Annotated in this window: 35 protein-coding genes, 1 tRNA gene and 1 pseudogene; 17 read left to right on the forward strand and 20 right to left on the reverse strand. The window is 73.3% G+C overall.

Annotation, left to right across the window (positions count from 1 at the left end; translation table 11 throughout):
* Positions 1-201 precede the first annotated feature (201 nt).
* From ABGB16_RS22955 to ABGB16_RS22975, 5 genes are all read right to left on the reverse strand, one after another.
* On the reverse strand, positions 202-6,762 hold the full coding sequence (locus ABGB16_RS22955; RefSeq protein ID WP_347670156.1) for an RHS repeat-associated core domain-containing protein: 6,561 nt from the start codon (positions 6,760-6,762) through the stop codon (positions 202-204).
* Between the two features lie 389 nt (positions 6,763-7,151).
* Complete coding sequence (locus ABGB16_RS22960) at positions 7,152-9,341, reverse strand: LamG domain-containing protein (RefSeq protein ID WP_347670157.1); 2,190 nt, start codon at positions 9,339-9,341, stop codon at positions 7,152-7,154.
* Positions 9,317-10,450, reverse strand: coding sequence for a hypothetical protein (locus ABGB16_RS22965; protein WP_347670158.1), 1,134 nt, complete (start codon positions 10,448-10,450; stop codon positions 9,317-9,319). The genes ABGB16_RS22960 and ABGB16_RS22965 overlap by 25 nt, the downstream gene beginning before the upstream one ends.
* Positions 10,451-11,208: 758 nt before the next feature.
* Positions 11,209-11,283: transfer RNA gene (locus ABGB16_RS22970), tRNA-Val, on the reverse strand.
* A 50-nt stretch (positions 11,284-11,333) separates the two neighbouring features.
* Positions 11,334-11,909 carry a TIGR02611 family protein gene (locus tag ABGB16_RS22975; RefSeq protein WP_347670159.1) on the reverse strand — a complete coding sequence of 192 codons (576 nt, stop codon included), beginning with the start codon at positions 11,907-11,909 and terminating at the stop codon, positions 11,334-11,336.
* A 275-nt stretch (positions 11,910-12,184) separates the two neighbouring features.
* Between ABGB16_RS22975 and ABGB16_RS22980 the strand changes: the two genes are divergently transcribed.
* Entirely contained in the window at positions 12,185-12,616 is a 432-nt protein-coding gene (locus ABGB16_RS22980) for an SsgA family sporulation/cell division regulator (RefSeq protein ID WP_007457244.1), read from the forward strand.
* 75 nt (positions 12,617-12,691) lie between these two features.
* Here ABGB16_RS22980 and ABGB16_RS22985 read toward each other — a convergent pair whose 3' ends face one another.
* Positions 12,692-13,468: a glucose 1-dehydrogenase gene (locus tag ABGB16_RS22985; protein ID WP_347670160.1), complete on the reverse strand. Its 777-nt coding sequence runs from the start codon at positions 13,466-13,468 to the stop codon at positions 12,692-12,694.
* Between the two features lie 281 nt (positions 13,469-13,749).
* Between ABGB16_RS22985 and ABGB16_RS22990 the strand changes: the two genes are divergently transcribed.
* Positions 13,750-14,733, forward strand: coding sequence for an AraC family transcriptional regulator (locus ABGB16_RS22990; RefSeq protein WP_347670161.1), 984 nt, complete (start codon positions 13,750-13,752; stop codon positions 14,731-14,733).
* 4 nt (positions 14,734-14,737) lie between these two features.
* A complete protein-coding gene (locus tag ABGB16_RS22995; RefSeq protein ID WP_347670162.1) occupies positions 14,738-15,193 on the forward strand; it encodes an Rrf2 family transcriptional regulator in 456 nt (151 codons plus the stop codon).
* 47 nt (positions 15,194-15,240) lie between these two features.
* On the opposite strand, the gene ABGB16_RS23000 is transcribed toward ABGB16_RS22995, so the two are convergent.
* A complete protein-coding gene (locus ABGB16_RS23000) occupies positions 15,241-15,765 on the reverse strand; it encodes a flavin reductase family protein (RefSeq protein WP_347670163.1) in 525 nt (174 codons plus the stop codon).
* 344 nt (positions 15,766-16,109) lie between these two features.
* Between ABGB16_RS23000 and ABGB16_RS23005 the strand changes: the two genes are divergently transcribed.
* Together ABGB16_RS23005 and ABGB16_RS23010 are read left to right on the forward strand one after the other, a co-directional pair.
* Complete coding sequence (locus tag ABGB16_RS23005; RefSeq protein ID WP_347670164.1) at positions 16,110-16,289, forward strand: DUF4236 domain-containing protein; 180 nt, start codon at positions 16,110-16,112, stop codon at positions 16,287-16,289.
* Positions 16,290-16,427: 138 nt separating this feature from the next.
* Positions 16,428-16,568: an ion channel gene (locus ABGB16_RS23010; protein WP_347670165.1), complete on the forward strand. Its 141-nt coding sequence runs from the start codon at positions 16,428-16,430 to the stop codon at positions 16,566-16,568.
* On the opposite strand, the gene ABGB16_RS23015 is transcribed toward ABGB16_RS23010, so the two are convergent.
* On the reverse strand, positions 16,534-17,448 hold the full coding sequence (locus ABGB16_RS23015) for a hypothetical protein (protein WP_347670166.1): 915 nt from the start codon (positions 17,446-17,448) through the stop codon (positions 16,534-16,536). The two genes, ABGB16_RS23010 and ABGB16_RS23015, sit on opposite strands and share 35 nt — an antisense overlap.
* Before the next feature lie 88 nt (positions 17,449-17,536).
* Positions 17,537-18,058 carry a VOC family protein gene (locus ABGB16_RS23020; protein ID WP_347670167.1) on the reverse strand — a complete coding sequence of 174 codons (522 nt, stop codon included), beginning with the start codon at positions 18,056-18,058 and terminating at the stop codon, positions 17,537-17,539.
* Between the two features lie 50 nt (positions 18,059-18,108).
* Here ABGB16_RS23020 and ABGB16_RS23025 point away from each other — a divergent pair, with 50 nt between their 5' ends.
* Together ABGB16_RS23025 and ABGB16_RS23030 are read left to right on the forward strand one after the other, a co-directional pair.
* The gene (locus tag ABGB16_RS23025) at positions 18,109-18,567 is read left to right on the forward strand and encodes a MarR family transcriptional regulator (RefSeq protein WP_347670168.1); all 459 of its coding nucleotides are present in this window, start codon (positions 18,109-18,111) and stop codon (positions 18,565-18,567) included.
* A 60-nt stretch (positions 18,568-18,627) separates the two neighbouring features.
* Positions 18,628-20,565 carry a tetratricopeptide repeat protein gene (locus tag ABGB16_RS23030; RefSeq protein ID WP_347670169.1) on the forward strand — a complete coding sequence of 646 codons (1,938 nt, stop codon included), beginning with the start codon at positions 18,628-18,630 and terminating at the stop codon, positions 20,563-20,565.
* Between the two features lie 17 nt (positions 20,566-20,582).
* Here ABGB16_RS23030 and ABGB16_RS23035 read toward each other — a convergent pair whose 3' ends face one another.
* Positions 20,583-21,209, reverse strand: coding sequence for an SGNH/GDSL hydrolase family protein (locus ABGB16_RS23035; RefSeq protein WP_347670170.1), 627 nt, complete (start codon positions 21,207-21,209; stop codon positions 20,583-20,585).
* Positions 21,210-21,434: 225 nt separating this feature from the next.
* On the opposite strand from ABGB16_RS23035, the gene ABGB16_RS23040 reads away from it, so the two are divergent.
* Positions 21,435-23,654 carry an ATP-binding domain-containing protein gene (locus tag ABGB16_RS23040; RefSeq protein WP_347670187.1) on the forward strand — a complete coding sequence of 740 codons (2,220 nt, stop codon included), beginning with the start codon at positions 21,435-21,437 and terminating at the stop codon, positions 23,652-23,654.
* A 45-nt stretch (positions 23,655-23,699) separates the two neighbouring features.
* Here ABGB16_RS23040 and ABGB16_RS23045 read toward each other — a convergent pair whose 3' ends face one another.
* Positions 23,700-24,107, reverse strand: a complete 408-nt coding sequence (locus tag ABGB16_RS23045) for a hypothetical protein (RefSeq protein ID WP_347670171.1) — start codon at positions 24,105-24,107, stop codon at positions 23,700-23,702.
* 327 nt (positions 24,108-24,434) lie between these two features.
* Between ABGB16_RS23045 and ABGB16_RS23050 the strand changes: the two genes are divergently transcribed.
* The gene (locus tag ABGB16_RS23050) at positions 24,435-24,812 is read left to right on the forward strand and encodes a hypothetical protein (RefSeq protein ID WP_347670172.1); all 378 of its coding nucleotides are present in this window, start codon (positions 24,435-24,437) and stop codon (positions 24,810-24,812) included.
* 78 nt (positions 24,813-24,890) lie between these two features.
* Here the strand turns inward: ABGB16_RS23050 and ABGB16_RS23055 are convergent, their stop codons facing one another.
* A complete protein-coding gene (locus ABGB16_RS23055; RefSeq protein ID WP_347670173.1) occupies positions 24,891-25,859 on the reverse strand; it encodes a sporulation protein in 969 nt (322 codons plus the stop codon).
* 160 nt (positions 25,860-26,019) lie between these two features.
* Here ABGB16_RS23055 and ABGB16_RS23060 point away from each other — a divergent pair, with 160 nt between their 5' ends.
* Positions 26,020-26,730, forward strand: a complete 711-nt coding sequence (locus ABGB16_RS23060; RefSeq protein WP_347670174.1) for a VOC family protein — start codon at positions 26,020-26,022, stop codon at positions 26,728-26,730.
* A 142-nt stretch (positions 26,731-26,872) separates the two neighbouring features.
* A complete protein-coding gene (locus tag ABGB16_RS23065) occupies positions 26,873-27,835 on the forward strand; it encodes a TIGR03557 family F420-dependent LLM class oxidoreductase (protein ID WP_347670188.1) in 963 nt (320 codons plus the stop codon).
* Positions 27,836-27,960: 125 nt separating this feature from the next.
* Here the strand turns inward: ABGB16_RS23065 and ABGB16_RS23070 are convergent, their stop codons facing one another.
* The 5 genes from ABGB16_RS23070 to ABGB16_RS23090 form a co-directional block, all read right to left on the reverse strand.
* Positions 27,961-28,899, reverse strand: a complete 939-nt coding sequence (locus ABGB16_RS23070) for a hypothetical protein (protein ID WP_347670175.1) — start codon at positions 28,897-28,899, stop codon at positions 27,961-27,963.
* Between the two features lie 47 nt (positions 28,900-28,946).
* Positions 28,947-29,756, reverse strand: a complete 810-nt coding sequence (locus ABGB16_RS23075) for an endonuclease/exonuclease/phosphatase family protein (protein WP_347670176.1) — start codon at positions 29,754-29,756, stop codon at positions 28,947-28,949.
* Positions 29,757-29,923: 167 nt separating this feature from the next.
* Positions 29,924-31,414, reverse strand: a complete 1,491-nt coding sequence (locus ABGB16_RS23080) for a phosphatase PAP2 family protein (protein ID WP_347670177.1) — start codon at positions 31,412-31,414, stop codon at positions 29,924-29,926.
* Between the two features lie 81 nt (positions 31,415-31,495).
* Positions 31,496-32,473 (reverse strand): YihY/virulence factor BrkB family protein, encoded by a 978-nt coding sequence (locus ABGB16_RS23085; RefSeq protein WP_347670178.1) that lies wholly within the window; start codon positions 32,471-32,473, stop codon positions 31,496-31,498.
* Positions 32,466-33,458 (reverse strand): diacylglycerol kinase family protein, encoded by a 993-nt coding sequence (locus ABGB16_RS23090; protein WP_347670179.1) that lies wholly within the window; start codon positions 33,456-33,458, stop codon positions 32,466-32,468. Before ABGB16_RS23090 ends, ABGB16_RS23085 begins: the two co-directional genes overlap by 8 nt.
* 269 nt (positions 33,459-33,727) lie before the next feature.
* Between ABGB16_RS23090 and ABGB16_RS23095 the strand changes: the two genes are divergently transcribed.
* From ABGB16_RS23095 to ABGB16_RS23105, 3 genes are all read left to right on the forward strand, one after another.
* Positions 33,728-34,579 (forward strand): universal stress protein, encoded by an 852-nt coding sequence (locus ABGB16_RS23095; RefSeq protein WP_347670180.1) that lies wholly within the window; start codon positions 33,728-33,730, stop codon positions 34,577-34,579.
* A gap of 124 nt (positions 34,580-34,703) precedes the next feature.
* Positions 34,704-37,121 carry a phosphoketolase family protein gene (locus tag ABGB16_RS23100; protein WP_347670181.1) on the forward strand — a complete coding sequence of 806 codons (2,418 nt, stop codon included), beginning with the start codon at positions 34,704-34,706 and terminating at the stop codon, positions 37,119-37,121.
* Between the two features lie 39 nt (positions 37,122-37,160).
* Positions 37,161-38,039: a universal stress protein gene (locus tag ABGB16_RS23105; protein WP_347670182.1), complete on the forward strand. Its 879-nt coding sequence runs from the start codon at positions 37,161-37,163 to the stop codon at positions 38,037-38,039.
* Here ABGB16_RS23105 and ABGB16_RS23110 read toward each other — a convergent pair.
* A complete protein-coding gene (locus tag ABGB16_RS23110) occupies positions 38,021-40,339 on the reverse strand; it encodes a heavy metal translocating P-type ATPase (protein WP_347670183.1) in 2,319 nt (772 codons plus the stop codon). The two genes, ABGB16_RS23105 and ABGB16_RS23110, sit on opposite strands and share 19 nt — an antisense overlap.
* A 274-nt stretch (positions 40,340-40,613) precedes the next feature.
* Here ABGB16_RS23110 and ABGB16_RS23115 point away from each other — a divergent pair, with 274 nt between their 5' ends.
* Positions 40,614-41,624, forward strand: coding sequence for a nitroreductase family protein (locus ABGB16_RS23115; protein ID WP_347670184.1), 1,011 nt, complete (start codon positions 40,614-40,616; stop codon positions 41,622-41,624).
* Positions 41,625-41,784: 160 nt separating this feature from the next.
* Entirely contained in the window at positions 41,785-43,422 is a 1,638-nt protein-coding gene (locus ABGB16_RS23120; RefSeq protein WP_347670189.1) for a GAF domain-containing sensor histidine kinase, read from the forward strand.
* Positions 43,423-43,496: 74 nt separating this feature from the next.
* On the opposite strand, the gene ABGB16_RS23125 is transcribed toward ABGB16_RS23120, so the two are convergent.
* Positions 43,497-44,135, reverse strand: coding sequence for a response regulator transcription factor (locus ABGB16_RS23125; protein WP_347670185.1), 639 nt, complete (start codon positions 44,133-44,135; stop codon positions 43,497-43,499).
* A gap of 160 nt (positions 44,136-44,295) precedes the next feature.
* Here ABGB16_RS23125 and ABGB16_RS23130 point away from each other — a divergent pair, with 160 nt between their 5' ends.
* Positions 44,296-45,270 (forward strand): nitroreductase, encoded by a 975-nt coding sequence (locus tag ABGB16_RS23130; protein ID WP_347670186.1) that lies wholly within the window; start codon positions 44,296-44,298, stop codon positions 45,268-45,270.
* 75 nt (positions 45,271-45,345) lie between these two features.
* Here the strand turns inward: ABGB16_RS23130 and ABGB16_RS23135 are convergent.
* A pseudogene (locus ABGB16_RS23135) lies at positions 45,346-46,251 on the reverse strand (reductase); the annotation flags it as partial.
* Positions 46,252-46,411: the final 160 nt, after the last annotated feature.

Raw genomic sequence — 46,411 nt, forward strand, 5'->3', positions numbered from 1 at the left:
CGTGCCTGCTCACAGCCGGTGGACAGGTCCACCACCGGGACACCGGTGATGTCCAGCTCGACCCGCTCAGCGACCAGGCCGTCCAGGCCCAGCAGCCGGGTCGTATCGTTGATCATGCTCGCAGCTCTTCACTTGTGACCATCCGAACTAGACACTCAGATGATCACTGACGGGCTGCGAGCCCTTCACTCTCGGGTCGGCTCAGCCACAAACCCCGCTCAAGTTCGAAGAGCCCACATAGTACGTGTGGACGTTGGCGACGGTGAGGTCGCGCATGGTCTTGTCGCCGAGGAAGTTGTGGATCTTGGCGGTAGTCACCAAGGCGCCCGTTGTCGTCTTCAACCGCTCCGAAGGCCGAAGGTCGGCGGCGTTGACCCAATCGTTTCGGTCCTCGCTCCAGAACGGGTGGTGCTGAGTCGTCTCGAGTGTGGCGAAGACGCCGTCCTCGGTGCGGATGGTGAGATCCGTCAGTGCTTGGTCCTGGTTGACATGCAGGACCTCCACCGTCTCGGAGCTCGTGGCACCAGTTTCGGGATCGTGCGCCAAAACCTCGTCGCCTTCAGCGACGTCTGCGATGGGGCGGGTACTGCCGTCAGCCATGACCACCGGGGTGCGGGGGTCAAAGCTGTGCTTGGCACAGCCGTTTTTCGCGGTAGGCGCACCACCGCCACCATTGTTGGCGGGCTTACCCTTCGTCGCGGGCCCGGGCTCCTTTGTCGGCGGTTCGGGGGTTCTCGGTTTGGGTGCGGATTGGGCTGCGGCGGCCCGTGCGTCTGCCTTGATCGCCGCTAGCTCCCTAGCTTCAGCGGCAGGATTGATTGCAGGGGCACGGCTGGTCGGAGCTTTCCCGACGATAGCTTTGGCCTTGTCCGCAATCCAGTTGGCGCCGTTTTTGCACGCGCTTTTGATCTTGCATAGCCAGTCGACTACAGGAAGGGTGGAGACTGCGGAGACGGCCGCGTCAGTGTAGTTGCCTTCCGTGATGTAAATGACGGCATTTACACCGTCGCACGCCGCACCAATGGGGAGGAGCAGGCCGCAAGCCTCGAGGCTTTCGTGTGTCTTTTCGCGACCGGTCTTCGGCTTCGGGCCAGCCCCACTTCCTCCACCTCCTCCACCTCCTTCGATATCCTCCTGACAGGCGTAGCGGTTTTCTCCCCATTGACAGAGGCCTACTGGCGTGTCAACCTCGCCATATTCGGGGATGATTTCACCGCTGGGGTCGCTGTAGGTGATGGGGTTGTTGGCAGCGTAGGTGTAGGCCGGCAGTTGTTGCGGGTTGCCTGGGTCGTTGATCGGGTCTACCGAGATGAACCGGCCGGTCTTTGGGTCGTACTCACGTGCGCCGAGGTGGGTCAGACCGGTTGGGTCTTGGTACCCGCCGAGGAATCCCTGTTTGTTGGGCCAGGACACTTGCGTGCCTCGGGGGCTGCCGTAGGGGGTTTGCCGGCGTTGGGTAATGGTTTGGCTGGTGTCGGTGGCGACGCTGATCTGGGCAGTTCCCTGGTGGTCGCTGGCTAGCCAGGTGATGCCGGTGACGGTCCGCTGGGCGATGGTTTCGCCGTTGAAGCTGTAGTAGCGGGTGGCGTCGACCTGTCCGGTGGACGCGTTACGTCTCACCTCCTGCCCGGCCAGGAACAGGGTGCTGCCGGTGGGGTCGGTCGCGATGAGCCGGTTGCCGGAGGCGTCGTAGATGTAGGAGTGGGTGCCGGTGCTGTCGGTCAGCGTGTCGAGGTGGCCTTCGGCGTCCCAGGTCAGGGTTTGCTGACCAGAGGCTCCGGGGCGGCTGGTCGTGTTGCCGGCGTTGTCGTAGCTGTACGTGCCGGTGGTGGTGCCGACGTTGTCCGTCCGGCTCCAGCCCAGCAGGGCGTGGGGCCGGGCGGCTTGCGGGCTCGGGTAGGTGTAGGCGGTGGTGACCTTGCCGGTGGGGGTGCCCCATTCGGTTTGGGTCAACCGGTTGCCGATGCGGCCCTTGGGGTCGTCGGGCGTGCCGAAGGACCACTGCTGCCAGTACGGGGCCGGGCCACCCAGTTCCGCCTCGGTCTGTGGCGCGGTCTGGCAGTCCGAGGACGCGGGCGTCCATGCTTCGGTGAGGCGGCGTTGGTGGTCGTAGGTGAAGCACTGGGTGTCGCGTGGGCGGCTGCCCGGGTTGTCGTCGATCTTGGTGATGTTGCCGGTGGCATCGTATTCGTACGACGCGTTGGTGATGTACGACGGAGACGTCGAGCGGATGATCGAGCTCGTCGCGGCCCGTCCGGTGGCCTCGTCGTAGGAGGTTTTGGACTGCACGAACTTGGCGCCGCTGAGGGCGGTGGAGCGAGTGATGCTGCTCAGTTCGTACAGGTTGGTGTAGCCGGACTGGATGGCGTAGTGGGTGGCGTCGCCGTAGTCGGTGGCAAGTTGGTCCAGGGTGGCGTACGACGAGTCGTGCTTGTAGGTGAGCACCTCCTGGTCCAGCCCGCCAGCCGCCGGGATCGTGAGGGTGTTGGGGGATCCGTCGGCCTTGTAGGTGGCTCTGGAGGTGAAGCTGCACGTCACGGCGCCAATGCCGCAGAAGCCCGCCTGCGAGGCCGGCAGGGTGAGCTTGGTCTGGGTCGGCCGGTACATCTTGTCGACCGTGACCGTCTCGCTGCGGTACTCGTCGGCGCCGATCCACCGCGAGGCGGACTTGACTACGCCCTTGACGGGCAGGTCGTAGGTGTAGCCGACGCGCTGCTGACCGGTGACGCTGCCCTCGCGGACCGTCTCCAGGCGTCCCAGCCGGTCATAGGTGTAGTAAAGGTCTGGCGTTTCCGGCCGCGAGTCGGTGGATTTCTCGAGGTCGCCGACGGTGTTGTACGCCATCGTCGAGGTGCCCGCGTCGGGGTCGCTCACCGAGACGGGCCGACCCTGGATGTCGTAGGTGTACGTCCACGTGTTGCCCGAGGCGTCCGTGACGGAGCTCAGCTGGCCTGCGGGGTGGTAGGTGTAGCTGGTCTCGTCGTAGGTGCCGGTCGCGGTGCGGCCGTGGTATTGCCACAGCTTCTCGACGCGGCCCTGGGCGTCGGTCCAGGTGGTGGTTGCGGCCTCGCCTTCCGCGGGTTCGGTGGTGGAGTGGTCGCCGTGGTAGGTGTACGAGGTTCGGGATTTCTCGACCTGAACGCCCTCCTTGCCGGTGAGCAGCAGGGTGTGCGTCGGCCGCCCGGCGGCGTCGAAGAGGGTCTGGGTCTGGCTGGGGATGTTGTAGTCGTAGCCGGAGTAGATGTTGCTGGTGTCTATGGGGCTGCTGTTGTAGTAGGCCGAGTTCGCCTTGTAGATGCGTCCGGCGGCGTCGTAGAAGGTGTCGGTGAGGATCCGGCCGGCGCCGTATGCCGGTTCCTGGGTCTGCCTGCTGCGGCCGAGGCCGTCGAGCATGGCGTGAGAAATGTCGTATTCACCGTTGGCGTTGAGCGATTCGGTGGTGACCCTCGAAGGAACCGTTTTGGACAGGATGTAGCTGTAGCGGGTCGACGGAGCGGTCGGGTAGGCGGCCCTGTCCCTGTCCGGTAGCCAGACCGCGGCGTTGCGGCCCATCGCGTCGTAGGTGTATTCCGTGATGCGGCCGTTGGTGTCGGTCGCCTTCAGAGCGAGGCCGAGGACCTCGTCGAGTTCGACGGCGGTGGTCCAGTCCAGCGGATTGGTTGTTTCCACCTTCGTGACGGGCCCGTCAACCAGCGGGGTGTACGTCGTGGTGGTTACCTCACCCGCGATGTCGGTCGACTCGATCGCTCGGCCGCGGGCGTCGTACTTCGCGGTCCCTACCTGTTGGTAGGTGCGGGTGCCGCCGGTGAAGCCGGTGATGACTTCGGCCTTGGTGAGCAGTCCCTTGGTGGGGGTGGTGCCATAGGTCTGCGAGTCGAAGCTGAACTTGGTGTCGGCGGTGATCTGCGTCGCGGTCGTGGGCGCCGTGTCGCAGGGGCCGCTCCATCCGTGGGTGCGTTTGACCGGTGTCAGCAGCCAGTTGCTGCCGGTGGTGTTGCGCGCGTATTCGCTCTGCACGCAGGTTTCGTCGCCGGTTTTGTCGTCGTCACCGTTGTCCTGAACCTGCGTCGGCATCCCGTAGGAGCCGTAAGTGGTGGTCTTGCTGGCTCGTCGGATACCCGTGTCGGTGGTGGCGCGGCTGCGGACCGTCGAGACCCGGCCGTAGCGGGACTCGGCGATCGGAGTGCCCGCCCGGGTCGCGCTGGCGCTTGAGCGCCACATCAGGTTGAGGGTGGCGGCCACCATGGTGGAGCCCAGCCAACTGATCTGCTCGCGCGGTGTGCCGGCGTAGTGCTCGTAGTCGTTGGCCGCCGGGCCTTCCATGCCCTGGACGGTGGTGGTGCGGGTACTGCCGTTGGCGAGCTTGTCGCCGTACATGCCGCGGAAGTACAGCGTCTCGGTCTTGACCCGGTCGGCGCCTTCACCGACGTAGGTGATGACCTTGGGGTATCCGCGCCATTGGGACCAGCTCTTGCGGTTGTCCGGCCCTAGGCCGTTGTCCTCGTCGTGGTGCCACAACGGCTCGTTGTTCGGGTTGTTGTACTCGTAGCTGGTGCGCAGGGGGCGGGCACCGCCGATGGGGTCGATCTGCTGGACCTCACGGACGACGTACTTGTGGAAGTAGTCGGTGATGGGGTCGGTGTGGGCCGGGGGCGTCCACCGGACCGGGTAGCAGAGCAGGGTGTTGCTGTCCAGTGCTGCCTGGGATGGCATGGTGCCGCCCTTTGCGCACTGGCGGTCGCTGTAGGTGACGAAGATCTGGCCGCCGGTCTCGAGTTTGATCGAGTTGAGTCGTCGCCAGTTCATGGCCAGCGCCCAGTCGCTGCCGGCGGCGTCGACGCGGTTCTGCATCTGGATGCCGTCGAGGGTTACCTCCGGCGCGACGACGGCCTTGGTGTCGTCGTTCGGGTTGGTGATGAGCGCGGGGTCGTTCAGGCCGCGGTGGGTGATGCCGTCCAGCCAGAGTCCGGCGCGGGTGCCGTCGCCGGGGTCGGGGAAGCTCTGCCGCAGCGTCCAGGAGTCCGCCGGCTGGTACTTCGAGAGGCTGGCCTTCCACACCGACGTGGTGATGACCGTGGTGCGTTTGGCGGACCAGAAGGTTGGCGACCCGTTCTGGCAGGGGTTGGTGGTGGAGGTGCACTCCTGGTCCCACGGTGTGTCCGGCCAGGTGGTGTCGTCTTTGGTGGTGCAGTTGCTCAGGCAGCGGTCGACGTTGGTGAACGAAACCCGCATCGGGGCGTTCTGGACGTACGGTGAGGTGGCGGCGTACTCGGTGCTGTCGCGGTTGTCGGTGCCGTAGTCGATCCGGGTCAGGTAGCCGGCCCGGTGATAGGCGGCTGGCGCTCCCGAGTCCAGGTTCTTGGCGTAGTAGTTGGTTTCCCTGGACCACCAGAAGGACATGGTGTTGCCGTGGAGGTCCTGGACATAGTCCAGGTTCCACCGCCATGCCTGCCGCTTGCCGTCGCAGTCGGAGGCGGCGAACGTGCTCTGGTGGCACGGCTCGCCCGGGTTGTTGCCGTACACCGGGACGGTAAGCACAGAGTTGGTTGTCGGCCGGGAGGTGCTCCACCCCGGTAGCTGGTGGCGCCCGAACCAGTACTGCGTGCCGTCGGCGGTGGTGACCTTCCAGTACTCGTTGTTGTCGTCGCCGTTGTTGTAGGCCGGGGACGTCAACAGCTCGATCTTGGAGCCGTCATCCCGGCGTGGGTGCCACTTGCCGTCGGTGCCCTTGAGCAGTTCCACCGACGACCCGCCGAGGGACATGACGGCGTTTTCCGGGCCCCAGCACAGGTCACCGGTTTCGACGGTGTTGTTCGCGCCGTCGGTGTCCATGTCATCGGCGCAGGCCTTGTACTGCCGCTCGATGAATCCCGGCGAGTAGTCGAAGCCCTCACCGATCAGTCCCGGCTGGTTGTTCGTCGCCGCCTGCCTGCCATCCACGGACTGGGAGGAGTAGGACAGGGCAAGGCTCGGGGCGGGACCACCAGGTCCGGGCGGAGTCCTCATCGGGTAGGACCACTGGAAACCTCCAGAAGCCCCGCCGTGGCTCCAGGAGGACGACGGTGCGAGGCTGGAGGCGGCGAAGCTGCCCGCCCCACTGGTCGGGCCGGCGGCAAGCCCGATCAGGGTGCCAGCTGATGCTGCCGTCAAGGGTGCCCCGAAGCGTTTCGCCTCCGTCCTCGAGAGCGCCGGCCGGATCGGGCGCGCTGCTACCGACGCGGTGACGGTCCGGTCTCGGACTTTGTTATGGGAGGCGAGCGGTACGACGGTGCAGCCCTTCGCCGCTGATGGTGTCAGGGCGCAATCCGGTACCTGCACCAGGCGCAGGCGGGATGACCAGTCCGCGCCGTAGGCGGTGGCGAACTTCGAGTAGTCGACCGTCACCTCGACCGGACCGGCGGTGAGCGCACCGTCGGTCCGCCCGACTCGAAGAAGCAAGCCACCGCGCAAGCCGGCGGCTTCTGCTTGGGCCTGAGGCAGCAGTTGCACCCGCAGCTTCGTCGGGGTGGCTTCAGCTGACCCCGCCGCTGCGGTGCTGGCTCGGGCGACCGTTACTGGCAGGGACCCCGCCCGCAGCGCCGACGAATCGGACGAGCCCGCCAGTTGCGCCGACAGATCCACCTCGGCGGCCCCCGCCGCTGGCCATACCGGGTCGGGCCGCTTGACCTTGGCTGCCGCAGCCTCGGCGTCGGGGGTGGCCGTCGTCGTCGTGATTGGGTGGACGGGCACCGACTCGTAGCGTTGGGGCTTCAGCCGCTCCACGCCACTCGCCTGCTGTGCTTGGGCGGGCACTTGACCGCCGAGGGTCGTGGTGAGGACGGCGAGCACCCCGAGCGCAGCAGTGAGGCGGCGTCGGGGCCGGGGGCGGTTCGCGAATGATCGGTACGGCGCAACGTGCTTGGGCCGGCCGAGTCTAGCGGTGATCATCGTGTCCTTTCCTGGTGGGCGGCAGCACGCCCTGTCGACGACACACGAGGGGGCTGGGGTGACAGGGTGACTTCGCCGGCAAGTCGGAGGTCGGCGGGAATTCACAACAGCAGTTGCCGGGCAGGGGCCAACGGTTGCCCTGCCACTGACCGCCCTGGCGCCGGTTGTGACGCCAGGGCGGCCGTCGCTGCTTACGGCATGAGGACGAATTCGTTGACGATGGGTCAGCCCTCCGATGCCTGGTCGCGAATCTCGTCGTCGGAGAGCAATCCCTGCCAGGTCCGTACCCGGTCTACAGTGCCGCCGTTGAGGAAGAAGGAATTTATCGCTCTACCGACATGCAGCACCGAGGAGCTGTTCCAGGTCACCGTGTTCGACCGGGTGCCTTGGAGGGCGCCGTTGACATACAGCTTGAGTTCCCGGGCCGAGGCATCGTACGTGGCCAGCACGTGGGTCCATCTATCCAGCTCGGCGAGGTTGGTGGATACGACGTACTGCCAGGTTGCCGTGCCGACGTCGACCGAGGGCATGGTGATGCACCACTTGTTGGTGTAGGTGTCGTACATCAGGTAGAACGCCGAGCGTCCAGTGCCGTCCTGCGCCACGATCGTCTGGTGGTCGGTAGTGGTGGCCTTGACCCACGCGGACACCGTGAACGACTGATCTGTCCGCAGGACCGGGCCGGTGGTGTCTGCGGAACCGGGGTCACCGTTGATCTTCAGACCAGTCGAGCCGTTGTAGCCACCTTCCAGGGCCCAGTCGGCAGCTGGCGGGGCGGCAAGGGTCAGTGGCCGCTGGTACTTCGAGGCGTCGCCCTCCTGGCGTGGCGCCTCGTCGTCCAGATCCTCCATCTCCCACGCGCCGACCAGCACCGGATTCAACAGCGGTGCGAGATCGATATCCGGGTCGATGACCCGGTCCCAGACCCGCACCTCACTGATCGCGCCGTTCCAGTACGCGACGTCCGTGCCGTTCCAGCGTTCCCGCCCGATCGTCACACCGCCGCCCGCGTCGAAGGTCCGCGGAACGGTCCCGCTACTGACTTCCCTCCCGTTGACGTAGAGGCGCAACTTGCCGCCGGACACGTCATACACACCTGCGACATGAGTCCAGACGCCCGTTACGGCGGCAGGGCCGAAGATGTTGGTGAAGGCGGTCGCTCCGAGGTTCTCCTCCATCACCCCGAAGGTCCAGCGGTTGTCGCCCCACTTGCGGAGCATGAACGAGTCGGTTGCGCTCGCGGGTGATCCCGCGATCTCCATCAGCCCGTCGGCGTCTGGCCTTACCCACGCGGCGATGGAGTAACTCCTGGACGTGTCGAGCCCGACGTTCGCGGCGACCGCGTGATCGTTCACTCCGTCTAACTTGACCGCCCAGTCCTTGCCGGATGTCTTGTGGGTGCCGGTGATCCGCGAGTCGGTCCACGTCGGCCCGTTGTAGAGGGTCGCGCTGGCACCGCCTTCGACGGCGGGGGTGAGCGTGGTGCCTGTCCCTTCGTTCATGGCCCAGTGGGCCATCGGAGCGGACGCCCCGCCGACCAAGAAGGGGTAATCGAAGGCGCCACTAGGATTGCCGGCCTGGTCGCGGCTCCATACCGTCAACACGTTCGCACCGATCAAGTCCGGGGTGATCCAGACTGTCACCGAACCGCCCACAGTTGGCGGCTTCACCGAATACTCGGTCCCACCGTTCACTCGGTAGACGTAGTCGTAGACGCCAGCAGACCCGTTGGGTGAGAACGTGAACCTTCCCGAGTAGCCGAGCCCGCCCTGCACATCCTCGTTGGCGCCCAGCGGCGGTGACGCCTGATACAAGCCGTCCGCGGAAGTGACAGCCGGGGCGTACTCGGGTGACGACATGTCAATTCTGAACTCACACGACCCCGAGATGCTGGATTGACCACCGAGCGTGTCCTTGGCCTGGACCTGCCATCGGTATCGCTCCCCATCAACGGTCTTGGTGGTGAACTGCACCTCTGCCTTCGCGCCCGGGGCCACGCTGGAGTCGGTCTTCGGCCAACCCGTCGGGGTCACCCACGTGCTGGTCGCGGCATTCCACTTCTGCACGGTGAACACGCCGGACAGGCTCCCTCCATTGTTGCCGTCCGGGTCGGTCAACGTGCTCTTCAGCCAGGGATACTCAGAGTTGATGGACGGACGGGAAGTCCCTATGACGCACGCCTGCGCGGGTGCGGTGTAGCTGGCGTGGGATGTCATCTGGGCGGCCGTCGGGGTGTTCGGATTGGTGTTGTACTCCACCGTCAACTTCGTCATCGCCGGGTCGAACTTTTTCCACCAGTTGCTCGTGCCTTCGGACGTGCCGTCAGACTGCCGGGTCGACAACGCCAGAGTGTAGTTGTCCTGCCCCCGGGCCGCCGTGACGTCGGTCTTCAGGTTGCTACTGGTGAATTCCATGGGAAAGTCCGGCTGCGGGTCATCGGGGCAAGTCGGCGTGCCGAGCTTGTGCGCATGCCCGGACCGCTGCTCCAACCACAACGCCAGGTTCGGCCCGTCCCAGGCTGCTTACCCGAGGTCGTCAGATCAGCCGACCGCCACAGGTTGACCGGGGTGTTGTCACAGTCCCACGAGTGAGTCATCTCGGTCAGGAACTTCACCGAACGGATCACCTTGCCGGACAGGCTCGTCAGGTTGAACCGGAAGAAGGATCGGAAGGTCCCCGCACCCGTCGGCTCCTGACCCACCCGGGCAACACCGTCATCCCGGGTCACGTTCTCCGAGCCGGCGTAACCCCACATCGCCTTGTTGATCGTTGTCCACGGATCGATAACAACCGGATACACCGTCTCCGGCCCACGCAAAAGCTCCAGATCCGGCCGGATCACCAGATCCGAACCCTCGACGTCGGTCGGCAACTCCGTTTGTTCCGCTAGCTCCGGCGCGGTGCGAAGGCTGTCCTGTGGCTCGTCAACCGCCCCGCTCCGGGCGCTACTTTCGGCCGTCGCCTCGCTCGCGGACGAGTCCCACATGACCGCGTTGCCGCCCGACAACACCGGGATCCCAGCGTCGTTGACCACCTCAAACCCGCCGTCCGCCCGGTCACGGGCGGTCAGACCCGGTGTCTCCAACGGCAGCCGAAGCTCCTGCAGAGCAGGGTTCGCCGCCGCTCCGGCCGACTTGACCACCACTGCCCACGTGAACCCGTCCGCCAAAGCCCTCAGCCGGAGATCGACGTCAGGCCACACCGATTCGTAGACCGCGGTGTCACCTCCCAGCGTCGGAGCGGTCAACTCCCCCGGCCAGCGAAGGCTCACCTCGCCCCCCGCGATCGGCAGCCGCACCGCCGGCGCCGCCCCACCTGTGGAGAATGAAACGTCGGCCAACGTCGCCACGGGAGCGACGCCCCGATCCGGCGTCATCCGCAGCGTCGTATCGATCTGCCGCCACGCTCCATCGTCGCCCCGGGTCCACTTTGGCGTCGCGTAGGACTCCAACAACAACGAGCCTTCTGGAGTCGCCAACACCCGCGACGACTCCGACTTCGAATCCGCCACCTCGATGGTCAAGCCAGAACGCTTCGCCGCCGCCAACGCCACCGACTCCGCAGAGGGCGCCGGCTCATCCTCAACCTGTGCCGCCGCTGCCGGCACCGCATGTTGCACGCCTGCGGTCCCACCAGCCAGAAGCGCCACAAGTGTGAGCCCGGACCCCAAGACCACCTTGCGGGCACGGACCATCGCCCCACGACGTCGCACGCCGTCCTCCCCCGTAGATCAAGTCGGAGTGAAGGTAAGGCCCGCTACGCTTTGCGTCAATACCCCTACCAAATGTCACCGTGAGTAGCTCGCGCCTCGTTCGCAACCCCACGTCAGCCACACAAGATCACCCACAGTGAGGAGCAACCCCTACCCGAACAGAGCCGGTCCGGGCGGAGAGATTGACGGCATCATCAACACATCGGCGAAGGGGACCGTCTGAACGGTCACGTGCATAAGCGGCACAGCGAGGTCACCTAGCTAGGTGTTCACCCCGCCCGAGATGCCCCTCCCTGAAACACCACGAGCAGCGGTCGTCACGGCGTGGGGGAACGGCCCTCGTGAGCAACAGCGGCGAATTTCTCGCAACGGAAGCTCCCGCTCGTACGGTCCGCGATGGACACCTACTGGGGAGCTCAGTCGAACTAGGCCGTAGTTGCCGGGTGCCGGGTATGGCTACTGCCGCCGGGAGGCGACCTGCTCCCAAACTGCTCCCAATGTAATGGGCACAAACGGAGAAGCCCGTTACCGACATCTCCGGCGACGGGCTTCCTACCTGCGCATATCAATGGTGGGCGATACTGGGATCGAACCAGTGACCTCTTCGGTGTGAACGAAGCGCTCTCCCGCTGAGCTAATCGCCCTCAGCGCCGCTGACTCTACCTGATCGAGGGACCGGACCGCGAATCCGGGGTCAGTGCGTCGCGAGGTAGTGCAGCAGCCGGGCCAGGAGGTCGATGCCGAGGCTGTACTTCAGCGAGAGCCAGAGCACCACGGCGACGAAGACCAGGCCCACGGAGCCCAGCACGAGCCGCACCGGCAGGGACTGGCTGGTGGCCCAACGGGTCCAGCGTTGCACGTGCCGACGGGTGAAGTTGAGCAGTCTGCGGGCCCAGTGGAACTCGACCGCCCACACGCCGAGCCCGGCGATCACCAGCAGCCAGCCGGGGCCGGGCAGCGGGATGAGGGCGATACCGACGGTGACGATGATCGCCCCGAGGACGGAGATGAAGATCTTGAGGGCGATCCGGCCGGTGGGGTTGGCGCGGATCAGGTCGAGGGTGGTGCCGAGTCGCCGCCGCCAGCGCCCGCGGCGCCGCTCGGCGACGGCCACGCCGCCCCTGGGCGCACGGTCGTCCGGCCCGCCCCGACCAGGCCGGTCGTACTGATCAATCGGCACCGCGTACCCCCGCCTTTCGGCTGCTCGGGGCCCGACTTTCGGGCGCCCGGGCCGAGCCGTCGGATCCACTGAGGATCGGTTCGTAACCATTTGCACCCCCCAGTGTCCCCCCGGCCCGTCACTCCATTGGACCACTGGACGTTACCGGAGTAAGTCGACGTCTGAACGACCCCGATGCCGGGCGGGATCAAGCACTGGGCAGAACCGGATATCGTACAAGAATTTTCACATTCTATCGGCGTTTCCGACCACCTTCCCACCACTGGGTGAAGTCAGCGTATGGCGGAGCGTAGCCAGGAGTAGCGGCTGAGTATGGGAAAAGCGGGACACGCGCGTTCCGCAGCGGTGCCGGGGGGAGAACGTCCATGAGTGTCATCCGACCGACGACCGTAGAGGTCGAGACGTCGCTAAGGCTCGTCGCACCTGACGCCACCGCCTTGCCGGTGCGTGCCAGTCTGCGTTACGACCCTGCTGACCCGTATGCGGTCCACGTCCTGTTCCACGCCGAGTCAGCCGGCGGGGAGGCGGTGAGCTGGTCGTTCGCGCGCGAACTGCTGGTCACCGGCCTGGACGAGCCGGCCGGCATCGGCGACGTCCGGGTGTGGCCCTGGGCCACTCCGCGCGGCGACTTCGTCGCGCTGGCGCTGTCGTCCCCGGACGGCAACGCCCTGTTCGAGGTGCCGCGCAGCGTCCTGGTGCGCTTCCTGCGGCGGACCTACGTCGTCGTCCCGCGCGGCCGGGAGGCCGAGCACCTGGACGTCGACACGGCGGTGAACCGGCTGCTGGCCGGGCGCTGACACGGCACGGGCCGGGGGCCGCGCGGAGCTGCCGAGTCCGCGTGGGCCCCGGCCCCGCACATCTCCGGTACGCGCTCAGCCGTGCGTGGTGATGCCGCCGTCGACCGGGATCACCGCCCCGGTCAGGTACGCCCCGGCGCGGGACGACAGGTAGATCGCCGTGCCCGCCATGTCCTCGGGGCGCCCGATCCGGCCGAGCGGCACCTGCTGCTCGATCGCCGCCCGGGACTCGGGGTCGTCCAGGGCGAAGGCCATCATCTTGCTCTCGAACGGGCCGGGGGCGATGGCGTTCACCGTGATCCGTTCGCCGGCGAGCTGGTGGGCGAGGCCGCGGGTGAGCATGTGCACGGCGGCCTTGGTGGCCGAGTACGCGTACACCTCCATCCACGGCACGCGGATGCCGTCGATCGAGCCGATGTTGATCACCCGGGCCGGGTCGTCGGCGCTGGCCGCCGCGCGCAGCGCCGGCAGCAGGGCGGTCGTGAGCCGGAAGACGGCCTTGACGTTGACCGCCCACAGCTTGTCGAAGGCGCTCTCCGGGTACGCCTCCAGCGGCGCGCCCCAGGTGGCTCCCGCGTTGTTCACCAGCACGTCGAGCCGGTCGAGTCGCTCGCGCACCGCGGCGGCCAGGCTTTCGGCGCCGGCGTCGCTGCTCAGGTCGGCGGGGACGGCCTCGCACTGCCCTTCGGCCGACAGTTCGTCGGCCACCTTCGCGCAGACGTCCGTCTTCCGTGACGTGATGATCACGCGCGCGCCGGCCCGCACGAAGCCCCGGGCGATCATCAGCCCGATGCCCCGCGCGCCGCCCGTGACCAGGACCGTCTTGCCTTCGACCGAGAACAGATCCGTCATGCCCATCCCCTCGCCGCCTCCTGCGCCGGGCCGCCGCCGGTGGTCCGACGGGCCCGGGCGCTACCGATCGGTAACGTAGCCGGGCGACAACCGCCCCACAAGCCGCGCCCGGGCAGCCGCCGCCCGGCCGGCTGCCGATGCCGCCTCGGCGGTCCGCTCCGCCGGAAACGCCGCGTCCTGTTCGACGCAGATCGTTCGCCGAGGGGCGGCGGCGGGACCGGCGCCGGCGACCGCTGCGCCCGAAATGCGAGTGGGCCGGACCCGAGCTACCGTCGCAGACGATGGTCTCCACCGGTCAGCTCTCGCCAGCAACCCGTATCGACCTGATGCCCCCCGCCGGTCGGCCGAGCCGCGTGACACCGCCGGCGGACGCCGACCTGGCGTGCCGGTCCGCCGACCTCGACACTTTGGCCCTGCGCGACCTCGCCGGGGCGGCCGGCTGGCGGCGGCCGGTCCTGCTCGACGCGGACCTGCTCGTCCTCGTCACCGGCGGCCACGGCACCGCCGAGTTGGACTTCCGGCCGCTGCCCTGCCGACCTGGCACGCTGCTGCGGGTCCGCCCCGGCCAGGTGCTGCGTTGCGACACCCGGCAGTTGGACGCCGTGGTGGTCCGCTGGCGGGCCGGCGCGCTGCGCGACCTCGGGGTGGACGCGGACGGCCTGCCGGCGTACCAGCAGCTGGCCGGCGAGGACGAGGACGCGGTGATCAACGAGGTGACCCAGCTGGTCGTGGACTGCCGGCGGCACCCCGACGCGCCCGCCGCCCGCGCCCTGCTGCGCCACCAGCTCGCCGTGCTGCTGCTGCGGCTGGCGCTGCTGCCCGACCCGACCGAGGGGTCCGGGGCAGGACGGCGGGCCGGGAGTGACATCTTCGGCCGGCTGTGCCAGGAGGTCGAGCGCGGCTACCGGCACACCCGCCGGGTCGAGGACTACGCGGCCCGACTGGGCTGCTCCGTGCGTACCCTGACCCGGGCCTGCCTGGCGGCGACCGGGCGCAGCGCGAAGCAGGTGATCGACGAACGGGTGGCCCTCGAGGCACGGCGGCTGCTCGCGGCGACCGACGAGCCGATCGCCCAGATCGGCCGCCGGCTCGGTTTTCCGGAGCCGACGAACTTCGGCCGGTTCTTCAGCCGGGAGGTGGGGATGAGTCCCGGCGCGTTCCGGGCGTCGGGGGCCGGCGCCGGGCCGGGCGCGGGGTCGTCCACGTGGACGGTACGGCCCCGGCGGCCCGCCGATCCGCCCGGCCGCCCCCGCCGGGCAGAATGAGGGCGTGCAGATCTCCGCGCGCGGCGAGTACGCGGTACGGGCGGCCCTGAGCCTCGCCACCGCGTACCCCTCCCTGCTGTCCACCCAGGCCATCGCCACCGAGCAGGACATGCCGCGCAAGTTCCTGGAGGCCGTTCTGGCCGACCTGCGCCGGGCCGGGATCGTGCGGGCCCAGCGGGGCGCCGAGGGCGGCTACACGCTGGCCCGTCCGCCGCGGGAGATCACCATCGGGGCGGTCCTGCGCGCGGTGGACGGCCCGCTCGCCGGGGTGCGCGGGCTGCGCCCGGAGGAGACCAGCTACGAGGGCGCGGCGGAGAACCTGCCGCGGCTCTGGGTGGCCGTACGGGCGGCGGTGCGGCAGGTGGTCGACGAGGTCAGCCTCGCGGAGCTGGCCAGCGGGCGGCTGCCCGGCCACGTCCGCCGCCTGATCGCTCCTCCGGACGCCTGGGAGCCCCGCTGACCGGACCCGCGCGGAGCGGGTCCGGTGGGTTCCGGGCGTACGGGCGGTCAGCGGTCCGGCCGGCCGGCGGTGGTGTGGGCCGGGTCCCGGGTCAGCGGGTAGCGCTCCTCCCCCGCGCCCAGCGCGAGAGGTTCCGCGACGACCAGCGTGTGGTCGCCCGCCGGCACCTGGTGCACCGCCCGGCAGAGCAGCACGGCGAGTGCCCCGTCGAGCAGCGGGACGCCGAACGGGCCGGGCTGCCAGCCGGGGTCGGCGGCGAGCGGGGCGAGGTCGCCGGCGGAGGTCGCGGTCGCCCCCCACTGCCCGGTGGGGATCAGGTGCACCGCGAGGTGCTCGGCGCGTTCGATCGCCGGCCGGCTCGACGGCTGGCCGGCGAGGCAGAACGACACCAGCGGCGGCTCCAGTGAGACCGCTGTCAGCGAGGTGGCGGTGCACGCCGTCGGGGGCAGCGGGGGCCGACCCCGGTGGGCGGCCAGCCCCGGCGCGGTCACCACCGTGGCTGTGGCCGTCCGCCTGCTCAGCAGGGCACGGAACAGCTCCCGGTCGACGGGGCGCAGCTCGACCGCCAACATGCGTCTTCCTCTCCTTCGCGCGGGCCGCCGGCATGCCGGCGGGATGGCTGACGCCGGGCGACAGCCGCTGTCAGGTTCAGCGCCCCGGGTACGGCTCACCGTTACGGCTGCGGCGACCATACGACCGTTCATCGCCCCAATCCGGTCGGCTGACCGCCGTCCGCGTGCCGTGACCCGCGTCCACCGGCGCCGAGCATCCGATAAAACCTACCTGATAACTAGGATTGTGCGGGTCAAAGGACGGCCCGGTCCAGTGCGAATGCGCCCCGGTTTCCCGAATCGCCGTTCCGGGCATCTCAGATCCCGACACGACAGGGAAAAGGTGACGAAGGGAGGCCCCCGCGATGGGCCTGATGTTCCGCAAGCGTCAGAAGTTCGGCCCGCTCGTCCTGAACTTCACCGAGAACGGGTTCTCCTCGTGGAGTCTGCGGATCGGTAGATGGTCCTGGAACTCGCGGACCCGGGCGCACCGCGTCGACCTGCCGGGCCCGCTGTCCTGGAAGCAGGACAAGTCCCGGGCGTGACGTCCCGGAGGCGGGCGGGGCGCCGGTCGCGCACCGGCGCCCCCCCCGCCGTCCCGGTCCCCGTCGCCGTTCCGGTCCGGGCCGCCGTTCCGGTCCCGATCGGCGTTCGGGTCCGGGCCGCCGGCCACCGTGACCACCGTGGGGTACGGCGACGTGTACGCCCACGGGCAGGTGGCCCGCGTGGTCGTCAGCCTCCAGATGGTCTTCAGCATCGGGGTGCTCGCCACCGGCGTGTCGATCGTGGTCAAGCAGCTGGCCCGGCGCCCGGGCGGGCGGTGATCAGCACGTCCCCGCCGAGCCGACCGTGCTCCGGGTCCCGGGTCACCGCGCCGGCGGCGAGCAGGGCGGTCACGGCCCGGGTCGCGTCCTCCGCCCGGTAGAGGGTGTCGGTGAGGGCGTGCCGGCGCAGCTCGGTCAGCGTACGGGGGCCGGTGCGGCCCAGCTCGGCGAGCAGCTTCCGGCCCAGCGGGTCCGGGTCCGGCTCGGCCGAGGCGTCCAGGGCCGGCCCGCCCGGCTCGGCCGGATCGAGGTAGCGGACCCCGCCGGCCCCGCCGGCCGCCCAGAGGGCGTCCTTGAACGCCGTCAGGCTCCGGTCCGACCCGGTCGCGAACGCGATCCGCCGCACGGACCCGCCGGCCGCCTCCAGGGGGCCCACCGCCAGGTCGGCCTCGGCGACCAGCGGGAAGCCCGCCGCCGACAGCCGCGGCCGCAGGGGCGCGTCCGGCTCGCCGACCAGCAGCAGATCCGCCGGGCGGCCGGTGCGGGCGGCGGCGAGCAGGTCCGGCGTCGGGGCCGCCCCGTGGGCCACGGTGAGCAGCGGCGCGGCAGCCGCCCCGGCGGCCTTGAGCGCCACCGGCAGCCGCGCCGGATCGCCCGGCATCACGTGCACGGCCACCTCGGCGGGAAGGGCCGCCTCGACCGCGCCGAGCCGGGCCGGCAGGTCCTCGGTGCCCTGGGCGAGCACCAGGATCGTCAGCCGGAACCCGCGCAGCCGGTCGCCGTGCGCCGCGACCGCCCGCAGCGCGGCGTCCGCGCCGCCGTCGTCGGTCCCGGCGTACGCCAGGGCGACGGTGGCCCGGCGGGCGCGCTGCCGCGCGGCGGGCAACCAGGCGTCGAGCTGCCGGAGGAGCAGTTCGCGGAGGACGGCGTCGGTGGGCATCCTGACGTTCTACCGCACGGGCGCGCGCCCGGGGACGCCGCTCCCCGGATCGCCCGGCGACGCGGTCCCAGCCACCGCTCTGTGACGGTCAGGCCGGTACGGAGATTCCGACGCCGCCGCGGGTCTGGCCGCCGTAGCGCTGCCGCTCCCGGTCCAGGTCGAGCCGGCCGATGCGCCTGCGGGCGGCCAGCGCGGCGTCGTCGAGCCGGTCGGCCGGGACCAGCCAGACGATCTCGAACTCCAGCCCGTCCGGGTCCTGCCCGTAGAGACTCTTGGTGGTGCCGTGGTCGGAGCTGCCGACCAGGGCGCCGGCGGCGGCCAGCCGCTCGGCGGTGGCGGCCAGCTCGTCGAGCGTGTCGACCTCCCAGGCCAGGTGGTAGAGGCCCACCGTGGCGCGGCCGGCGGTGGAGCGCCCGGCGCCCCGCCCGATCTCGAACAGGCCGAGGTCGTGGTCGTTGGTGGAGCCGGGAGCCTGGAGGAAGGCGGCGCCCCGGAACCCGTCCGGGGTCATCGGCACGGGGCGGAAGCCGAGCACGTCGCGGTAGAAGGCGACGCTGCGGGCCAGGTCGGCGACGTAGAGGACGGCGTGGTTGAGGCGGTGGATTCCCATGACGTCCACGCTAGCGCGACTTGGTTGAACTCTCAACTACAAGCCCTATGATGGTGGTCATGACCCGCTGGCTGAACGCCGACGAGCAGCGCACCTGGCGCGCGTACCTGACCGCCACCCGCGCGCTCATGGAGACCCTCGACCGCGAGTTGCAGCACGACGCGGGGATGCCCCACGCGTACTACGAGATCCTGGTACGGCTGTCCGAGGCGCCCGGCCGGCGGCTGCGGATGAGCGAGCTGGCCGACGCGACCGGCTCCTCGCGCAGCCGGCTGTCGCACGCCACGGCCCGACTGGAGGCGTCCGGGTGGGTCCGGCGGGAGGCCTGCCCGACCGACCGGCGCGGGCAGGTGGCCGTGCTGACCGACGCCGGCTTCGCCGCGCTGGCCGCCGCCGCACCCGGCCACGTCGAGGGGGTACGCCGGCACCTGTTCGACGCGCTCAGCCCGGCCCAGATCGACCAGCTGCGCCGGATCAGCGAGACCATGGTGGACCACCTGACCGGTTGACGACCGAATCGCGGGCGTCCGGGTCTTGTACATACCGTCGCGGGCCGGCCACGATGGGGCGTGCCCTCCGGCTTCGGTGAACTGACCGTCCAGGCGACCCACCTGGTGTCCGCCGGCGACCTCGCCGGCGCGCAGCAGCTGCTCTCCGACGCGCTGAGCGACGCCGACTCCCGCCCCGACCGCGCCACGCCCGAGCTGGCCGAGGCCGCCGGGCTCCAGGCCCGGGTCCTGGTCGCGCTCGGCGAGCCGCACTCCGCGCGGGGCTGGGCCGCCTTCGCGTACGCGGCGGCGACCCGCCTGCACGGCCGGTCCGACCCGCGTACGGTGACCGCGGCGGCGACGCTCGCGGCGGTGCTGCACCGGGTCGGCAGCTACGCCCGCGCCGCCCGGCTGTACGCCGACGTCATCATCGAGCTGACCGCGTCGGACGGGCCGGAGTCGCCGCGGGTGCTGGCCGCCCACGCCGACCTGGCCACCGTGGAGTACGCCCGGGGGCAGTGCGAGGTGGCCCGGGAGCGCCTGCAGGACGCGTGGGAGCTGCACCGCGAGGTGTACGGCGACGGGCACCCCAGCGGGATCAAGATGCTGGCCCGGCTCGGATCGATGCAGCGCGACTGCGGCGAGTTCGCCGAGGCGCACGACAACCTCGCCCTGGCCCGGGAGCTGTGCCGCCAGCACCTCGCCGCGGACGACCCGCTCGCGGTGCAGGTCGCGGCCCTGGCCCGGGCGGCGGCCAACCCCGCCCACGTCTGCGCCCAGCCCGGCGCCCACGTAGATCAGCACCTGCACCCAGGCCACCAGTTCGGCGGGGCGACCGAGGCGGAGGCGCCAGCCGTACCGCCGGATCGGGAGCCGCCCGTGGTGCCGGCCGCGCGGATGCCCCCGCCCGCCGAGGGGCCGCCGGCGTACCAGCCGACGTGGCCGGCGGACGACGACCCGCACCCGCCCGGGGTTCCCACGCCCCGCCTGCCCCCGGAGGCGCCGGCCCGGCACGCCGCGCCGGCCGAGGACGACGAGTGGCCGCCGCACGCCGCACCGGACGACCCGGCAGCCGGGCAGGACGACGAGGACACCTGGCAGCGGCACGCAGGTCCGGCGTCCGACGACCCAGCACGGGTCGAGGACGACGAGTGGCCGCGGCACGCCGCGCCGTCGGCCGAGGACCCGGTTCCGGACCAGGACGAGGACGCGTGGCTGCGGCGGCACGCCGCGCCGGACGGCCCGGCGCGCGTCGAGGACGAGGACGCGTGGCTGCGCCGGCACGCCGTACCCGATGGCCCGGACGCGGCGGACGAGGGCCGCTGGGTGCCGCGGTCCGGCTGGCCCCCGGAGGGTGCGGTGCCGCCGGCGGTGGTCGGACTGGCCGGCGGGAACGGGCAGCCTGCCGACGGCGAGCGGCCCGGAGCGGGCCCGGCCGGGGGCGGTGCGGAGCCGGCCGGGGTCCGGGCCGTGCGCCCGCCCGCGGCCCCGCCGGAGCCGTCGCGGCTGCTCCCGGTGCTGGTCCCCCGCCCGCCCGCGCCGCCACCGCGCCGGCTCGCCCCGCTCGTGCTGGTCGGCGGCGTGACCGTGGTGGTGCTCGGCACAGCGGCGGTGGTCGCCGGGGTCTCCCGGGTCGACAGCCCGCGCCCCGGGCCCTCGCCGTCGGCGACCGCCCCGCCGGGGCCCGCCCGGTCGGGCTCGACGGCGGGCGCCGGCCCGTCGGGCAGCCCGCAGGCCGCCGCCTCGCCCGGCACCCCGCCCGGCGGGATCACGCTGCGGGACAACCGGGACAACATCGCGCTGAGCTGGACGTACCCGGCCGGCGCGAGCGGACCGGTGGTGATCGCGGGCAGCCCGTCCGGGCAGCAGCCGCGTGCCTTCGAGACCCTGCCGCCGGGCAGCACCAGCTACCTGGTCCACGGGCTGGACCGCGACGACGACTACTGCTTCACCGTCGCCGTGGTCTGGTCGGTGGACAAGGTCGGCCAGACCGGTCAGGTCTGCACCCGCCGCCACTGACCCCGTTCGGCCGGGGGTCAGGCGGCGAGGGCGGCCAGGAAGGCGTCGGCGATGACCGCGTGGCCGGGCAGGCCCGGATGGACCCGGTCGGGCGCCCAGTGGCCGGGCGGGGTGTGCGCCAGCACCCGGTCGAAGGCCGCCTGGGTGGGCACGTGCACGGCCTCGAAGTCCTTGGCGAGGGCGGCGACCACGGCCGCGTACCGGTCGGTCTGCGCGCGCTGCGGCTCGTCGACGTCCGGCTCGACGAGGAACGGGTCGGCGAGCAGCAGCCGGCAGCCCGTCGCGTCCACGGCCCGGCGCAGCAGGACGCGCAGCGTGCGCTCGTACTCGTCGATCGGCACCGCGTCGGCCTCCCGACCGGGGCTGAACGCCCGCCAGATGTCGTTGATGCCGATCATCACGCTGAGCCAGTCCGGGCGCTCGCCGACCGCGTCGGACTCCCAGCGGACCGCCAGGTCCCGGACCGTGTGCCCGCTGATCCCCCGGTTGACCCAGGTCAGCTCCACGCCGGGGTGGCGGGCGGTGACGAACGCGCGGACGAGGCTCACGTAGCCGTCGCCGTACGGGGCGGCGGCGTCGCGCCGGCCGCAGTCGGTGATGCTGTCCCCGATGAAGACGACCCGTTGACCGGTACTCAGCAGCATCGCGCGACCCCATCCCGACCCGGCGGCGTGGCCGGCCCAGATCGCTTGGTGGGAGAGGTCGCCGCGCGGTATCTTGTGCAATTCAGACACAAAAAAGGAACGGCGCAGAAATGCCGTTCCGTATGCAATTCTAATCACTAGGGAGACGGCTTGTCAAGGCACTCGGACGGTCCCGGCGAGCTGCGGCACGACGACGAGATCGGCCACGAGCAGGAGTACGTCTCCATGCTCTACGACCGGCTCGATGGGATGCGGGAGCAGGCCGCCCAGCGGCTCACCACGGAGCTGCGTGCCACCGGCGGCACCCAGCAGGAGCGGTCCCAGCGCGACAGCGCCGTCCGGATGTACGCCGAACAGGTCGAGCAGTACTCGGCGGTGGAGAACGGGCTCTGCTTCGGCCGGCTGGACACCGACGACGGGGCGCGCCGTTACATCGGCCGGCTCGGGATCTTCGACACCGGCGGCGACTACGACCCGCTGCTCATGGACTGGCGGGCCCCGGCCGCCCGGGCCTTCTACCTGGCCACCGCCGCCAACCCGCAGGGCGTACGGCGGCGCCGGCACCTGCGTACCCGGCAGCGGAAGGTGACCGCGGTCAACGACGAGGTGCTCGACCTGGCCACCGCCTCCCCCACCGCGCACGAGGAGCTGACCGGCGAGGCGTCCCTGCTCGCCGCGCTCAACGCCGGCCGGACCGGCCGGATGCGCGACATCGTCGAGACCATCCAGGCCGAGCAGGACCGGATCATCCGCGCCGACCTGCCCGGGGTGCTGGTGGTCCAGGGCGGCCCGGGCACCGGGAAGACGGCCGTCGCGCTGCACCGCGCGGCGTACCTGCTCTACACCCACCGGCGGGAGCTGTCGAGCCGGGGCGTGCTGCTGGTCGGCCCGAACGAGACGTTCCTGCGCTACATCTCGCAGGTGCTCCCGGCGCTGGCCGAGACCGGCGTGCTGCTGCGTACCCAGGGCGACCTCTTCCCCGGAGTGAACGCCCGGCGCGCGGAGCCCGCGGAGGCCGCCGCGCTCAAGGGGCGGGCGGAGCTGGTCGAGGTGCTCGCGGCGGCCGCGCGGGACCGGCAGTGGGTGCCCGACGAGCCGCTGGAGATCGAGGTCGAGCGCGAGGTGCTGCGGCTGGACCCGGAGACCGTGCGGGCGGCCCGGGATCGCGTCCGCCGCGCGGGCCGGCCGCACAACCTGGCCCGCGCCCTGTTCGACATCGAGATCGTGCACGCGCTGGCCGACCAGATCGCCGAGCGGATCGGCGCCGACCCGCTGGGCGGGGAGAACCTGCTCGACGAGGCCGACGTCGCGGAGATCCGCCGGGAGCTGCGCGACGAGCCCGAGGTCCGCGCCGCCCTGGACCAGCTCTGGCCGGTGCTCACCCCACAGCGCCTGCTCGCCGACCTGTACGCCGACCCGGACCGCGTCGCCGCCGCCGCGCCCGGGCTCACCGACGCCGAGCGGGCCCTGCTGCACCGGGAGCCGGGCGGCGGCTGGACCCCCGCCGACGTGCCGCTGCTGGACGAGGCCGCCGAACTGCTCGGCGAGGACGAGCGGGCCGCCGAGGCGCGCCGCGCACGCATCCGGGCCCTGCAGCGCGAGTACGCCGAGGGCGTGCTGGAGATCGCCCGCGGCTCGCGTTCCATCGACGTGGAGGACGAGGCGGACGGCGGCGAGATCCTCGGCGTCACCGACCTGCTGGACGCCGACCGGCTGCTGGAACGCCAGGAGGAGGGCGACCGGCTGACCACCGCCCAGCGGGCCGCCGCCGACCGGCGCTGGGCGTTCGGGCACGTCATCGTCGACGAGGCGCAGGAGCTGTCGCCGATGGCCTGGCGGCTGCTGATGCGCCGGTGCCCGAGCCGGTCGATGACGATCGTCGGGGACGTGGCGCAGACCGGGGCGCTGGCGGGCACCGCCTCCTGGGCGGACGCGCTGGAGCCGTACGTGGCGCAGCGCTGGCGGTTGGAGGAGCTGACCGTCAGCTACCGCACCCCCGCCGAGATCATGGCGGTCGCCGCCGGGGTGCTGGCCGAGATCGACCCGCACCTGCGTCCGCCGCGCTCGGTACGGGAGAGCGGCGTGCCGCCCTGGGAGCGTACGCTCCCGGCCGACCGGCTGGCCGCCGAGCTGACCGACGCCGCGGTGGCCGAGGCCGCCGCGCTGACCGACGGCCGGCTCGGGGTGATCGTGCCGGCGGGGCGGGTCGACGAGTTGGGCGCCGCCGTCGTGGCGGCGCTGCCCGAGGCGGCGATCGGCGAGCACCCCGAGCTGGAGAGCCGGGTGGTGGTGCTCACCGTCGGGCAGGCCAAGGGGCTGGAGTTCGACTCCGTCCTCGTGGCCGACCCGGAGCGGATCGTGGCCGAGTCGCCGCGCGGGCACAGCGACCTGTACGTCGCCCTCACCCGCGCCACCCAGCGCCTCGGGGTGCTGCGGGCCGGCTGAGGCCGGGCGGGTGGACGGCCGGACCGTCCACCCGCCACCGCCGGGTCACTCGTCGGTGAAGTTGCCGACCTGGCTGCCGGTGCTCGACTTGTCGCTCGTGGAGCCGCCCGCCGGGGTGCTCAACCCGCCGGTGGTGGCGTCCCCGGTGGTCGTCGGCGCGACCGTACCCCGGTGCCGCTCCGGCTGCCGGGCCAGCCGCCGGGTGCTCGCCGGGCCGGCCGTGCCGCCGGTCGTGGTGACCGCGCCCTGCCCGCGGGTGGGTCCGCCGTCGCGCAGCGTCCCCTGGTCCACCGGTTGGTGCGCCGGGTCGTACGGGTCCTCCTCCTGGATGACCCGCAGCTCGTCGGTCTGCGGGACGGTGACCTCGTCGAGCGCCCCCTCGCCGTACACGCCGCCGGCGATCCGGTCCTCGGCCTTGCGGGCGGACTCCCGCATCGTGTCGTCCTCACGCACGTCCATCACCTCGCAGGTTCTGTCCGGATCTTCCTGCGTGCCCGAGGTCCGGCCCCGCAAACCCGGGCCGGCGGAACCCTCCGCACGGCAGAGCGACGACCGGACACGCGGAGCAACCGGTGACGGTACGGCCCGGAGGTGATCCGTGGCCGCGTCGTGCGGCGGGACCTGCGCCGACGGCCGACTTCCGGGGCCGGCGGGCGTTACCCCGTCGGCCCCCCGGGTAGACGGGGGGTGCCCCCGCCGGGAACGCGAACCGTGCCGTGGCCGACACGCGGTAGCGGGGCGGGGGCGAGGTAGGACTCATCAAATCCTGAGGAGGACCAGATGAGCACGCAGGCCGCATCCACCAGGCCCATGAACCGGCCGACGGCGCAGGAGGCGCCGAACCGCCCGATCCAGGAGGCACCCACCCGGCCGATGCCGGCGATGCACGACGGGCGCCGGGAGGCGATGCAGGCACCCGGCACGGAGACCAAGCAGGCGCTGAAGACCACCGAGTTCTGGGTCTACGCCGCCTCGGTCGCCGCCGTGCTGATCGCCTCGTACCTGGTCGGCAAGAACTCGGTCGGCGTGGACATCTTCCGCGCACCGCAGGCCTGGTTCTTCATCACCCTGCTGACGATCGGGTACCTGGGCAGCCGGGGCCTGGCCAAGGCGGGGAGCAACTACCGCAGCGCCACCGAGCGCAAGGCCCGGCACTGACCGGGTAACCATCCGCCCCGAGCGGAACGGCGGCCTCCGGGAGCACTCCCGGAGGCCGCCGTCGTACGTCGTCGACCGTTACTCGTCGCCGAAGCCCCAGTCCTCCGCGAAGTCGCCCTCGACGGCGTCCTCGATCATCTCCCCGGCGACCATGCCGCCCACCGCGCCCAGCGCGGCGCCGGCGACGATCCCGCCCATCCCCGGGCCCCGTCCGTGGCCATGCCCGTGCCCGTGGCCGTGACCGCCGAAGCCCTGGGCGCGCAGCTGGCCGTAGCGCCCGGTGGTCTCCCGCAGCCAGCCGTCGACGACCTGCACCCAGTCGACCCGGTCGGCGTCGGCGTGCGCCACCTGGTACCGGCCGAACACGTCGTGGCCGGGGGTGAGGAAGCCGCCCCGCTTGTCGCACTCCAGCACCACGTCGATGCCGCTCTGGCTGGTGACGAGGGTCAGCTCCACCTGGTTGACGCCCTGCGCCGCGTACTGCGGCGCGGCGAAGTACTCGATCTCCTGGTAGAACGGCAGCGTCTGTTGCACGCCGTAGATGCGGCCCCGCTCCAGGTCGGCGCCCTTGAACCGGAAGCCGAGCCGGGCGAAGGCGTCCAGGATGCGCTCGTGCACCGGCAGCGGGTGCACCGCCACCTGGTCGAGGTCGCTCTTGTCGACCGCCCGGGCCACCGCCACCTCGGTCCGCAGCCCCATCGTCATGCCGTGCAGGCGCTGGCCGTAGACGTCGGTGATCGGGGTCTCCCACGGCACCGGCAGCTGGAACGGGATCGACAGCTGCTGTTTCGGGGCCAGCTCGAAGGCGCCGCTGACCGGCATCCGGTGGAACTCCATGATGCCCGCGTACTCGTGGTCGCCGCCCTCGATCTCGACCCGCGTGACCAGGCTGACGGCGATCTGCTCGATGGCGGCCGGGCTGTCCCCGCCGACCAGGTTGACCTGGCCGTCGAGGGTGAGGCCGGGCCGGGTGTTCGGGTTGGCCAGCACGGTGTCCACGCTGGGACCGCCCACGCCGAACGCGCTCAACATCTTCTTGAAGACCATCGTCACTCCCGCTGACGGGGACGCGCGCTCCACCCTGGAACGCCGCCGTTCACGGTCACCCTAACCAGGGCCGCTGTGAAGTGCCTGTGAGGGTGCCGGCGCGTTTCCTCACTGACCGCGTCGTCGACGTCCTGTCGGACCCCTGGTGGAGGATGGTCACATGATCGGAATGCTACGCACCGTGGTGCTCGACGCACCTGACATCAAGACCCTGAGCGCGTTCTATGCCGACCTTGCGGGCTGGACCGAGCGCTACGCCGACGACGAGTGGGTCACCATGGGCACGCCGGACGGCTGGCGCGTCGGCTTCCAGCTCGCCCCCGACCACGTGCCGCCGCGGTGGCCGGACCCGGGCCGTCCGCAGCAGGCGCACCTCGACCTGCGCGTGCCCGATCTGGAGGCGGGCACCGACCGCGCCCTCAGCCTCGGCGCCACGCTGCTGCGGCGCAACGAGACGTGGCACACCCTGGCCGACCCGGCCGGCCACCCGTTCGACCTGTGCCGCAACGCGGGCAACCCGGCCACCACGCTGACGGGCGTCATGCTCGACTGCCCCGACGCGAAGGTGCTCAGCGCGTTCTACGCCGAGCTCCTCGGCAAGCCGGTCACCTACGAGGGCGAGGGCGCGGCCATGATCGGCGAGGACGACGCCCAGCCGCTGATGTTCCAGCAGGTCGCCGACTACCGGCCGCCGCGGTGGCCGGATCCGGCGGCGCCGCAGCAGTTCCACCTCGACGTCACGGTCGACGACGTGGACGCCGTCGAGCCGGCCGTGCTCGGGCTCGGCGCGACCCGGCTGCCCGCCGGCGGCGAGAACTGGCGGGTCTACGCCGACCCGGCCGGCAAACCGTTCTGCCTCTGCTGGGACTGAGGACGTATGCGTGGGCCCGACCGGGCGGCGGCAACCCGCCGGTCGCACCCGGGAGTGGCCGAGCACCGGGAAGCGGAAGGGAGGGATTGACCGGCTCCGACCGGGGTATCCGGGGAGGATCGGGAGGAAGGAGATGCCGCGAATGGTCAACGTCGGCTACACCCTGTTGTGCGAGCAGGCCGGCCCGAAGCAGCTGGTCGACCACGCGGTACGCGCCGAGGCGGCCGGCTTCGACCACCTGGTCGTCTCCGACCACTACAGCCCCTGGCTGGACTCGCAGGGCCACTCCCCGTACGCGTGGTCGGTGCTCGGCGCCGTCGCCCACGCCACCGGCCGGGCCGGGCTCATGTCGTTCGTGACCTGCCCGATCCGCCGTTACCACCCGGCCGTGGTGGCGCAGAAGGCCAGCACCGTCGGGGTCCTCTCCGACGGCCGGTTCACCCTGGGGCTCGGCGCCGGGGAGAACCTGAACGAGCACGTCGTCGGCGGCTGGCCGCACGTGGAGCAGCGGCACGAGATGTTCGAGGAGGCGTTGCAGATCATCCGGCCGCTGCTGGCCGGCGAGACGCTGACCTTTTCCGGCAACCACTTCGACGTGCCGGACGCGTACGTCTGGGACCGGCCGGACCGGCCCGTGCCGATGGCCGTCGCCGCCTCCGGCCCGCAGTCGGCGGCCCTCGCCGCCGAGTACGCCGACGGCGTCATCGCCACCGAGCCGGACCCGCACCTCGTGCAGCTGTACGAGGACGCGGGCGGCGCCGGCCGGCCCCGGTACGGGCAGGTCGCCATCTGCTACGGCCCGGACGAGGCGGAGTGCCGCAAGATCGTGCACGACCAGTTCCGCTGGTTCGGACTGGGCTGGAAGGTCAACGCCGACCTGCCGGGGCCGGACTCGTTCGCCGCCGCCACCCAGTTCGTCCGCGAGGAGGACGCGGCCCAGGGCGTTCCCTGCGGCCCGGACGTCGACCGGCACGTCGAGGCGTTCAAGAAGTTCGTCGACGCCGGCTTCACCCACGTGGCGCTCCTCCAGGTCGGCGGGGACGGCCAGCCGATGTTCCTCGACTGGGCCCAGGAGGAGCTCCTCCCCCGCCTCCGCGCCCTCTGACCCGCCCGCCCCGCCCCTCGCCCCTCACCCGCTCGCGCCTCCGCGATCTTGCACTTTTGGCCCCCGATACGGGCGTTTCACCCCGTTCGTGGGCGGGGTGGGTGGGCCGGATGGGTGGGGGCGGGTCAGCGCCGGAGGGAGAGGGCGGCGAGGAGGTCGCGGGTGGTGCGGCGGGCCGGGGCGAGGACCGAGTCGCGCAGCCAGCGGGCGGCCGGGGTGACCGTGGCCCGCCAGGCCGCGCCCACCGCCCGGCCGACGGGCACGACCGTGTGCCGCCACACCCAGCGGACCGCCCTGCCCGCCGGCACGACCGTGTGCCGCCACACCCAGCGCAGCGCGCGGCCGAGCGGGACCACGGCATACCGCCACAACCCTCGGGCCGCCCCGACAAGGAGGGCGACCGCGCCGCGCCAGAGCCGGCGCAGCACGAGGCGGTACGCCAACCCGAGGACGCGGCCGGCGAGCCGCCAGGCGTACGCGAGGGCGCCGGCCACCAGCCGGACGAGCCACCACAGGCCGCGCCCGACGGCGGCCAGCAGCGGGGCGACCACCCGCCACAGCCAGCGCGCCGGACGTACCAGCAGATGCTGGACCAGCCAGGCGAGCGGGACGCCGAGGGCGCGCAGCGCCCACGCGACCGCGCGCCCGAGCCGGCGCAGCGCCGGCCACACCACCGCCCGGACCAGCCAGGCCAGCGGACGCCAGAGCAGGTGCACGGCCAGCCAGACCAGTGGGCGCCACAGCAGGTGCACGGCCAGCCACACCAGTGGGCGCCACAGCAGGTGCACGGCCAGCCACACCAGTGGGCGCCACAGCAGGTGCACCGCCACCCAGGCCAGTGGGACCCACAGCACCCGGTGCAGGAACCAGGCGAGCGGGCGTAGCACCCAGTCGCGCAGGGCCCGGCCGAGCGGGCCGAGCACCCGGCGGCCCAGCCACCGGGCGGTCACCACCAGCAGCTCCCAGAGCAGCCGTACAGGCAGCACCACGACCAGGGCGACGCCCCAAGCAACCGCGGCGACCAACGGGGACGGCTCGGGTTGCCGGGCAGGAGTACCGCTCACGGGCCGACGGTAGCGGGAGGCGCCGACAGCACCGCGGCCGGCTGCGGTCAGGCCGGGCGCACGTCGAACTCGGCGAGCACCGGATAGTGGTCGGAGGCCCACTCGGTCTCGCCGCCCCGAAGCACGGCGCGGGAGCGGGCCAGCCGGGCCAGCGCCGGGGTGGCGAACAGGTAGTCCAGGCGCATGCCGGAGAACTCCGCGCCGCCGCCGTGCCGGGTGGGCGCGGTCAGCCCCTCGTCGGGCGGGTCGCCGGGGGCGGACGCGTACAGGTCGACCAGGCCGGCGGCGGCGAGCCGGGTGACGGCGCGGGTGTCCGGCGTGCGGCCGTCCCGGCGCAGGTGACGACGCCGGTACGCGGGCGGCAGCCGGGCGATCCGCGCGGTGTGGTCGCTGTCCGGGTCGAGGGTGTTCAGGTCGCCGGCCAGCAGCGCCAGCGGCCCGGGCGACCGGCGTACGGCGGCGGCCAGCCAGCCCGCCTCGACCCGGCGGCGCAGCCCGCGGTACGGGTCCAGGTGGGCGGCGAGCACGGTGAGCGGCCCCGCGTCGGTGGCCACCGTCACCCGCTGGGCGGCGTGGTGGAACGGACGGCGCACCGGCCCCGCCGTGAGCACCCGCAGCGGCGGGCGGACGAGCACGGCGACCGGCTGGCCGAACCAGGACCGGGCCAGGTACGGGCGCATGCCCAGCCCGGCGGCGAAGTCGGCCAGCACGGACCCCGCGTCGAAGCCGCGCAGTTCCTGCGCGGCGAGCAGGTCCGGCCGGTGCGCGGCGACGACCCGGGCCACCAGGTCCAGCCGGCCGGGCCCCGCCCGGTCCCGGCCGCCGGTCCTGATGTTCCAGGTCATCACCCGCAGCACGGCAGGCTCCGGTTCGTCGGCCGCGGCACGGCACGCTCGCGGGTCGGGAGGCGGCGCACGGCGGCACGCTCGCGGGTCGGGAGGCGGCGCACGGCGGCACGCTCGCGGGTCGGGAGGCGGCGCACGGCGGCACGCTCGCGGGTCGGAAGACTGCGCACGGCGGTCGGTCAGTCCGGCCGGGCGGCCTTGGCCAGCTCGTCGTCCAGCTCGGCCACCTGCTCGGACTCGATCGCCGGCCGGTTGCCCGCGCGCACGTCGGCGTTCGGTCGGAGGATCCAGTACAGCAGCCCGAGCCACAGGGCGCCGAGCAGGATCGCGCCCATGAAGTCGGTCGGGTGGTGCATGCCCCGGTACATCCGGGAGGTGGCCACGCCGACCGGCATGATCACGGCCAGCGCCACGAACAGCCAGCGCCACCAGCGGTCCGTACGCGGGAACACCAGCAGCGCGATCGCGCTCCAGAGGCAGATGGTGGCGGCGATGTGGCCGGACGGGAAGGACGAGGTGGGCATGTGCCCGTCCAGGTTCTCCACCGGCGGGCGCGGCCGGTCGACCGCGCGGGCGGAGGCGAGGAAGAGGGTCAGCTCGCCGAACATCGCCAGCACCACGAACAGCACCGGCCGCCAGCGTCGCCACACCGCGAGCACGAGCGGGCAGAAGACGAGCGAGACGAGCAGGATGGCGTGGGTGTCGCCGAACTTGCTCCACCACCAGCTCAGCTCGGTGAGCGTGGCGGTGTGCCGTTCGGCGAACCAGCGGGGGACGGCGGTGTCCAGGGCGTCGAACACGGTGCCCTCGGCGTACCGGCTGACGTAGACGCCGAAGGCGTACAGGGCGCCGAAGACGAGGACCCAGCCGACCAGCAGCTCGGCGACGGCGGAGCGCGGGTGCTCCAGGACGTGCTCCTCGGCCGGGGCCGGGGCGATCTCGTGCCCCGCCTCCGGCTCCAGGCCCTCGGTCAGCGGGGGCACCGGCCGGCCGCGCTCGCGCCGCCACAGCCGGAAGGCGTACGCGGTGACGCCCAGCCACGCCGCGCCGAGCAGCCAGCCGCCGACCACGTCGGAGACGAAGTGCACGCCCAGCGCGATCCGGGTCAGCCCGACCACCGCCACCAGCACCGCGACCAGGGCGATCGCCGGCCTGCGCCAGCGGGGCGCCATGGCCGGCAGGAACACCAGCAGCAGGGCCCCGTACGCGACGAACGAGCCGAGGGCGTGCCCGCTGGGGAAGCTGTTGCCGGGGGCGCTCGCGACCGGCACGTCCACGACCGGGCGGAGCCGGCCGACGAGGGTCTTCAGCGACGGGTCGAGGATCAGCCCGCCGGCCCCGGCGACGATGAGGTAGACCGCGAGCCGGGCCTGCCGCCGGATCAGCAGCCCGACGACGGCGACGCTGACCAGCCAGATCAGCACGGGCCGGCCGCCCAGGTCGGTGACCGCCTGCAGGACGGTGACCAGGGCGTGGTGCGGCGCGACGAGGGCGTTGAACCACGCGGCGGCCTCGCGGTCGGCGTGGTAGAGCGGGCTCCAGTGGAACCGGACGAGCATCAGCAGCAGGCCGAACCCGGCTCCGGTGCCGGCGACGGCCAGCAGCCCGGCGACGCTCCGCTCGGCGAAGTGGCCGAGTGGGCGACGCGCCACCTCCTTGACCGCGGTCACCCCGCACCTCCCTTGTCTCCCCTGGCGAGGCGCTTTACCCGATCGGGTTCTCGCCTACACGCCGGGGCGTCCGGGGGCGGGTCAGTGACTCTCGGCGCGCTCCGCCTCGGGCTGCCACAGGTCCGGCTCGGCCGGCTCGGGCACGCCGATCCGCATCGCCTCCAGCTGGGCGGCGAACGCCAGCCCACCGAAGAGCGCCATCCCGGTGAGGTTGGCCCACAGCAGCAGCGCCATCATCCCGGTCAGCGCGCCGTACGTCTGCCCGAAGCCGTCGCTGAACCGCACGTACCCGGCGAGCAGCACGCTGGCCAGCCACCACAGCACGGTCGCGATGCCGGCGCCGAACAGCAGCCAGGACAGGCCGGGCTGCCGGCGCCGCGGGGCGTGCCGGAACAGCAGCGCCACGGCGAGGACGGTCAGCCCGAGGCTCAGCGGCCAGCGGACGACGTCCCACAGGCCCTGGGCGGTCCCGCCCCACGCGTAGTGCCGCCGTACCGAGTCGCCCATGGCGCCGCCGCCGACCAGGATCAGGAACCCGGCCAGCGCCGGTACGCCGGCGGTCAGCGCAAGCACGGTGGCGCGCAGGTACTTCCACAGCGCCGCACGGTCGCGCTCCACCCCGTAGATGCGGTTCGCGCCCCGCTCGATCTGGGCCATCGTCATGGTCAGCGCGACCAGGCCGGTCAGCAGGCCCAGGGTCAGCGCCAGCTCACCGGCGTCCTCGGTGCGCTCGCTGTCGACGAGCAGCTCCTGCACCACCTGCTCGCTCTGGCCGGGCGTGAGGGCGAGCACGGTGTCGGCGACCACCCGGCCGCCCTCGTCCGCGCCGAGGTCGGTGATCAGGCCGGTGAACGCGATCATGAACGGCACGACGGCGAGGCAGAGCTGGAACGCGAACGCCCGGGCGTGGCTGAACCCGTCGCCGTAGCGGAACCGGATGAAGGCGTCCCGCAGCAGGCACCAGCCGCCCTTCCGGCGCAGGGTGCGCCAGGCGTCGTCCGCGGACAACTCCTCGTCGGACATCAGCCGCGTCTCGGGGACCATCCTGGTGCTACTCACGGCGGGCCTCCTCGACGAGTTCCTCGCCCCGCTCCCCGACGGCGTCCGCGTCGACGGTGAGGTCGCGTGCCTCCTCCGGCTGCGGCACGCACAGCCAGAGCGCGCGCGGGCGGATCTCGGCCCGGAGCTGCCGGCCCGGCTCGATCAGGTCGCCGTCGAGCTCCCGCGGCTGGGGCCGGTTGCTGGTGACCCGCACCCGCCGGCAGCGGAAGACCTCCATCCGGGGCACGCTGCCGCGGCGGCGCACCAGCGCCCACGCCATGGCCAGCCAGTGCCGCAGCGTACGCGGGGTGAGCACGGCGACATCGAGCCACCCGTCGTCCGGCTCGGCGTCGGTGAGCAGGGTGACCCCGCCCTGGAGCCGGCCGACGTTGGCGACCAGCACCGAGCGGGCCCGGCGGCGCAGCGGCGGCCGGTCGTCGAGGCGGATGCTCACCCGCATCGGCCGGTCCCGCAGGTGCCGCGCGGCCCCCATCACGTACGCGGGCCAGCCGATCCGCGCCTTGGTGGCCTCGGAGGTGTCGGCGAGCATCTGCGCGTCGAAGCCCATGCCGGCCATGACGGTGAAGTATTGGTCCTCGACGGCGCCGACATCGAGCTGCCGGCGCCCCCGCTCCACGGCCACCTCCAGCCCGGCGGCCAGGTCGTGGGAGAGGCCGAGGTTGGCGGCCAACAGGTTGCCGGTGCCCTGCGGCAGCACGGCGAGCGCCACGTCGGTGCCCACGAGCCCGCCGACGCAGGCCATCACGGTGCCGTCGCCGCCGCAGGCGAAGACGACCTCGACGCCGGCCTCGACCGCCGCGCGGGTCTGGCCCCGCCCCGGGTCCTCGGGGGTGGTCTCGAACCACAGTGGCTCGGGCCAGCCGGCGGCGGCGAGGGCGCCGTCCACGGTCTTCCGCAGCTCGGCGAGATCGGCCACCTTCACCGGGTTCACCACCACCGCCGAGCGCGGCCCGCCCGGTCGCCCGTGCTGCTCACCGTCCACGGCGTCAGTGTGCAGTACGGGCGACCGGGCGGCGACTCGACGAAGGGTGAGGTTGCGCGCACCGGAAACAGGTTTGGCGGCCGCCTCCGCCGGGCAGCGGCGGGCCGGGCACAGCCGCCACGGCGTCCCGCCGGCCGACGCGACGCCGCCCGGCCGGCCGAAGTCGACGGCGGGCGTGGTGCCATCCCACCCCCGCCGGCCCACCGAGCCGACTACGCTCGGTGAGGATAGTTGGTCGGGCCGTACACGGGGCCGGGAGGTGAGGCCGCATGCCGGCACCCGCCGACGCGCCGGTGGTGGCCGCGGTCGGCCCGTCGGAGCAGGCGCTGCAGGTCGTCCGGCTGGCCGCCCGCGAGGCCGCCGACCACGGCCGGCCGCTACGCCTGCTGCACGCCTTCAACTGGGCGGCGGCGCCGCAGGCGTCCCCCGGCGCCGCCCCGCACGTGGAGGCGAAGCACCTGCTGCAGCGGGCCACCGCGGTCGCCGACGAGGTCGAGCCGGCGGTGCCGGTGGGCAGCGAGCTCGTCGAGGGCGCGGCGGTGGCGGCGCTGGTCCGCCGCTCCGAGACCGCGTTCCTGGTCGCGATCGGCGCGGGCGGGATGCGCTGCACCGACTGCGTCCCGGCCGACGCGCCCGCCGTGCAGCTCGCCGCCCAGGCCGGCTGCCCGGTGCTGGTGGTCCGCCCCGAGCCGCCGCCGAAGGGCCCGGTGCTGGTCGGCGTCGACGGCTCGGCCAGCTCCCGCGTCGCCCTGGAGTTCGCGTTCGACTGCGCCGCCCGCCGGTCCGCCCCGCTGCTCGCCGTCCGGGTCACCGAGCCGGCCCCCGGCGGGGCCGCCACCCGCGACGCCGACGCCGAGGCGCGCGCCGAACTGGAAGAGGCGGTGGGCCGCTGCGGGCGCCGGCACCCGACGGTGCGGGCCGAGTGCCGCACGCTCGCCGGGGAGCCGGACCGGGTCCTGGTGGACCAGTCCCGCGCGGCGCAGCTCGCGATCGTCGCCTCCCGGGGCGAGGATCCCCTGCGCGGGATGCTCGGCGAGGTCAGCCAGTCGATGCTCTACCACTCCCCCGCCCCGGTCATCGTCGTCCGTGGACTGACCACCACCGCCGTGGACGGGCCGTGACGCCCGGCGCACCCGGGACCAACGGCCCTGCCCGCCCCTCGACGCGGCGGCGAGGCTGGACGTGCCCGTCAGCAGACGGGCCACCGGATGCGACCTTCCCCGACCTGCGAGAGGCTCAGACAGCATGGACACCGCTGTAGACCTGCACGGTCCCCTGACCGAGGACGAGTTGCGCCGGCTGGACGCGTACTGGCGGGCGGCCAACTACCTGACCGTCGGGCAGATCTACCTGCTCGACAACCCGCTGCTGCGTGAGCCGCTGCGGCCCGAGCACGTCAAGCCCCGGCTGCTCGGCCACTGGGGCACCGGCCCCGGGCTGAACCTGCTCTACGCGCACCTCAACCGGGTCATCGCCCGCCGCGGGCAGTCGACCATCTTCGTCACCGGTCCCGGGCACGGCGGCCCGGCCGTGGTGGCGAACACCTGGCTGGAGGGCACGTACAGCGAGCTGTACCACTCGGTGAGCCGGGACGAGACGGGCATGGCCCGGCTGTTCCGCCAGTTCTCCTTCCCCGGCGGCATTCCCAGCCACGTCGCGCCGGAGGTGCCGGGCTCGATCCACGAGGGCGGCGAACTGGGGTACGCGCTGAGCCACGCGTACGGCGCCGCGTTCGACAACCCGGACCTGCTGGTCGCCTGCGTGATCGGCGACGGCGAGGCGGAGACCGGGCCGCTGGCGGGGAGTTGGCTGTCCAACGTGTTCCTCAATCCGGCCCGCGACGGGGCGGTGCTGCCGATCCTGCACCTCAACGGCTACAAGATCGCCGGCCCGACGGTGCTGTCCCGGATCCCCACCGACGACCTGCTCGGCCTCATGCGCGGCTACGGCCACCGGCCGTACCTCGTCGAGGGCGACGACCCCGCGACCGTGCACCAGTCGCTGGCCGCCACCCTCGACACGGTGCTCGACGAGATCGCCGGCATCCAGCGCCGGGCCCGCGCCGGCGGCGCCGTCGAGCGCCCCCGCTGGCCGATGATCATCCTGCGTACGCCGAAGGGCTGGACCGGCCCGCGCGAGATCGACGGCAGGCCGGTGGAGGGCACGTGGCGCGCCCACCAGGTGCCGGTCGACGGCGTACGCGACGACCCGGAGCACCTGGCCGAGCTGGAGCGTTGGCTGCGTGGCTACCGTCCGGAGGAGCTGTTCGACGCCACCGGCGCGCCGGTCGCCGAGCTGACCGCGCTGCCGCCGAAGGGCGACCTGCGGATGAGCGCGAACCCGGTGGCCAACGGCGGCCGGGTGCTGCGCGACCTGGACCTGCCCGACTTCCGCGGGTACGCCGTCGACGTCCCGCAGCCGGGCGAACCCGTGGCGGGCGCCACCGGCGTGCTCGGCCCCTGGGTACGGGACGTGATCGCCGCGAACCCGCAGACGTTCCGCCTCTTCGGCCCCGACGAGGTCGCCTCCAACCGTCTCGGCGCCGCCTTCGAGGTCACCGACCGGGCGTTCGTCGCCGGCACCGTGCCCGGCGACGACCACCTCTCGCCCGACGGCCGGGTGATGGAGGTGCTCTCCGAACACCTGTGCCAGGGCTGGCTGGAGGGCTACCTGCTGACCGGCCGGCACGGCATCTTCACCAGCTACGAGGCGTTCATCCACATCGTCGACTCGATGGTCAACCAGCACGCCAAGTGGCTGAAGGTCACCCGGGGCATCCCCTGGCGGCAGCCGCTGGCCTCGCTGAACTACCTGTTGTCCAGCCACGTCTGGCGGCAGGACCACAACGGCTTCTCCCACCAGGACCCGGGCTTCATCGACCACGTGGTGAACAAGAAGGCCGAGGTGGTGCGGGTCTACCTGCCGCCGGACGGCAACACCCTGCTCGCCACCATGGACCACTGCCTGCGCAGCCGCCACTACATCAACGTGGTGGTGGCCGGCAAGCAGCCCGCGCCGAACTGGCTGACCCTGGACGAGGCGATCCAGCACTGCCGCCGCGGCCTGGGCATCTGGGACTGGGCCAGCACCGACGACGGCAACGAGCCCGACGTCGTGCTCGCCTGCGCCGGGGACGTGCCGACGCTGGAGACCCTCGCCGCCGCCGACCTGCTGCGCCGGCACCTGCCGGAGCTGAAGGTGCGGGTGGTCAACGTGGTCGACCTGATGCGGTTGCAGCCGCCGTCGGAGCACCCCCACGGCCTGCCGGACCGCGAGTTCGACACCATCTTCACCCGCGACCGGCCGGTCATCTTCGCGTACCACGGCTATCCCTGGCTGATCCACCGGCTGAGCTACCGCCGCACCAACCACCCCAACCTGCACGTGCGCGGGTACCGGGAGGAGGGCACCACCACCACGCCGTTCGACATGGTGATGCTCAACGACCTGGACCGCTTCCACCTGGTCATCGACGTGATCGACCGGGTGCCCGGGCTGTCCCCCCGCGCCGCCCACCTGCGGCAGGAGATGGTCGACGCCCGGGCGGCCTGCCGGGATCACACCCGCCGCTTCGGCGAGGACGACCCCCGGGTCGCGGAGTGGCGCTGGATCCGCGAGACCGAGCCCGAGCTGCGGAGCGGTACCGGTGAGCGCGAGGAGTGAGCTTGCGAGCCCCGCAGTCGCGAACGAAAGGCAGGCCCAGTGACGAGCGACGAGATCCTCGTCGGCTACGACGCGAGCCCCGACGCCGCGGTCGCCCTGGACTGGGCCCTCGACGAGGCGGAGCGCGGCGGCCGGCCGATCCACCTGGCGTACGTGTTCGAGTGGCTGACGGTCGCCGGGTGGGTCGGGCCGGGGGTGGCCCCGGGGATCTGGCCGGACGAGAACGCCCGGCGGCAGGTCGAGGAGCTGGTCCGGCGCGCCGCCGCCGACGCCGCCGCCCGCCGCCCGGGCGTGACCGTGCGGGGCGAGGTGTACGACGGCCCGCCGGTGCTGGTGCTCCAGGAACGCTCGGCCGAGGTCGCCCTGCTGGTGCTCGGCAGCCGGGGCCACGGCGGCTTCGCCGGCCTGCTCGTCGGCTCGACCGCGGTGGCGGTGGCCGCGCACGCCCACTGCCCCGTGGTGGTGGTCCGCGACGACGGCACCGCCACGGCCCGGTCCGGGCCGGTCGTGGTCGGCGTCGACGGCTCGGACGCCGCCCTGCTGGCCCTCGGCTTCGCCGTGGAGCGGGCCGCGGGGTACGGGGTGCCCCTGCGGGTGCTGCGGGCCTGGGAGCCGGCGGCCGAGGGCGGCGCCGACCCGGACGCGGCGACGGCGGCCGAACGGGCGGCCCTCGACGGGCCGCTGGCCCGGTGGCGGGAGGCGTTCCCGCACCTGGAAATCGCCGCCGAGGCGGTGCCGGGCCGCCCGGCGGCCGTCCTGATGGAGGCCAGCCGTGACGCCCGACTGGTGGTGGTCGGCAGCCGCGGCCGGGGCGGGCTGCGCGGCATGCTGCTCGGCTCGGTCGGCCAGCAGCTCATCCAGCACGCCCGCTGCCCGGTGGCGGTCGTCCGCGAGCTGCCTCACTCGCGCAGCGAGTAGTAGTCCTCCTCTTCCTGGGCCAGGTGCAGGCGCAGCACGGCGTCCAGGCCGTACAGGGCGGCGAGCAGGTCGGGAACCTGGTCCGGGCGCAGCGGCGCGGAGCCGGCCTGGGCGAGGTGCCCGCCGATCCGGTCGACCAGCCGGCGGATCTCCACATGACCCCGGCTCATCGTCGAGGTGGCGTCGGCGCTGCCCAGCGGCCCGGCCAGCGCCGGGTAGAGGTGCCGTTCCTCGGCCGCCTCGTGCGGCAGCACCCGCTCGGCGAGCCGCCGGTGGGTCTCGTGCAGGGCGGGCAGGCAGTTTGGCGAGTCGGGGCGGGTGGCGATCAGGTCGGCGGTGTCCCGCAGGCCGGCCAGCACGTCCCGGACACCGCCGTGCTCGCCCGCGTACCGCTCCAGCAGCTCCCGGGTGGCCGGCGGGACCTGCCGGCGGCGCAGCCCGCCGCGCAGCGCCCGCAGCGCGTTGACGATCACCACCACGTCGATGCCCTCCTGCAGGAAGGCGCCGGCCACCGGGGGCAGCTTCCCGGCAGCGGCGAAGCCCATCGCCACCACGGCCAGCCCCATCCCGGCCACGGCGCTCTGGGCGGCGATCCGGCGGGCGTACCGGGCGATCTCCACGGCGTCGGCGAGCCGGTCGAGGCGGTCGACGGTGAGCACCGCGTCGGCGACGTCGGCGGACGCGGTCGCCCCCGTCGCCCCCATCGCCACCCCGACGTGCGCCTCCGCCAGCGCCGGGGCGTCGTTCACCCCGTCGCCGACCATCACGGTGACCGCCCGGCGGGACTCGTCGCGGACCCGCGCCACCTTCTCCGCCGGCGCGCACCGGGCCAGCAAGTCGTCCACGCCGACGGCCCGGGCCACCTGCTCCGCGGTGGCCGGCCGGTCGCCGGTGACCATCACCAGCCGGGTCAGCCCGGCCTCGCGCAGCCGTCGGACGGTCCGGCGGGCGTCGGGGCGTACCGGGTCCTCCAGCAGGATCGCCCCGAGCGGGCCCCGCCCGTCGGCGACCCACACCACCGACCGGCCGGCCAGCTCGGCCCGGTCCCGGGCCCGCTCCGCCCACTCCGGCAGTTCCCCGGCGAACTGGCCGACCCGGACCAGCCGCCCGTCGACCCGGCCGGTGACGCCGCGCCCCGGCTCCTCGGTCACGTCGGTCGGCTCGCCCAGCGCCAGGCCCCGCTCCCGGGCCTGCCCGACCAGGGCGGCGGCCAGCACGTGCGGGGACAGCTGCTCCACCGACGCGGCCAGCCGCAGCACCTCGTCCCGGTCCCCACCGGGGGCGACGACGGTCTCGGCGGCGCGCGGCCGGCCGGCGGTGAGCGTGCCGGTCTTGTCGACCAGCAGGGTGCGGGCCCGGCCGAGCAGCTCCAGGGAGCCGCCGTCGCGGACCAGCACCCCGCGCCGGGCCACCCGGGACAACCCGGAGACGACCGCGATCGGGGTGGCCAGCAGCAGCGGGCAGGGGGTGGCCACCACCAGCACCGCCACCGCCCGCACGAACTGACCGGACAGCGCCCAGGCGAGGCCGGCAAGCGCCAGGGTGAACGGGACGAACGCGGCGGCGTACCGGTCGGCCAGCCGGACCATCGGCGCCTTGCGCGCGGTCGCCTGCTCGGCGAGCCGGACGATGCCCGCGTACGTGCTCTCCGCCGCGTTGCTCGTCGCGCGCAGCCCGAAGCCGGCCCCGGCGTTGACCACGCCGCTGGCCACCGGCTCCCCGGCCGCCCGCTGGACGAGCCGGGACTCGCCGGTGACCGCCGACTCGTCCAGGGTGGCCGCCTCCTCGAGGGTGCCGTCGACCGGCACCACGTCGCCGGGGCCGACCAGCAGCCGCTCACCGACCGCGACCCGGTCCAGCGGCACCGTCTCGATGCCGCCGTCCGCGCGGCGTCGCCGCGCCGAGCGCGGGGCCCGTTCCAGCAGGGCGCGCAGGTCGCGGGTCGCGCGCCGCTGGGCGTACGCCTCCAGCGACCGGCCGGTGCTCGCCATCACCGCGACCACGGCGCCGGCCAGGTACTCGCCGACGGCCAGCGCCCCGGCCAGCGCCAGGACGGCGATCACGTCCACCCCGAACTGGCGGCGCCACAGCCGGCGCAGCACCGACCAGGCGGCCGGGACCAGCGCGGCCAGGGTGCCCGCCGCCCAGACGGCGTCCGCCGCGGTGCGCCGCCCGGCGAGCCACAGCCCCGCCCCCGCCAGCACCAGCACGGTCAGCGCGGTCAGCGGCCCCCACTCCCGTCCGCGCGCCCAGCGCCGCCGCACCGGCCGCTCCGGCAGGCACTCCGGCTGCGTCCCCACGCGCGGATCCTTTCAACGTCGGCGAGGGCCGGCGGGGCAACCGGCGAAACCGGCCCGGCCACGACCGCGGGAAGCCCTCGCCGCAGGCCCCGGGCACGGCCGGCGGAACGGGGCGGGGCCGATCGGGAAACGGCCACGGGCCGAAGGGCCCGGGCACGTCGGGACCTGCGCACCGTGCGACCGACCGCCCGGCGGCACAGGATGGAGCGGCAACCCCGCCCTCGCGACGCCCGGAGTGGGGCACGATGGGCAGAGACGACGAAAGGTCGTGACGATGAGCCACGAGACGCCGGCTACGGACCGCCCGCTGACCACCGCGCTCGCGGAGGCCGCCGCCACGGCCGGCCACGCCCCGTCGGTGCACAACACGCAGCCGTGGCGCTGGCGGGTCCTGCCTGACGCCCTGGAGCTGCGGCTGGTGCGGGACCCGAAGCTGGCCGGCACCGACCCGGAGGGCCGGCTGCTGACGCTGAGCTGCGGCGCGGCCCTGCACCACGCCCGCACGGCGCTGGCGGCCGAGGGCTGGACACCCGTGGTCGAGCGGCTGCCCGATCCGGCCGAGCCGGCGCTGCTGGCCCGCCTCACCGGCGGGAAGCGCTCCGGCGGCGGCGCGGGCGCGATGCGCCTGGTGCAGTGCATGCGGGTCCGGCGCACCGACCGGCGGCCGGTCAGTGACGAGCCGGTGCCGGCCGCCGCGGTCGACGAGATCACCGGGGCGGCCGCCGCGGAGGGCGCCCGGCTGCAGATCCTCCACCCCGACCAGGTGCTGGCGTTGGCCTCGGCCGCCGGGCGGGCCGCGGCGGTGGAGGCGGCGGACGCGCAGGTGCAGGAGGAGTTGGCGTACTGGACCAGCCGGGCGGGCACCGGCACCGGCCTGCCACCGGAGGTGCTGCCCGCCCACGCCCCGCAGACCACCGTCCCGGCCCGGGACTTCGGGCGCTCCGGCGCCCTGCCGGTCGGCCCCGGCCACGACCGCGCGGCCGTGTACGGGCTGCTCTTCGGCGACGAGGACGAGCCGGACAGCTGGCTGCGGGCCGGCGAGGCGCTCTCGGCGGCGTGGCTGACCGCCACCCGGCTGGGCGTGTCGATGGTGCCGCTGAGCGGCGTGGTGGAGGTGGAGGGCATCCGGCAGACGGTCCGGCAGCTCCTGGCCGGCCTGGGGCACCCGTACCTGGCGCTGCGGATCGGGGTCGCGAACCCGGAGCAGGCCGGCCCGCCGCACACCCCGCGGCTGCCCACCGAGCAGGTCGTCGACACCTCCGCCGTGCGGGGCGCCGGCTCGTGACGGGCCGGCTCCGGGCGGCCGGCGGTGCCGCCCGGCGGGTGACCGGCGATAGCATCGGCCGGTGGCCAACAGCGCGCCGATCCCTGGGTCCGAGCCCGTCGCCCCCTCGCTCGGGCTGAGCCCACTGTCCCGGGTCCGCCTGGACGAGCTGCTGCAGGAGATGCTGGACCGGGTCGGTGACGTCGTCGCCAGCCGGGAGCGGCTGCGCGCCCTGCTCGACGCGGTGGTCGGCATCGGCACCGACCTGGACCTGCGCAGCACCCTGCAACGGATCGTCCGGTCGGCCTGCGAGCTGGTCAACGCCCGGTACGGTGCGCTCGGGGTGATCGGCCCCGACCGGCTGCTGCACGACTTCATCGTCCACGGCATCGACGACGAGCTGCACGCCAGGATCGGCGACCTGCCGCACGGCCGGGGCGTGCTCGGGCTGCTCATCGACGACCCCCGCCCGCTGCGCATGCCGGACATCACCCGGCATCCGATGTCGTACGGCTTCCCGCCGCACCACCCGCCGATGCACAGCTTCCTGGGCGTGCCGGTGCGCATCCGCGACCAGGTCTTCGGCAACCTCTACCTGGCCGAGAAGCAGGGCGCCGCCGAGTTCACCGACGACGACGAGGAGATCGTCGTCGCGCTGGCCGCCGCGGCCGGCGTGGCGATCGAGAACGCCCGGCTGTACGAGCTGGCCCACCGCCGGGAACGCTGGCTGGCCGCGACCGCCGAGATCACCTCCGTGCTGCTCGGCGAGGTGCGCCGCACCGACGCGCTGAGCCTGGTGGCCCGGCGGGCCCGGGAGGTCGCCGAGGCGGAGCTGGCGATGGTGCTGCTCTACGACGAGGGCGCCGGGCAGTTCACGGTCGAGGTGGTCGACGGCGCCGGGGCGAGGTCCGGCGGCGCCGGGGAGCTGGTCGGCGCGGTCCTGCCGGCGGACGAGACCCGCTTCGCGGGGGCGGTCACCGAGCGGCGGCACGAGCTGGTGGGGAACCTGGCCGAGGCGGCGCCGTGGCCGGCGCCGGTGGGCGGCGGGCCGGCCGTGGTCTCCCCGCTGGCCGCCGCCGACGTCCTGCACGGCGTCCTCGTGGTCGGGTACCGGCCGGACCGGGGGGACGTCACCGACTCCGACGCCGCCCTGCTGGGCAGTTTCGCCGGGCAGGCCGCGCTGGCCCTGGAGCGGGCGCGGGGGCAGGAGGAGAGGGAGCTGCTGGTGGTCCTGGAGGACCGCGAGCGCATCGCCCGGGACCTGCACGACGTGGTGATCCAGCGGCTCTTCGCCACCGGCCTGCAGTTGCAGAGCGCAGCGCCGATGGCCACCCGACCCGAGGTCGCCAAGCGGATCAACGCCGCCGTCGACGACCTCGACGACACGATCCGCGACATCCGCCGGACCATCTTCGAGCTGCGTACCCCGATGAGCGCGGCCCTGCGCACCGAGATCCGCGAGGCGGTCGACGTGGCCGCCGCGTCGCTGGGCTTCCGGCCGACGCTGGAGCTGACCGGGCCGATCGACAGCGCCGTCCCGGATTCGATCCGCCCGGACGTCACGGCCGTGCTACGGGAGTCCCTGTCCAACGCCGTACGCCACGCCGAGGCCAGCCGGGTGGCGGTGGCCGTACGGGTGGAGGCCGGCTGGGTCGCGGTCACCGTGACCGACGACGGCCGCGGCTGCGCTCCCGACGCCGCCCGGGGCGGCCTGGTCAACCTGCGCGAACGCGCCGAGCGGCACGGCGGGAAGTTCGAGGTGTGCCCCGCGTCGCCGCGCGGCACGCGGCTGCACTGGACGGTCCCGCTGCGCGACTGACCCCGGCCCGGCGGCCCGCCCACCGGCAGGGCGCAGGCCCATGCCGCGTCCCGCCGCGCGGCGCGGCGGGGGCTTCAGTGGTGCTTGCCGAGCAGGCGGGTGGCCAGCACGGCCGCCTGGGTGCGCCGCTCCAGACCCAACTTCGCCAGCACGCTGGAGACGTAGTTCTTCACCGTCTTCTCCGCGAGGAACATCCTCCCGGCGATCTCCCGGTTGGTCAGCCCCTCGGCGACGTACTCCAGGATGCGCCGCTCCTGCTCGGTGAGCGACTTCAGCTCGCGGGGCTGCTCCACGCCACTGCGGATGCGCTCCAGCACCCGGGTGGTGATCGCCGGGTCGAGCAGGGACTGCCCGGCGGCCACCCGGCGCACCGCGTCGACCAGGTCCGTGCCCCGGATCTGCTTGAGCACGTACCCGGCCGCGCCGGCCATGATCGCCGCGAACAGCGCCTCGTCGTCCTCGTACGAGGTGAGGATCAGGCCCCGGATCGACGAGTCCGTCGCCCGCACGTCCCGGCACACGTCGATGCCGTTGCCGTCGGGCAGCCGGGCGTCGAGGATCGCCACGTCGGGCCGCAGCGCGGGGATGCGGCGGGTCGCCTCCTGGGCGGAGCCCGACTCCCCCACCACCTCTATGTCGCCGCCGCTGGTGAGCAGGTCGGCAAGGCCACGACGGACGACCTCGTGGTCGTCGAGCAGGAACACCCGGATCATCCCTCGTTTGTACCCTCCGCAACCGGCGTCCGCACGGGCCGAAGGTCCCGACCCGGAGCGCCCACCACAGGCGGCAGGTCCCGGCCGACGGGGCCGTCCGGCCCTGCCCGTCGGCGGCCCCGGGCGCGCACCGTGGAGGTGGACCGAAGGGAGCAGCACCATGGGAACCCGCTTCACCGTCGGGCAGTTGACCGCCGCCGCCGCGGCCGCCGTCCGGGCGCCGTCGCTGCACAACAGCCAGCCGTGGCGGTTCCGGCTGCGCGACGGCGGCATCGAGGTGTCGCTGGACCGGGAACGCCTGCTCCCGGCCACCGACCCGAGCGGCTGGGGCGCCCGCATCGCCTGCGGCGCCGCCCTGTTCAACCTGCGGCTGGCCCTCGCCGTGGCGGGCACCCCGGCGAAGGTGCGGCTGCGCCCGTACCCGGCCGAGACCGACGTGCTGGCCCGGCTGACCCCGGACCTGCCGCGCCGCCCCACCCCGGCCGAGCAGACCCTGTACGCGGCCGTGCCGCGCCGGTTCAGCAACCGGGCGCCGTTCTGGCCCGACCCGGTGCCCGCCGAGGCCCGGTGGCGGATCGGCGAGGCGGCCCGCGCCGAGCAGGGCTGGCTGGAGCTGGTGATCGGGGTCAGCGCCGTCAACGCGTTCGCCGAGATCGCGCGCAGCGCCCACCGCGTCCTCGAACGCGACGCCGGCTACCGGGCCGAGCTGGCCGCGTGGGTGCGCGCCGCGCCCGCCCCCGACGGGGTGCCCGCCACCGCGAGCGGCCCCCGGGGCGAGCCGCAGGACCTGCTGCCGGCCCGCGCCTTCGGCGGGCGCGACCGCGCGCCCGGGCGGGACTTCGAGCCGGAGCCCCTCGTGGCGGTCCTCGGCACCGCCGGCAACACCACGACCGACCAGGTCGTCGCCGGGCAGGCCCTGCAACGGGTGCTGCTCACCGCCACCGACGCCGGGCTGGCCGCGTCGATGCTCTCCCAGCCGATCGAGGTGCCGGGGGCGCGGGAGGCGCTGCGGCTGTCCCTGGGCCGGTTCGGCACCCCGCAGATGGTGTTGCGGATCGGGTACGGCCAGCCGGGCGTCCCGACGCCGCGCCGCCGCGTCGACGAGGTGCTCGACCTGCCCGTCGCCCGCCCCTGAGCCGCCCAGCGCCGGGCTGCCCGCGGCCCCGAACCGCCCGCCGCCGGGCTGCCCGCGGCCGGCCCACCGCCGCCGCTACCCGGCGGCGAGCGCCGCCAGCAGCGTCGCCTCCCGGTCCGGGGCCAGGCCGACCGCCGCCCGGGCCGGGCGGCCCGCGCGGGCCGGGACCGTGCCCACCGCGCGCAGCCAGCGCCAGGTGTCCGCGACCGTCTCGGCCACCGGCCGGCAGGCCAGCCCCGCCGCGTACGCCCGCTCCACGTTCTTCTCCTGCAGCCAGCGGTACTCGTGCCCGACGGGGATCCAGACCGGCAGGTCGTTCCACGGCGTCACCCCGGCGGCGAGGAGCGCCTGCGGCGCCGTCCAGCGCAGCCGGCCCGCCGACCCCGTCGCCGCGACGCAGGCGTCGAGCAGTTCGCCCATCGTCGCGTGCCCGCTGCGGGACACCACGTTGTACGTCCCGCCCGTGCCCGCCGCGCCCCGGTCCAGCAGCCACGCCGCCAGGTCCCGCGCGTCGACGTACTGCACCGGCAGGTCCGCCGGGCCGGGCGCCAGCACGTCGCCGCCCCGGGCGATCCGCGCCAGCCACCAGGGCAGCCGCCCGATGTCCTCCCCCGGCCCGAGGATCAGCCCGGCACGCGCCAGCAGCGCCCGGTCGCCGAACACCTCCGCCGCGGCCCGCTCTCCCCCGGCCTTGTTCTCCGGGTACCCGCCGTCGTCGGCGTCCGGGTCGGCCGCCACGGTGGGGTCGTCCTCGATCACCCCGAGGGGCACCGGCGGCGCGTAGACCGAGCCGCTGGAGACGTACCCGTACCACCCGGCCGAGCCGGCCAGGGCCCGCGCCGCGTCCCGCACCGCGCGCGGCGCACCGTCCCAGGTGTCGACCACCAGGTCCCACTCGCCGCCGGCCAGCGCCGCGAGGCCGCCGGACGCCGTCCGGTCGCCCCGCAGCCGCCGTACGCCCTCCTCGGGCAGGCTGCCGTGCAGCCGTTACCTTTCAGTGCGCTCTGGTAAGCACACGGTTGGTAGTCCCGCCTTGCGGTGGGACGGTCCCGGTCTGACCGGCGGCTGCCGTGCCGGGTTCACGTTTCACAGCCGCCTGCCCGTGTTGGCGGGTCTTCTGGTCGGCTCCACGTGCTGCCAC

The sequence above is a fragment of the Micromonospora sp. B11E3 genome (genome assembly GCF_039871625.1).
GTDB lineage: Bacteria > Actinomycetota > Actinomycetes > Mycobacteriales > Micromonosporaceae > Micromonospora.

Coding starts and splice junctions, on each gene's coding strand:
- ABGB16_RS22960 (WP_347670157.1), bottom strand. CDS start 9,341: ATGGAATTCACCAGTAGCAACCTGAAGACCGACGTCACGGCGGCCCGG.
- ABGB16_RS22975 (WP_347670159.1), bottom strand. CDS start 11,909: ATGGTTACGAACCGATCCTCAGTGGATCCGACGGCTCGGCCCGGGCGC.
- ABGB16_RS22980 (WP_007457244.1), top strand. CDS start 12,185: ATGAGTGTCATCCGACCGACGACCGTAGAGGTCGAGACGTCGCTAAGG.
- ABGB16_RS22985 (WP_347670160.1), bottom strand. CDS start 13,468: ATGACGGATCTGTTCTCGGTCGAAGGCAAGACGGTCCTGGTCACGGGC.
- ABGB16_RS22990 (WP_347670161.1), top strand. CDS start 13,750: ATGGTCTCCACCGGTCAGCTCTCGCCAGCAACCCGTATCGACCTGATG.
- ABGB16_RS23000 (WP_347670163.1), bottom strand. CDS start 15,765: ATGTTGGCGGTCGAGCTGCGCCCCGTCGACCGGGAGCTGTTCCGTGCC.
- ABGB16_RS23005 (WP_347670164.1), top strand. CDS start 16,110: ATGGGCCTGATGTTCCGCAAGCGTCAGAAGTTCGGCCCGCTCGTCCTG.
- ABGB16_RS23015 (WP_347670166.1), bottom strand. CDS start 17,448: ATGCCCACCGACGCCGTCCTCCGCGAACTGCTCCTCCGGCAGCTCGAC.
- ABGB16_RS23020 (WP_347670167.1), bottom strand. CDS start 18,058: ATGGGAATCCACCGCCTCAACCACGCCGTCCTCTACGTCGCCGACCTG.
- ABGB16_RS23025 (WP_347670168.1), top strand. CDS start 18,109: ATGGTGGTCATGACCCGCTGGCTGAACGCCGACGAGCAGCGCACCTGG.
- ABGB16_RS23035 (WP_347670170.1), bottom strand. CDS start 21,209: ATGCTGCTGAGTACCGGTCAACGGGTCGTCTTCATCGGGGACAGCATC.
- ABGB16_RS23040 (WP_347670187.1), top strand. CDS start 21,435: ATGCTCTACGACCGGCTCGATGGGATGCGGGAGCAGGCCGCCCAGCGG.
- ABGB16_RS23050 (WP_347670172.1), top strand. CDS start 24,435: ATGAGCACGCAGGCCGCATCCACCAGGCCCATGAACCGGCCGACGGCG.
- ABGB16_RS23055 (WP_347670173.1), bottom strand. CDS start 25,859: ATGGTCTTCAAGAAGATGTTGAGCGCGTTCGGCGTGGGCGGTCCCAGC.
- ABGB16_RS23060 (WP_347670174.1), top strand. CDS start 26,020: ATGATCGGAATGCTACGCACCGTGGTGCTCGACGCACCTGACATCAAG.
- ABGB16_RS23065 (WP_347670188.1), top strand. CDS start 26,873: ATGGTCAACGTCGGCTACACCCTGTTGTGCGAGCAGGCCGGCCCGAAG.
- ABGB16_RS23095 (WP_347670180.1), top strand. CDS start 33,728: ATGCCGGCACCCGCCGACGCGCCGGTGGTGGCCGCGGTCGGCCCGTCG.
- ABGB16_RS23100 (WP_347670181.1), top strand. CDS start 34,704: ATGGACACCGCTGTAGACCTGCACGGTCCCCTGACCGAGGACGAGTTG.
- ABGB16_RS23115 (WP_347670184.1), top strand. CDS start 40,614: ATGAGCCACGAGACGCCGGCTACGGACCGCCCGCTGACCACCGCGCTC.
- ABGB16_RS23120 (WP_347670189.1), top strand. CDS start 41,785: ATGCTGGACCGGGTCGGTGACGTCGTCGCCAGCCGGGAGCGGCTGCGC.
- ABGB16_RS23125 (WP_347670185.1), bottom strand. CDS start 44,135: ATGATCCGGGTGTTCCTGCTCGACGACCACGAGGTCGTCCGTCGTGGC.
- ABGB16_RS23130 (WP_347670186.1), top strand. CDS start 44,296: ATGGGAACCCGCTTCACCGTCGGGCAGTTGACCGCCGCCGCCGCGGCC.